At 44.3% G+C, this 57,671-nt stretch carries 51 protein-coding genes (1 of these 51 running past the window's edge); 31 read left to right on the top strand and 20 right to left on the bottom strand.

Annotated elements, in window-relative coordinates; all coding sequences use genetic code 11:
* Positions 1–258 precede the first annotated feature (258 nt).
* Entirely contained in the window at positions 259–1,761 is a 1,503-nt protein-coding gene (gene gppA, locus MHN81_RS12035; protein ID WP_023399076.1) for a guanosine-5'-triphosphate,3'-diphosphate diphosphatase, read from the bottom strand.
* Between the two features lie 30 nt (positions 1,762–1,791).
* Positions 1,792–3,075: an ATP-dependent RNA helicase RhlB gene (gene rhlB / locus MHN81_RS12040; RefSeq protein ID WP_023399075.1), complete on the bottom strand. Its 1,284-nt coding sequence runs from the start codon at positions 3,073–3,075 to the stop codon at positions 1,792–1,794.
* Positions 3,076–3,167: 92 nt separating this feature from the next.
* On the opposite strand from rhlB, the gene trxA reads away from it, so the two are divergent.
* The 3 genes from trxA (at position 3,168) to MHN81_RS12055 (ending at position 6,370) form a co-directional block, all read left to right on the top strand.
* Positions 3,168–3,494 (top strand): thioredoxin TrxA, encoded by a 327-nt coding sequence (trxA, locus tag MHN81_RS12045; protein ID WP_023399074.1) that lies wholly within the window; start codon positions 3,168–3,170, stop codon positions 3,492–3,494.
* Positions 3,495–3,701: 207 nt separating this feature from the next.
* Complete coding sequence (gene rho, locus MHN81_RS12050; RefSeq protein ID WP_023399073.1) at positions 3,702–4,961, top strand: transcription termination factor Rho; 1,260 nt, start codon at positions 3,702–3,704, stop codon at positions 4,959–4,961.
* 131 nt (positions 4,962–5,092) lie between these two features.
* On the top strand, positions 5,093–6,370 hold the full coding sequence (locus MHN81_RS12055) for a methyl-accepting chemotaxis protein (RefSeq protein WP_023399072.1): 1,278 nt from the start codon (positions 5,093–5,095) through the stop codon (positions 6,368–6,370).
* On the opposite strand, the gene MHN81_RS12060 is transcribed toward MHN81_RS12055, so the two are convergent.
* Positions 6,347–9,172, bottom strand: coding sequence for an ATP-binding protein (locus MHN81_RS12060; RefSeq protein WP_239425817.1), 2,826 nt, complete (start codon positions 9,170–9,172; stop codon positions 6,347–6,349). The two genes, MHN81_RS12055 and MHN81_RS12060, sit on opposite strands and share 24 nt — an antisense overlap.
* 92 nt (positions 9,173–9,264) lie before the next feature.
* Between MHN81_RS12060 and MHN81_RS12065 the strand changes: the two genes are divergently transcribed.
* Complete coding sequence (locus tag MHN81_RS12065; RefSeq protein ID WP_023399070.1) at positions 9,265–9,867, top strand: DNA-J related domain-containing protein; 603 nt, start codon at positions 9,265–9,267, stop codon at positions 9,865–9,867.
* 16 nt (positions 9,868–9,883) lie between these two features.
* Here the strand turns inward: MHN81_RS12065 and dbpA are convergent, their stop codons facing one another.
* A complete protein-coding gene (gene dbpA / locus MHN81_RS12070; protein ID WP_023399069.1) occupies positions 9,884–11,266 on the bottom strand; it encodes an ATP-dependent RNA helicase DbpA in 1,383 nt (460 codons plus the stop codon).
* Positions 11,267–11,484: 218 nt separating this feature from the next.
* On the opposite strand from dbpA, the gene MHN81_RS12075 reads away from it, so the two are divergent.
* Complete coding sequence (locus MHN81_RS12075; RefSeq protein ID WP_023399068.1) at positions 11,485–12,894, top strand: M20/M25/M40 family metallo-hydrolase; 1,410 nt, start codon at positions 11,485–11,487, stop codon at positions 12,892–12,894.
* Between the two features lie 85 nt (positions 12,895–12,979).
* A complete protein-coding gene (locus tag MHN81_RS12080; RefSeq protein ID WP_023399067.1) occupies positions 12,980–13,756 on the top strand; it encodes a sel1 repeat family protein in 777 nt (258 codons plus the stop codon).
* Here the strand turns inward: MHN81_RS12080 and MHN81_RS12085 are convergent.
* Entirely contained in the window at positions 13,741–16,356 is a 2,616-nt protein-coding gene (locus MHN81_RS12085; RefSeq protein WP_023399066.1) for an EAL domain-containing protein, read from the bottom strand. The genes MHN81_RS12080 and MHN81_RS12085 overlap by 16 nt on opposite strands.
* Positions 16,357–16,644: 288 nt before the next feature.
* Between MHN81_RS12085 and ubiD the strand changes: the two genes are divergently transcribed.
* From ubiD to MHN81_RS12100, 3 genes are all read left to right on the top strand, one after another.
* A complete protein-coding gene (gene ubiD, locus MHN81_RS12090; protein WP_239425818.1) occupies positions 16,645–18,120 on the top strand; it encodes a 4-hydroxy-3-polyprenylbenzoate decarboxylase in 1,476 nt (491 codons plus the stop codon).
* A gap of 142 nt (positions 18,121–18,262) precedes the next feature.
* Positions 18,263–18,976, top strand: coding sequence for an NAD(P)H-flavin reductase (gene fre / locus MHN81_RS12095; protein WP_023399064.1), 714 nt, complete (start codon positions 18,263–18,265; stop codon positions 18,974–18,976).
* A 131-nt stretch (positions 18,977–19,107) separates the two neighbouring features.
* Positions 19,108–19,518 (top strand): CBS domain-containing protein, encoded by a 411-nt coding sequence (locus tag MHN81_RS12100; RefSeq protein WP_023399063.1) that lies wholly within the window; start codon positions 19,108–19,110, stop codon positions 19,516–19,518.
* Between the two features lie 12 nt (positions 19,519–19,530).
* On the opposite strand, the gene add is transcribed toward MHN81_RS12100, so the two are convergent.
* The 7 genes from add to cyaY form a co-directional block, all read right to left on the bottom strand.
* Positions 19,531–20,526, bottom strand: coding sequence for an adenosine deaminase (add, locus tag MHN81_RS12105; RefSeq protein ID WP_239425819.1), 996 nt, complete (start codon positions 20,524–20,526; stop codon positions 19,531–19,533).
* A 170-nt stretch (positions 20,527–20,696) separates the two neighbouring features.
* Entirely contained in the window at positions 20,697–21,821 is a 1,125-nt protein-coding gene (locus tag MHN81_RS12110; RefSeq protein ID WP_239425820.1) for a heme biosynthesis HemY N-terminal domain-containing protein, read from the bottom strand.
* The gene (locus MHN81_RS28250; RefSeq protein ID WP_239425821.1) at positions 21,818–23,638 is read right to left on the bottom strand and encodes a uroporphyrinogen-III C-methyltransferase; all 1,821 of its coding nucleotides are present in this window, start codon (positions 23,636–23,638) and stop codon (positions 21,818–21,820) included. Before MHN81_RS28250 ends, MHN81_RS12110 begins: the two co-directional genes overlap by 4 nt.
* Position 23,639: 1 nt before the next feature.
* Positions 23,640–24,578, bottom strand: coding sequence for a hydroxymethylbilane synthase (gene hemC, locus MHN81_RS12120; protein WP_023399059.1), 939 nt, complete (start codon positions 24,576–24,578; stop codon positions 23,640–23,642).
* Positions 24,579–24,596: 18 nt separating this feature from the next.
* Positions 24,597–25,427, bottom strand: coding sequence for a DUF2914 domain-containing protein (locus tag MHN81_RS12125; RefSeq protein ID WP_023399058.1), 831 nt, complete (start codon positions 25,425–25,427; stop codon positions 24,597–24,599).
* A 16-nt stretch (positions 25,428–25,443) separates the two neighbouring features.
* On the bottom strand, positions 25,444–26,100 hold the full coding sequence (locus tag MHN81_RS12130) for a dienelactone hydrolase family protein (RefSeq protein WP_231105478.1): 657 nt from the start codon (positions 26,098–26,100) through the stop codon (positions 25,444–25,446).
* Positions 26,097–26,417, bottom strand: a complete 321-nt coding sequence (gene cyaY, locus MHN81_RS12135; protein WP_023399056.1) for an iron donor protein CyaY — start codon at positions 26,415–26,417, stop codon at positions 26,097–26,099. The genes MHN81_RS12130 and cyaY overlap by 4 nt, the downstream gene beginning before the upstream one ends.
* 131 nt (positions 26,418–26,548) lie before the next feature.
* Here cyaY and MHN81_RS12140 point away from each other — a divergent pair, with 131 nt between their 5' ends.
* The 9 genes from MHN81_RS12140 to MHN81_RS12180 all read left to right on the top strand — a co-directional run bounded on the left by MHN81_RS12140 (position 26,549) and on the right by MHN81_RS12180 (position 35,056).
* Positions 26,549–26,728, top strand: a complete 180-nt coding sequence (locus MHN81_RS12140) for a lipoprotein (protein WP_023399055.1) — start codon at positions 26,549–26,551, stop codon at positions 26,726–26,728.
* Positions 26,729–27,985, top strand: coding sequence for a diaminopimelate decarboxylase (gene lysA / locus MHN81_RS12145; RefSeq protein ID WP_023399054.1), 1,257 nt, complete (start codon positions 26,729–26,731; stop codon positions 27,983–27,985).
* 47 nt (positions 27,986–28,032) lie between these two features.
* On the top strand, positions 28,033–28,863 hold the full coding sequence (gene dapF, locus MHN81_RS12150; RefSeq protein ID WP_036975928.1) for a diaminopimelate epimerase: 831 nt from the start codon (positions 28,033–28,035) through the stop codon (positions 28,861–28,863).
* Entirely contained in the window at positions 28,860–29,486 is a 627-nt protein-coding gene (locus MHN81_RS12155) for a DUF484 family protein (RefSeq protein ID WP_023399052.1), read from the top strand. Before dapF ends, MHN81_RS12155 begins: the two co-directional genes overlap by 4 nt.
* Positions 29,483–30,403, top strand: coding sequence for a tyrosine recombinase XerC (locus MHN81_RS12160; RefSeq protein WP_023399051.1), 921 nt, complete (start codon positions 29,483–29,485; stop codon positions 30,401–30,403). Before MHN81_RS12155 ends, MHN81_RS12160 begins: the two co-directional genes overlap by 4 nt.
* A 79-nt stretch (positions 30,404–30,482) precedes the next feature.
* A complete protein-coding gene (locus MHN81_RS12165; RefSeq protein ID WP_036975926.1) occupies positions 30,483–31,184 on the top strand; it encodes an HAD-IA family hydrolase in 702 nt (233 codons plus the stop codon).
* A 147-nt stretch (positions 31,185–31,331) separates the two neighbouring features.
* Positions 31,332–32,855, top strand: coding sequence for a peptide MFS transporter (locus tag MHN81_RS12170; RefSeq protein WP_023399049.1), 1,524 nt, complete (start codon positions 31,332–31,334; stop codon positions 32,853–32,855).
* A gap of 156 nt (positions 32,856–33,011) precedes the next feature.
* Positions 33,012–33,890 (top strand): SDR family oxidoreductase, encoded by an 879-nt coding sequence (locus tag MHN81_RS12175; protein WP_023399048.1) that lies wholly within the window; start codon positions 33,012–33,014, stop codon positions 33,888–33,890.
* A 23-nt stretch (positions 33,891–33,913) separates the two neighbouring features.
* Positions 33,914–35,056: a retropepsin-like aspartic protease gene (locus MHN81_RS12180; RefSeq protein ID WP_023399047.1), complete on the top strand. Its 1,143-nt coding sequence runs from the start codon at positions 33,914–33,916 to the stop codon at positions 35,054–35,056.
* 11 nt (positions 35,057–35,067) lie between these two features.
* Here the strand turns inward: MHN81_RS12180 and MHN81_RS12185 are convergent, their stop codons facing one another.
* Entirely contained in the window at positions 35,068–35,805 is a 738-nt protein-coding gene (locus tag MHN81_RS12185; RefSeq protein WP_239425822.1) for a hypothetical protein, read from the bottom strand.
* Positions 35,806–36,047: 242 nt separating this feature from the next.
* A complete protein-coding gene (locus tag MHN81_RS12190; protein WP_023399045.1) occupies positions 36,048–36,353 on the bottom strand; it encodes a DUF6482 family protein in 306 nt (101 codons plus the stop codon).
* A 119-nt stretch (positions 36,354–36,472) separates the two neighbouring features.
* Between MHN81_RS12190 and MHN81_RS12195 the strand changes: the two genes are divergently transcribed.
* Positions 36,473–37,183: a pseudouridine synthase gene (locus MHN81_RS12195; RefSeq protein WP_023399044.1), complete on the top strand. Its 711-nt coding sequence runs from the start codon at positions 36,473–36,475 to the stop codon at positions 37,181–37,183.
* Positions 37,184–37,194: 11 nt separating this feature from the next.
* Here MHN81_RS12195 and MHN81_RS12200 read toward each other — a convergent pair whose 3' ends face one another.
* Entirely contained in the window at positions 37,195–37,578 is a 384-nt protein-coding gene (locus MHN81_RS12200; RefSeq protein ID WP_023399043.1) for an MAPEG family protein, read from the bottom strand.
* A gap of 304 nt (positions 37,579–37,882) precedes the next feature.
* On the opposite strand from MHN81_RS12200, the gene MHN81_RS12205 reads away from it, so the two are divergent.
* On the top strand, positions 37,883–38,770 hold the full coding sequence (locus MHN81_RS12205) for a DMT family transporter (protein ID WP_023399042.1): 888 nt from the start codon (positions 37,883–37,885) through the stop codon (positions 38,768–38,770).
* Positions 38,771–38,882: 112 nt separating this feature from the next.
* The gene (locus MHN81_RS12210) at positions 38,883–39,956 is read left to right on the top strand and encodes a GGDEF domain-containing protein (protein WP_063383371.1); all 1,074 of its coding nucleotides are present in this window, start codon (positions 38,883–38,885) and stop codon (positions 39,954–39,956) included.
* Between the two features lie 4 nt (positions 39,957–39,960).
* On the opposite strand, the gene MHN81_RS12215 is transcribed toward MHN81_RS12210, so the two are convergent.
* Complete coding sequence (locus tag MHN81_RS12215; protein ID WP_239425823.1) at positions 39,961–42,261, bottom strand: penicillin acylase family protein; 2,301 nt, start codon at positions 42,259–42,261, stop codon at positions 39,961–39,963.
* A gap of 229 nt (positions 42,262–42,490) precedes the next feature.
* Here MHN81_RS12215 and MHN81_RS12220 point away from each other — a divergent pair, with 229 nt between their 5' ends.
* From MHN81_RS12220 to folX, 6 genes are all read left to right on the top strand, one after another.
* Complete coding sequence (locus tag MHN81_RS12220; RefSeq protein ID WP_239425824.1) at positions 42,491–45,820, top strand: ATP-binding protein; 3,330 nt, start codon at positions 42,491–42,493, stop codon at positions 45,818–45,820.
* A gap of 99 nt (positions 45,821–45,919) precedes the next feature.
* Positions 45,920–46,537 carry a YceH family protein gene (locus MHN81_RS12225; RefSeq protein WP_023399037.1) on the top strand — a complete coding sequence of 206 codons (618 nt, stop codon included), beginning with the start codon at positions 45,920–45,922 and terminating at the stop codon, positions 46,535–46,537.
* A gap of 89 nt (positions 46,538–46,626) precedes the next feature.
* Positions 46,627–47,457 carry an ammonia-dependent NAD(+) synthetase gene (gene nadE / locus MHN81_RS12230; RefSeq protein ID WP_239425825.1) on the top strand — a complete coding sequence of 277 codons (831 nt, stop codon included), beginning with the start codon at positions 46,627–46,629 and terminating at the stop codon, positions 47,455–47,457.
* A 245-nt stretch (positions 47,458–47,702) separates the two neighbouring features.
* Positions 47,703–48,410, top strand: coding sequence for a dihydromonapterin reductase (gene folM, locus MHN81_RS12235; protein WP_023399035.1), 708 nt, complete (start codon positions 47,703–47,705; stop codon positions 48,408–48,410).
* Positions 48,411–48,465: 55 nt separating this feature from the next.
* Positions 48,466–49,023 carry a GTP cyclohydrolase I FolE gene (gene folE / locus MHN81_RS12240; protein WP_023399034.1) on the top strand — a complete coding sequence of 186 codons (558 nt, stop codon included), beginning with the start codon at positions 48,466–48,468 and terminating at the stop codon, positions 49,021–49,023.
* Between the two features lie 20 nt (positions 49,024–49,043).
* Positions 49,044–49,418 carry a dihydroneopterin triphosphate 2'-epimerase gene (folX, locus tag MHN81_RS12245; protein WP_036975970.1) on the top strand — a complete coding sequence of 125 codons (375 nt, stop codon included), beginning with the start codon at positions 49,044–49,046 and terminating at the stop codon, positions 49,416–49,418.
* A 41-nt stretch (positions 49,419–49,459) separates the two neighbouring features.
* On the opposite strand, the gene MHN81_RS12250 is transcribed toward folX, so the two are convergent.
* Positions 49,460–49,885: a YqaA family protein gene (locus MHN81_RS12250; protein ID WP_239425826.1), complete on the bottom strand. Its 426-nt coding sequence runs from the start codon at positions 49,883–49,885 to the stop codon at positions 49,460–49,462.
* 101 nt (positions 49,886–49,986) lie between these two features.
* On the opposite strand from MHN81_RS12250, the gene MHN81_RS12255 reads away from it, so the two are divergent.
* Together MHN81_RS12255 and MHN81_RS12260 are read left to right on the top strand one after the other, a co-directional pair.
* A complete protein-coding gene (locus MHN81_RS12255) occupies positions 49,987–50,496 on the top strand; it encodes a TlpA family protein disulfide reductase (protein ID WP_023399031.1) in 510 nt (169 codons plus the stop codon).
* A 26-nt stretch (positions 50,497–50,522) separates the two neighbouring features.
* Positions 50,523–50,954: a DUF2721 domain-containing protein gene (locus MHN81_RS12260; protein WP_036975968.1), complete on the top strand. Its 432-nt coding sequence runs from the start codon at positions 50,523–50,525 to the stop codon at positions 50,952–50,954.
* A gap of 252 nt (positions 50,955–51,206) precedes the next feature.
* On the opposite strand, the gene MHN81_RS12265 is transcribed toward MHN81_RS12260, so the two are convergent.
* Positions 51,207–55,265: a S8 family serine peptidase gene (locus MHN81_RS12265; protein WP_023399029.1), complete on the bottom strand. Its 4,059-nt coding sequence runs from the start codon at positions 55,263–55,265 to the stop codon at positions 51,207–51,209.
* A 362-nt stretch (positions 55,266–55,627) separates the two neighbouring features.
* Between MHN81_RS12265 and MHN81_RS12270 the strand changes: the two genes are divergently transcribed.
* The gene (locus MHN81_RS12270; RefSeq protein WP_023399028.1) at positions 55,628–56,077 is read left to right on the top strand and encodes a cytochrome c; all 450 of its coding nucleotides are present in this window, start codon (positions 55,628–55,630) and stop codon (positions 56,075–56,077) included.
* A 60-nt stretch (positions 56,078–56,137) separates the two neighbouring features.
* On the opposite strand, the gene MHN81_RS12275 is transcribed toward MHN81_RS12270, so the two are convergent.
* Positions 56,138–56,320: a hypothetical protein gene (locus MHN81_RS12275; RefSeq protein ID WP_023399027.1), complete on the bottom strand. Its 183-nt coding sequence runs from the start codon at positions 56,318–56,320 to the stop codon at positions 56,138–56,140.
* 353 nt (positions 56,321–56,673) lie between these two features.
* On the opposite strand from MHN81_RS12275, the gene MHN81_RS12280 reads away from it, so the two are divergent.
* Complete coding sequence (locus MHN81_RS12280) at positions 56,674–57,462, top strand: DUF2884 family protein (RefSeq protein WP_023399026.1); 789 nt, start codon at positions 56,674–56,676, stop codon at positions 57,460–57,462.
* A 35-nt stretch (positions 57,463–57,497) separates the two neighbouring features.
* Here MHN81_RS12280 and MHN81_RS12285 read toward each other — a convergent pair whose 3' ends face one another.
* A protein-coding gene (locus MHN81_RS12285; RefSeq protein WP_231105477.1) for a PLP-dependent aminotransferase family protein crosses the window boundary here: on the bottom strand, positions 57,498–57,671 show its 3' end. 1,212 nt of this gene lie beyond the right edge of the window; the window shows 174 of its 1,386 coding nt (coding positions 1,213–1,386); its start codon lies off the right edge, out of view; it ends in the stop codon at positions 57,498–57,500.

A 57,671-nucleotide genomic window follows, 5' to 3' on the forward strand; every position in this document is an offset into this window, starting at 1 on the left:
CGAAGTGGAGCGCCATATTAACCGCTTCACTTTTAAAGTCAACTAGAAAATTTAATTTTTCTTAATTAAGCTTTCCGTTTAACTTTGACCTTCACTTTGCCTCTTGCTTTTCAGCGTGTTGCCCCGTGTCAGTGGGTGCGCATTATAGGGAGATTTAAGATTGGTGCAAGCGTTTTTTTGATAAAAATACAAAAAAACGCTCAACAGCATAAAACACAACCAAAACCCTTTGTTTTAGTGCATTTTTTAAGCAGAAGCTTATTCACTTTCTACATTTAGAAGCCATCCGCATTTTTCTTGATATCGCGCTTCTTGTTCTAATTCGCTGCACATAAGAGGATGTTCATCTAACCAAGTTTTAGGCATCGTCAGTGTCAGCGTTTCTGGCTCTGACGCCGTCAGGAATAATTCTGGTAAAACATCATCCTGTCGACGCATAGATAAAATTACACCTATGCGCAGCAATCGTATCAAGACTTCAGCTAAATGTTGATTAACACCCAACGTAGAAAACGAGTCGGTATCTATATCAAGACGATGACAGCTCACCAAAGCAGCAATAAGCTGTTTTTGCGCACGCGTATACCCGGGCATCACACTATTATTGAGTATATATGCACTGTGAAGGTGATACTCTTTGAAATCGATCAATAAGCCAATTTCATGCATCACAGATGCTGCTTTAAGCGCATCGCTGCCAAAACGCATATCTACAGACCAGTACCCTTGGAGTTGGTTTAAGAAACCATTGCTAATTTCATAAACTCGCTGTGCTTGTAAGTTATCGACATGATAGCGTGCCATAAAACAATTGAGAGTGCGTTTTCGAATGTCTGCAACACTCAAGTCTTCAATCATACTGTACAACACACCTTCACGCAGTGCACCGCCTGCCAAACCCATATATTCAATTTCTAAAGATTCGAACAAGGCAATCAAAATTGCGAGGCCTGATACAAATACTAAGCGTCTTTCTTCACTCAGCCCGGGAAGGTCGAGCTGTGGAATTGTTTTACATTCGCTTGCAAGCGCCTTGATATCGTATAGTTTGTCCAGTGACAGATATTCATCTAGGCCAAGTGCCGAGAAAATTTCCTGAATAGCCTGCACCGTACCCGAAGCGCCTATCGCAAGCTCCCAACCAACCTGTTGGAATGCGGTGACATGAGGAGCAATTGTATTTTTTGCAGCTGCAATGGCGCTGGCAAAGTTTTCTTCACTTAATTGGTCATCTTTGAAAAACTTTTCTAGGTAAGTAACACATCCCATATTAAGGCTGTGGTAAACCTCCGCATCAAAGCCTCTACCTATGACAACCTCTGTACTTGCGCCACCAATATCCACAACCAGTTGCTTGCCGTGACATGCCGATGTATGTGCCACCCCTTTATAGATAGTACAAGCTTCAAGTTCACCACTAATAATTTCTATTTTATGGTTCAGTATACTTTGTGCTCGCTGTTTAAATTCATCAGCATTCACAGCCAAACGCAATGTCGCTGTTGCAACAATCTTTATATTTTGCGCTGGAATATCCTGTAGTCGCTCAGCAAATAAAGACAGACATTCCCACCCACGCTCCATCGCTTCTTGTGATAAAACATTTTGTTCATTTAGCCCGGCAGCTAGCCTAACTTTGCGTTTCACTCGGCCAATCGTATGGACTCCGCCCGCCATATGCTTTGCAATAAGCATATGAAAACTATTAGAGCCCAAATCAATGACGGCATATACATTATTTAGTGGTGAGTTGTATCCCACGCTTGTAACCTCTACTTACCTTTACTGCTTTTAACTGTGCTTAGGCGATGATTTTTGGTAATTACCTTGACGTCTAGAATTACCACGTTTCCTTTGACCAGCAGGGTAGTTTCTACGATGCTGCTTTACTGGTGCTTTTATATCATCTAGTAGTGCAGACTTATCGTAATGAGAAATTGGAATAGCATGTTCAATATACTCTTCTATCTCATGTAAGTTGTATGCATACTGCTCACACGCAAAACTAATTGCATGTCCAGAAGCACCAGCTCGCCCTGTACGCCCTATGCGGTGTACGTAGTCTTCTCTGTCATCTGGTAAATCAAAGTTAAATACATGACTGACTTCAGGAATGTGCAACCCACGCGCAGCAACATCTGTTGCAACAAGCAAATCTAAATCACCTTTAGTGAACTTAGCTAAGATTGACAATCGCTTCTTTTGATTCACATCGCCTGTTAACAAGCCAACTCGATGCCCATCAGCTTTTAACCACTCGTACACGTTTTCACAACTATGCTTGGTATTAGCAAACACGATTGCTTTATCTGGCCACTCTTCCTCGATTAGCGTTAAAAGTAAAGGCAATTTGTCCTCTTGTGAGGGTTGAAATAATTCTTCTTGAATTTGTTTGCCAGTTTTAACATCAGGTTCTATTTGCACATGTACCGGGTTGTGCATGTGCTCAAATGCCAACTCTTGAACTCGATAAGACAACGTCGCAGAGAAAAGTAGGTTCATGCGATCTTGCGTACCAGGCATGCGATTAAACAAATAACGTATGTCTTTAATAAAACCAAGATCAAACATACGATCTGCTTCATCTAACACAACAACTTCAATGCTATTTAGGTTAAAAGCTCCCTGTTTATAGAAGTCAATGAGCCTTCCCGTCGTGCCAATTAAAATATCGACACCTTTTTCTAGCTGTGCCCGTTGTTTTTCATATTCTTCGCCACCATATACTAGTCCTAGTTTTAAATTACAGTGCGGTGCGATGATTTGAGCATCTTTGTGAATTTGTATTGCAAGCTCTCGTGTCGGAGCCATTATAATGGCGCGCGGCTGTACCGAAGTTTGCTGCTCTGGTTGCGATTGCATTAAACGATGACAAGTCGCGGTCAGGAACGCCAATGTTTTACCCGTTCCTGTTTGCGCTTGACCCGCAATGTCCCTGCCTTCACATACGTAAGGCATACACTTTGCTTGAATTGGCGTACAATATTCGAAGCCATTCGCTGTTAAACCGGCGACCACTTCCGGTGCTAAAGCAAAGTCTGAAAATTTCGTGTTGGTCAAATGTGTCTTAGTCATAGCAATAAAGCATAACGTTTAAACTTGCAATAAGAAACAAGAGTGTTTAAATACGCACTAAATAATTCGCCAAATTTCTATCGGAGAACGTAATGAGCGACAAAATAATTCAATTAACTGACGATAGCTTTGAAGCTGACGTACTAAATGCAACAAGCCCAGTTCTTGTGGACTTTTGGGCAGAGTGGTGTGGTCCATGTAAAATGATCGCGCCAATTCTTGATGAAGTAGCTGATGAGTTCGATGGTAAAGTAAAGATTGCCAAGCTAAACATCGACCAAAACTCTGGCACGCCAGGTAAGTTTGGTATTCGTGGTATTCCAACGCTACTTCTTTTCAAAGATGGCGCGGTTGCTGCGACTAAGGTTGGCGCACTATCTAAAACTCAACTAGTTGAGTTCTTAAACGAAAACGTTTAAAAAGCAATAAAAACCCAAGTACCGCGTATTTGGGTTTTTACTTTTGCTGACTAGCGGCAACTAAAAGATAAATGGATTTATTTTTTGTATAAAGACTGGACGACTCGCTAGCTAGCTGCTAACTTATAGAGCCACTAACCTTTTATCGAATATCAACTCAATCCCTCGTGCGACGAGAAGACAACGTTAATTAAAGAACCCACCAATATGCATTTACGCGAACTTAAAGACAAGTCAATAAATGAGCTTGTAAAACTTGCCGAGTCAATGGGACTCGAAAACGTAGCCCGTCTAAGAAAACAAGATATAATCTTTGCGATTTTGAAAGCGCACGCAAAGAGCGGCGAAAACATCTATGGCGGCGGTGTTTTAGAAATTCTCCAGGACGGTTTTGGCTTTTTACGCTCTTCCGAAGCTTCATACCTAGCGGGGCCGGATGACATCTATGTATCGCCGAGTCAGATCAGACGCTTTAGTTTGCGTACTGGTGATTCAATTAGCGGTCTTATCCGTCCACCTAAAGATGGCGAACGTTACTTTGCATTGTTAAAAGTAAATGAAGTCAACTTTGATAAGCCTGAAAACTCTCGAACTAAGATCCTATTTGAAAACTTAACGCCAATTCACGCGAATGAACGTTTAGTTATGCAACGTGGTAACGGTAGTACTGAAGATATCACAGCTCGAGTTTTAGACCTTGCATCACCAATTGGTAAAGGTCAACGTGCACTAATCGTTGCACCACCAAAGGCTGGTAAAACAATGTTACTACAAAACATTGCGCAGTCTATCTCTTACAACAATCCAGATGCGACATTGATGGTACTACTGATCGACGAACGTCCGGAAGAAGTAACAGAAATGCAGCGCTTAGTACAAGGTGAAGTCGTTGCTTCAACCTTCGATGAGCCGGCGAGCCGTCACGTACAGGTTGCTGAAATGGTGATTGAAAAAGCAAAACGCCTTGTAGAGCATAAAAAAGACGTGGTGATCCTACTTGATTCAATCACTCGTTTGGCACGTGCTTACAACACAGTCATTCCTTCTTCTGGTAAGGTACTGACTGGTGGTGTTGATGCTAACGCACTACATAAGCCAAAGCGTTTCTTTGGTGCAGCGCGTAACGTAGAAGAAGGCGGTAGCTTAACCATTATTGCAACAGCACTTATTGATACTGGTTCTAAGATGGATGAAGTCATCTACGAAGAATTTAAAGGTACTGGTAACATGGAATTGCACTTAAATCGTAAGATTGCTGAAAAGCGCGTATTCCCTGCAATAGACTTCAACCGTTCAGGTACACGTCGTGAAGAACTATTGACTAAACCTGATGAACTACAAAAAATGTGGATCTTACGCAAGATTGTACATGAAATGAGTGAAATAGATGCGATGGAGTTTTTAATCGATAAGCTCTCAATGAGTAAAACAAACGATGAGTTTTTTGACTCCATGAAACGCAAATAAAAAAAACCTGCTTCGGCAGGTTTTTTTTTACCATTCTTCAGCTTGGATTTAGTTCTAAATTAGACTATACCTATTAATCTAATTGGAAAAAGTTTCTAGTTTTTAAACTCATAGAAAGGAGTATCAAGTATATGCGTTTAAACGTCGGTGTCATCAGTACCACGTGCGCCAACATTGTTATCACAGTACTTTGCGCTGTTTATTTTGATTTTACTTTAACAGCTACACTTCTCTTATGTACCTTAATGCTCCTCAGCGCCGTGCTTATTTATTTCACGATTTCAAAGTACATTAATAAGGGGAATTATCTTGATGACCTAATTAATGCGCTGTTGTCAGAAACTCATATTGACTTAACTTATAGATTTGATGATCAAGATAAAAAGCTGCCTCCAGCCTGCCTAGCTCTCAATGCCGGACTCGCAACCATAGAACATTTGATCTGCGAAGTGTATACCTGCTCAGCTAGGTTGGGCCCTATGGCTGATGACCTTAGGGACACTTACGCTTCTATGACTCAAAAAGCGACTATTCAACACGCACATGGTGAAGATTTAGCTGAGTCGATAAATCGTATGCTAGTTGTTTCCAGAGAACTAGATGAGAACCTAGAAAAGATTTACAACTCTGTCGAAAGCGCAACCGAAGCGGTCAAGAAAACGAGAATTGATACCGACAAAAGCCAAGAAAGCTTGCTTAGCCTTGCTAACCATATTCGTCAAACTAGCCAACAAATTGAAGTGTTAAAAACAGACAGCGATTCAATTAGTGCCGTGATCGATGTCATCAACTCAATTGCCGAACAAACCAATTTATTGGCACTAAATGCCGCCATTGAAGCTGCTCGCGCAGGGGAGCAAGGGCGTGGTTTCGCAGTTGTTGCAGATGAAGTGCGAAATTTAGCAGCTCGAACAAGCCAATCTACGCAGGAAGTCCGTACTATGGTGAGCAAAATCCAAGCTGGTACGGATAGCGCGCACTCTTTAATGCTGCTTGCTTTAGAGGAAACGGATAAAACAGTTCAGCTGTCTGAAGCCTCAACCAGAGAAGTGGATCAAATAGAGCATGCTATGTTGGATATTAACGCGATGTCTCACAGCATTCATACTCAGGTATCCCAGCAAAAAGAGGTATCAGATGAGGCTCAATCCAGTATAGAGTCCATGGTTGAACTCAACTCTGATGCTTTATCTAGCTCCAAAATTCAGGCTGTATCGAGCAAAGACTTACTGAACTTATCTTCAAGCATCCACGAAAAGCTCAGCATTTTTAAAACGGAAACGCCTGAACCAGATATAGATCCTCGAGTTGATAAAAGTCGTGCGCATCAGCCAACCGTCAGTGCTGAAAAAACGCAGCCGATGCACATCGAGGAAGATCAGGAATCAAGTGACATCGAATTGTTCTGAATATGATTGCACTTTGAGTTCATCGCACAAAATCAAAAATAAGTCTTGGTATTGTGCGCTGTTTTGCTCTTTTAGTGCTTGCTCGAATTGCTTTGCAATATCTGCGATTGGCGTAAAACCAAATACGGATGCCGCTCCTGCTATTTTATGGCAGTGGTACTGTAAACCGTCGTAGTCACTTTCCTGCCACAAATCTATGAGTTTATAGCGCTCTTGTTCAAGAGTAGAAGCAAAGCTCTGCTTTAGATCAGTCATATCCAAGCTCATGTCTGTATCATTGAACTTTTCAACGTATTCACCCAGCTCAGCATGCAACACCGCAACCAGCTTGTTATGCTCAATCGGTTTGCTTAGGTGACCATCAAAGCCATAATCCAGATAATAACTGATCTCGTGTTCCATTACGTTTGCCGTCAACGCATAGACAGGTCCTTCGAACCCTGCTTGACGCAATAATTTTAACGCCTCTAAGCCGTCCATTTCTGGCATTTGTATATCCATTAGCACCAAATCAGGAAAACTGCTAAGGCACTTTTCAACCGCCTGACGTCCATCAACAGCGGACTCAACCTTAACACCCAGCTGACATAGAATCCGCTCGAACAATGCGCGGTTATCATCGTGGTCTTCAGCCACTAAAACTTCGCCATTAAACATCGCTCCTAGCCCTATTTGTGGTATCCGCTCTGACACCTCATAGCTTGATGCATTCAAACGCGTGCATGGCAACCAAAAAGAAAATTGACTGCCCACATGTAATTCACTGACAACCCGGATTGTTCCCCCCATCATGTTTGCCAGTTGCTGTGACAGGCTTAGCCCCAACCCAGAGCCACCAAAACGTCTTGTAATACTATTGTCGCCCTGCTGAAAGTAGTCGAATATCTTGTCTAGCTGCGATTGAGGCATACCTATGCCCGTATCACTTACCGTAAATAGTAGTCCATTCTCAGAGTATTCCGCTATTAATTCAACATGGCCCTCACGGGTAAACTTAATCGCATTGCTCAATAAATTGATAAGTACTTGTTTGACCCGAACGTAATCTAAGCAAACCAAACATGGGCTATCTAACTGGTGGTCAACGATCAGCTCAAGGGACTTTTCCATGCAGGGGTGATGGAACATATCTGTGACATCAGTGAGCAATGCCTCAACATTAAACTCCGTCATCTCTAGTTCTAATTGCTCAGCTTCTATTTTGCTGAGATCCAATACATCGCTAATCAGCTCCTTTAAATGTTCTCCCTGCCTCACGAGCACTTCCAATGGCTCCCTTAACTCAATGTTTCCCTGATTTTCACGCAACATGTTTTCACTATAGCCAAGAATCGCAGTAAGCGGTGTTCTGATCTCGTGGCTAATATTGGCTAAAAATTGACTTTTTATCTGGTTAGCACTGCGCAGCTGATCTGCTGTTTTTTGCAATTCTGCGGTACGCTGTGCGACTTCATGACGAAGGTCCAGCTTAGCTTTTCGTTCGATACTGCGCCGATACCATGCAACCAAGGCCAAAAATGCAAAGCCAATGACTAAGCAACTCATCCAAATTAGCTGTTGTTGCTGTTGCCGTTTCAGCACTTGTAGTTGTTGATCCTGTTTCAATTGAGCCAGCTCTCGACTCAGTTCACTTTCTTCAAATTGAGTTTGATACTTTTCAGCTTCTTCTATTAAGGTTTGATTTAACAGCTCAGCACGTCCTTTGTTATATTCTGCCAATATGGAAAGTGCCTGTGCAGTTTCCCCCTGAGCAGATTTGGCCAACGCAAGTAACGACATCGCTTTGTACTCACGCAAAGTTGCACCTAACTTTTTACTTATTTCCATACTGCGCTGAGAAGACTCCATTGCAGACAAGGCGCGACCATTAATTAAATCGAGTTGTGCCCGCACGTGCAACGCTTCCGACATATTAGATAAATTTCCCGATTTTTCTGCGTAGTAAACCGCAAAATTTACCTCTGCTTCCGCTCGCTCCACCTCTTCGAGAGCAACACTGACTTTTGCTAAGTTTGTATATTCGTATGACAAGTGTTTAATATCATTTGCAGCCTCATAGTAATCAACGGCTTGTTGCAATAGCACACGCGCCTCTTCATAGCGCCCAGTTTGAGTATATACCACCCCCAAGTTTGCTTGAGAGAGCGCTAGACCATAACTGTCTGAAAGTTCGTTAAAAAGTCTGATTGCTTTTGCAAGTAACTCCTCCGCTTTTTCATAGCGCAGTAAGCGAATATACACACCGGCGATATTCAGGATAATATCTGCTTCATCCTGTTTATTGCCGTGTGTTTGATAAAGAGAATACGCCTGTGTAAAAGACGACAATGCATTGACTAAGTCATGCATTTTCAAATACGACAAGCCTAAATTATTTTGAATATGCGCAATCTCTATTGCTGGCATGTGTGATTGTGCGAGGATCAGTGCTCTGGCATACTCTTTCTGTGACGCCGCAAATCCACCAGAGTGATACCAGCCAATTCCTTGCATTTTAATCGCTTGAAACAGCAATTCCGGAGACTGCTCCACGTTAACCGCAAGCTCTAGCTCTTTGAAATAGCCAATACCATCATTCAAATGCCCAGCTTCAAAGGCGAGTTTCCCCATTTGTTTTAACAAAGACGCCCGTTGCTCTGACGCCAGTTGAGGGTGACTTAAAAGTTGTTCCGCTGCCATTTTTTGCTCTTGCCAGCGCCCTAACTGAGCAATATTTTCCATTTGCTGCTCCAGTGACCGTATATCACTTAAAGGCTGTGATGCAGTTGCCTGGACACCTAAGCTCAGTATCACTATCAACATGCAACATGTCTTTATTAATGCCATCCGTGTTAACCCTAATTTGCAATAGCGTAATATTTCATCAACAATATCTTAGGCAATGAAGATACACTATGTTTACAGAACGAACAATGACCAACCCATTACTTGATGCTATTTTTGAAATTATCACTACTGGCGAGCATTTAAAGATCCATGAGCTAGCAGCTCAGCTAAAAGCTAAGAAAGCGCTTCCTATATTAGACCCTGACCCTCACAAAGAGTTGTTTAAGAAAAACTTTTTAATCATGAATGCGCTCTATCAGCTACAAGATGAATTACACACCTGCGGTTATACTTTGCATGTCTCAAACCTAGATATTCATATACAACCCACACAGCCAATTGACCTCATACCAGATATTCAACCAGCAGCGACGAGGGATCCACTTAAAGCGTATTATTTAGATTGGAACAATTATGAAACAACTAAAGAAGAGGTTGAATCTTTATTGAGTGACTTCTGGCAAAAGTACCTACACACACCTGCACGTTTGACTGATAAGGACAGAGCCAACTTACAAATTAAGTGGCAACTTCCCACTCAGTACACTGCCGCCCAGTTGCAAAGGCGCTGGCGGCAATTAGCCATTGCCAATCATCCAGACAAGGGCGGTTGTACCGCGGTTTTCCAACAACTAAAACAAGAGTATGAGCAGCTTAAAGGCACACTTTAAGCTGCTCATATTAACGTTAAACTAAGCGCTTCGCTTTAACGCGTTTGCCTTTTATTTTATCCGCTTGCAATTTGCGAATTGCTGGCTTCACGGCATCGCGGTAAATCGCTACATATGCTTGATTGTCTTGTACCGAAATATTACCTATATGTGCTGAGCCAATACCATTCTCTCCGGTCAAGCAACCGACAATATCGCCCGCTCTGATCTTTTGCTTTTTGCCCACATCGAGTATCACAGTTACCATGTTTGGCTTGTATACTGGCTTGTCTAACAAGCTCAATGGAGGCGTTGGCGACGGATTAAATTCTCGCTCATACAATTCACTTAGCTGGGTAACTTTAAACTTTTCGTTTTCTCCATACAGTGAGCAAGCAAAACCTTTCTTGCCACCGCGACCAGTACGTCCTACTCGATGCACATGGGTTTGTGGGTCGAGGGCCATATGATAATTCACAACCATATCAATATCTTCGATATCCAACCCTCTTGCAGCCACATCTGTTGCAACCAATACAGAGGCACTTTTATTGGCAAACCGCAAGAGCATTCTTTGGCGCTCTATCTGAGCGAGATCACCATGCAATACAACCACTTGCAGACCCGTTTGCTGTAATTCAGTGTATAGCTTTTTGGTTTCTACTTTGGTATTACAAAATACAATGCAACTTTCTGGTTTATGCTGTAGGAGTAACAACTTCAAAGTGTTAAAGCGCAACTTATTGTTCTTTAAAGCGAAAAACTGCTGCTTAATTTGTTTGTTAAGTGTTTCAGTTTCACCTTTAACCAGAGTTGGTGATTGCATAAAACGACCAGAAAGCTGTTCAATGTCTTTTGGATAAGTTGCACTGAACATCATAGTCTGGCGTGTTGGTGGCACATACACAGCAATGTTTTCAATGGCATCAATAAAGCCCATTTCAAGCATTTGATCTGCTTCATCTAAAATGAAATGACTGACTTGGGTGAGGTCTAACGTGCCTTTAAAAAGGTGCTCTTCAATCCGTCCTGGTGTACCTACAATAATATGCGCACCGTGCTCTAGAGAACTAATTTGCGGCCCAATCGGCTCGCCGCCACAAATTGTCAGTACTTTCACATTCGCCAGTGACTTAGCTAGTTTACGTACTTCTTCCGCTACTTGCGAAGCCAGCTCTCTGGTAGGCGCAAGGATCAAACCTTGTGTTTGCTGTACGCCCGGCTTGAGCTGTTGCAACATTGCCAAGCTAAATGCCAATGTCTTACCAGATCCCGTTTTTGCTTGCGCAACAACATCTTTACCCTCTAAAAGCTCTGGCAAAGCTTGCGCTTGAATTGGCGTCATTTTATTAAAGCCCGCTTTGGATAGTGCCTCCATAAGCTCTGAGCGCAAAGAAAGGTGAGAAAATAGCGAATTCACATGAATGTCCTGACAAATCAAATTGCAGTAATTTTAACAAACATCTGCTACCTAGGTATACAACCATATACTTTCAGCATTTTAGCCATTGTGGCAGGTAGTCAGGGCATAAATACAACTTATCTACAGCTAGTGTCCATGCAATTCATCTTATTAACGTTTTAATCAAAAAGTTTCGATGTCAAAATGAAGCTTATTTTATCTATCAAGGATTAATCATGAAACATGCATTTCGTACGCTGATAAAATCCAGCTTACTTCCGCTTGTGACACTGTGTGTGAGCCAACTTGCTCAAGCACAAGAATTTACAAAAGCAGAGCTAGAGATGGTTGAAAAAGTGCGTGAACACGCCCACAACAGTAATCTTAGCTGGCAATTAGTGGAATCACTTACCACTGAAGTCGGCCCACGTCTTCCGGGCACTGAAAATGACAAAATGGCTGTTGCATGGGCCAAACAAAAGTTTCAACAACTTGGCTTTGACAAAGTGTGGTTGGAACCTTCCAAATTCCCAGAGTGGCGCCGTTATCATGAGTCAGGCTTTATCTTGACCCCAAGTAAACAGCCCCTTCATCTCACAGCTTTGGGTAACAGCATCAGTACACCTAAAAAAGGCCTGACAGGTGAAGTGGTATTATTTGAGACGTTTGACGAGCTCAAGGCTGCGCCTGCGGGTAGCCTGGAAGGGAAAGTTGCCTTTATAAACTATCGAATGAATCGCGATATTGATGGCAATGGATATGGCCCAGCCGTGAAAGCGCGTAACAAAGGTGCTGTTGAAGCAGCTAAAAAAGGCGCTATTGCATATATGATGCGCTCTGTCAGTACCAGTCATCACCGCTTTGCCCACACAGGTGGTAGCCACTACACCAAAGGCATCACGAAAATTCCAGCGACCGCGGTTGCCAATCCAGATGCCGACCAGCTGGCACGTCTGGTAGCCTTGGGTAAGCCTGTGCAAGTTGAGCTAAATATTCAGACTGAAGATTTGGGCGAAGGCACAAGTTATAACGTCATCGGTGAGATCACCGGTACTAAATACCCTGAGCAATATGTATTGCTTGGTAGTCACCTAGATTCGTGGGATTTAGGAACTGGCGCACTCGATGATGGAGCTGGCGTTGCACTGACTATGGCGGCAGCAAAACACATTGCCGATCATACTCAACCCGAGCGCAGCATCCGCGTCGTCCTATTTGCCGCAGAAGAATTGGGCCTATGGGGAGCAAAAGCCTACTTCAAACATTATGAAAAACGTCTCGATAATATTGTTGCCGCTGCAGAATCTGATTTTGGTGCAGATGTCGTATACGCGTTTGAATCAAATGTAAATGCCGCATCGTTACCCGTGGTGAGAGCTATTGCTGAGCAATTAAAACCGCTAGGCGTTAAATACATTCGCAAAAATGAAGCACGTGGCGGGCCTGATCTGATCCCGTTAAAACAAACTACTTCGGCACCGATTTTCGACTTACATCAGGTGGGAACAGATTATTTTGACTACCACCACACTGCTGACGACACGTTGGACAAAGTCGATCCAGAAAAACTCAAACAAAACACTGCTGCATACGCAGTATTTGCTTTGATGGCTGCCAACGCTGAAACCAAGATGGCAGGTAAGTAACCTAGCTTTATGCCAAGACAAAGGCATGATATCTTTGTCTTGGCACGTTACATAATGATAATTCAAATCAACCACGGAGCTGGCGATGATTAAACACGCAATCTTTCGATCTCACGACATCATCTCTGAATTACTAAGTCGCTACAAAGCTATTGTTATCGCATTTATTATCATTGCTTTTTGTGCCCACTGGATTGCTAAACACCAGCGCACACAGCAGCTACAGTACACCTGGTTAGAGGCACCAAAAGTGGATGATGTAATTATGGTCGATATAGGTAAAATGCAGACTGATCGTGTCTATCAGGCACAGTACCGCATTGCCCAAGTCATCGCAGTCAATGACAATCAACTTACACTCAAACAAGGTCGCTACACTTACGCCAGAAAACGAGATGCAAGACGTGCCATTCAACTCGATAACTTAATGGTGGATGATTACTTCCAAGCGCAGCCTTGGCATATCCCAAGATCACAAGTCATGCCCTATTATCAAAGCGGTGCCATTTACGCCGCGTATCGCCCCAATGATATCTATGTGCTGGGTGGCATTGTTAAGCAGCGTGCCTTGCCTCACTTTCCAAAACACCAACGTGCAGCTTTATCCGCAGAAAATAGTCAAGGGATAGGCTTGTACCAGCGCGGTGAGCTAGTCGCTGCCAGAGAGGCCTTTGAACTTGCAGCAAAGAACAAAGATCAATGGGGTATGTATAATTTAGCAACCATGCTCATAGCAGCAGAGGGCGGCGAGCAAAATTTGCAGCGAGGATTTGAGCTACTCAAATCAGCCAGTGCACAAGGTAACGTAAAAGCCAAAGAAGCACTTAAGTCCTTATGCACACTGCATCAAATTTGTGAATGATCTGTTCGCGTTTGATATTTTAATAAAAAAGCTTCAAATTCGGCGGCACTGCTCGGCTTAGAGTGCAGGTAACCTTGGGTATAGTCACAACCTAGCTGCTGCAATAAGGCGAGCTGAGCAGGTGTTTCAACACCTTCCGCTATCACGATGAGATTTAACTTACTTGCCATTGAAATGATCGCACTTATGAGGGTTTTATCTTCTTCATCATCAGGTAAATCTTTGATAAAAGCGCGATCTATTTTGAGTTTAGACAATGGAAAACGCTTCAAATATCCCAGTGATGAATAACCAGTGCCAAAATCATCGATCGCCAGCCCCACGCCCATCACACGTAATTGCTCCAACTGACGCTCTATATCATCAGAATTATCAGCCAGTACCGTTTCTGTGATTTCGAGGGTCAAACACTCCGCAGGCAAGCTAGTGTCTCTCAATACTTTCTCTACCAATGCCACCACATTTTGGCGCTTAAACTGCGTGCTCGACACATTGACCGATACAAAAAATGGCTGCTGAGTCTTATTGAGCCAAGCTCGCGCCTGTGCACAGGCTTGATATAATACCCACTCTCCCATTGCCATGATCAATCCTAACTCTTCGCTAATGGGAATAAAGTCGACTGGCGAAACCTCTCCTAACGTATCATTATGCCAGCGCAGCAGCGCTTCACAGCCCAACCGATTGTCTCCAACAATGGGCTGATATACAACTCGCAGTTCTTGATTAGCAAGCGCTCTGTGCAACGCTCCTTCTAGTTGGCTACGCGCTTTGGCATGCTCATGCATGGCCGTGGTGAAAAACTGAAAACAATTGCGGCCATTTTCTTTTGCTTTATACATCGCGCTATCCGCATTGCGTAACAACACTTTGCGGTCTTCCCCGTCATCGGGATAAAAGGTGATCCCCATACTTCCGGACACATAGGCTTCATGGCCTTCAAGATGAAATGGCGCGCTCAGTGCTTTGAGCACCTTTTCCGCGACTTTCTCCATATCACTGATCAGCTCCATGTCAGGCAATAACAATGCAAATTCATCTCCACCTAATCGCGCAACAGTATCTGAATTTCGGGTACACTCGCGGATACGGTTTGCAGCTTCAATTAACAATAAATCGCCAATATGGTGCCCTAAGGTATCATTCACCGCTTTAAATCTGTCTAGATCAATAAAACATACTGCCACTCGAGTTTGTTTACGCTGCGCCTGGCCTAAGGCAATGTCGAATTTTGCGTGGTAATGATGACGATTAGCCAGACCTGTTAAGTTATCAAAATTCGCCTGTTGCCACATCAGTTGTTCATTGCGTTTGCGTGACGTAATATCATTAAAAAGCGCGACATACATATCTATATCGCCGTGCTGATTAAATACCGCAGAGACCTGTAACCAACTGGGATATACCTCGCCGTTTTTACGTTTGTTCCAAATCTCTCCTTCCCAGTGTCCCCGCGAACTCAGCGCATCATACAGTTGCGTAAAATAAGCGGTATCGTGACGCCCTGAGTTAAAAATAGCGGGCGTTTTTCCCATCACTTCTGGACCGGTAAAACCCGTTATATCGGTGAATGCCCGATTGACCATTTGAATACAGTTGTCTTTGTCAGAAACCAGAACCCCTTCACTGGTTGTTGAAAATACCGTACTGGCAAGTCTTTGTTCTTTTTCATCCGCTAGGCGCTGGGTGATGTTTTGCAACAAATAAATATGACCATATAGACCTCCATCGTGATCCATTACGTCGGTTTTACTGATCTCAACATCTAAAGTGCCAAAGTTGGTGGTGATTTGGCACTCTTTTGGCTCAAATTGAATTTGCTCCAAGCAAATGCACTTTGATAGTACTTCCACAATCGCCTTACCATCGAGCTCCCCCATATCTTGATAGGCAGCTCGATTGGCCGACAGCACTTTATCATTCACGTCGGTAAATATGAGATAATCACCAATGGCATCAAATATCGCATTCAGTCTCGCACGATGGAATTCAGAGCGTTTTTTCGTCTTGCGCAGCCGTAAAAACCCCCAACCCAATAATAAGGTTGTTCCGACAAATATCCCCATCACGCTACTGAGTAAAAAGACTTGTACTGTGCTCGCGTGTTTTATTTCTTGTGTTTGCTGAGCAACTTGTTGCTCCAAGTTGCTCTGATAGTGCCAAAGTGCTTGCTCAAGTTTACGCCGCTCGCTCACATCTTGGATGACAGAAAAAAGCAGTGCACTACCGTCTTCATCCATAAAAGGAGATGAATAAACAGACACGGTGCGATTTTCACCTGACGCTAAACGATGCTGAAAAATAAAGTAGTTACGCCCTTCATTAAGTGCTGAGAGACGTTCTTTTTCCACTTGCTGTGGAGAAAATTGATTAATCTCTTGAATATGTAAGGCTTCGAGCTGCGCTTTGTTATAGCCGTAAAAATCCGCCGCAGCTTGATTGGCACGGACGATTTTGCCACTACCGGGCTCGATCAATAACATCACGGCACTATGGTTATCAAACACCTCGCTCGGGAGTGTTTGTGATAAGACTTTAGGCGCATGCAGCCCAATACAAGCGAAGAGCAGTCGCTGTGCTATTTTTGTTATTTTCCTCAAGCCGCCTCCACCCAATACCCGTCGACTCTCACAGAATATAGCCTATACACTAGGGCATTGAAACTAAAGAGTGAGTATCATGAAGAAAAATATGATCAGTGTTAAACCAATTACTTATTAATACTTAATCGGATGAAGTGACCCAATTACCACAACAAACGTATGCTATCCGTTACAAATAAATTCACCTCGTGTGACATCAATGGACTATTTGAGTATGTGCTGGTTCGAGGGGAATTGATATACTCAACCATACCGAGAAGCGTACTCACTGCGTAACAGGCAAAAATGAAATATAAAGACTTAAGAGAGTTTATCGAGTTGCTGGAAAAGCAAGGTGAACTCGTGCGTGTCAGCCAACCAATTTCTACTAAATTAGAAATGACAGAGATCGCCGATCGCACACTACGTGCTGGCGGCCCCGCTATTCTGTTTGAAAACCCTGAAGGGTTCGATATTCCCGTACTCGCAAATCTGTTTGGCACGCCCAAACGTGTTGCCATGGGCATGGGCCAAACCGATGTCAGTGAATTGCGTGAAGTAGGCAAGTTGCTGGCGTTTTTAAAAGAGCCTGAGCCACCAAAAGGTATCAAAGAAGCAATTGGCCAGATACCTGTTTTCAAGCAGGTACTTAATATGCCTGCCAAAGAGGTTAAAAAGGCCCCTTGTCAGCAAGTTGTGCTCACAGGTGACCAAGTAGACCTTACCAAGCTACCAATACAGCACTGCTGGCCAGGTGACGCTGCACCACTCATTACTTGGGGGTTAACAGTCACTAAAGGCCCGCATAAGAAGCGCCAGAATTTAGGTATTTATCGCCAACAATTGTTAGGCAAAAATAAAATCATCATGCGCTGGTTATCACACCGCGGTGGTGCGCTTGATTTTCAAGAGTGGTGTAAAGAGCACCCAGGTAAACCTTATCCAGTGTCGGTCGCATTGGGCGCCGATCCTGCGACCATATTAGGTGCGGTCACACCTGTACCTGATACACTTAGCGAATATGCTTTCGCGGGTTTATTGCGCGGTAGCAAGACAGAAGTCGTCAAATCCATTTCCAATGACCTGCAGGTCCCAGCCAGTGCTGAAATTGTCCTTGAAGGTTATATCGAGCAAGGTGAAATGGCACCTGAAGGGCCATATGGCGATCATACTGGTTACTATAATGAAGTCGACGACTTCCCAGTTATGACGGTGACCCATATAACTCATCGCGAAAACCCTATTTATCACAGCACGTACACGGGTCGTCCACCCGATGAGCCTGCCATTTTGGGTGTGGCGCTGAACGAAGTCTTTGTGCCAATTTTACAAAAGCAATTCCCTGAAATTGTCGACTTTTACTTACCACCCGAAGGCTGCTCATATCGTATGGCAGTCGTGACGATGAAAAAACAATACCCAGGCCATGCCAAGCGCGTGATGATGGGTGTCTGGTCTTTCTTACGCCAATTCATGTACACAAAATTTGTCATAGTGTGCGATGACGATGTCAATGCGCGCGACTGGAATGATGTCATTTGGGCCATTACCACACGTATGGATCCCGCCAGAGACACCACCATGATAGAGAGCACGCCAATCGATTATTTGGACTTCGCCTCGCCCGTTTCAGGCTTAGGTTCTAAAATGGGTATGGATGCAACCAACAAATGGCCAGGCGAGACAGACCGAGAATGGGGTGTGCCAATTGTGATGGACGACGAGGTTAAACGTAAGGTCGATGACATATGGGATAGTCTTGGGATCATGGACAAGACGTGATCTCGGCAATCAATGCGTACTATCTGACTGTGATTGTTTACAAATTAGGTAAACAATCACCAAAGGCGATATATCAAAATCGCGATTAAATATGTTACAGTGCGCATACTTTCGCCAAAGTGCTTATTAATTAAGGTTCGAAATGCAAACACTAAAAGCGCGTGTAGAGGCTATTTCCCCTCTCACTGAATTTGTTCATAAAGTGCTGTTAAAGCCACAACATGATGCAGAATTTTCTGCAGGTCACTATTTACAACTCGTGCTTGGCGAGAAAGACAAGCGTGCCTTCTCAATTGCCAGCAGCCCATCTAGAAAGCAAGAGCTTGAGCTGCACATTGGCGCTTCTGGCGCAGATTCTTATGCGATGCAAGCACTCGATCACCTAAGAGAAGCACATAGTAACGATGCCGATGTTGATTTAGAAGTTGGCTTAGGTGTGTCACAGGTTCGCCCAGAGCAGTCAAGACCTTTAGTATTACTTGCTGGCGGTACTGGCTTTTCTTACGTTAAATCTATGGCTGACTACCTTGCAGAAATCAACTATGACCAACCAGTACTATTTTACTGGGGTGTAAAAGAAGAAGCTGCATTATATGCAAAAGCAGAAATGGAAGCTTGGGCTAACGGAAAAACAAACTTCCAGTTCATCCCTGTGGTAGAGAATGCGTCTGACGATTGGACAGGTCATACAGGTTATGTACACCAAGCAGTGATGAAAGACATCGTATCACTAGAACCATATAGTGTTTATATGGCTGGTCGATTCGACATGATCGGTATTGTCCGCGATGACTTTATCAATCATGGCGCACAGCGCGACTTTATGTTTGCGGATGCCTTCGCATTTATCAAGTAATGCATTTTAATGCGCGGTTATCCAGCCGCGCATACTCATTGAAAAAACCAATCAAAGCGATATAAATAATCAATTTTAAAAATGATTAAGGGTTGTCCATACTAGTTCTATCACTTAACAGGAGAACTACCATGGCAAATCAATTTATCGCAGACATCATGTCGACCCAGTTTCCCAAGATCACACCTGATACTGAAATTACCGAGGCTATTGAGCAATTGCAAACCTTTGGTCTGTTTGGCGCACCCGTTCAAGATTTTCAAGGTAAATTGGTTGGCTTCATTTCAGAACAACAGCTTCTCGCACCTCTGCTACAAAGCAGTTATTTTTGCGACGGTGCAAACCAAGTTGCTCAACTGATGAGTACAGAAACGTTATCCGTTAAAAAAGAAATGACAGTAGTCGATTTAGCAGCGCAAATGCAGCAAAACAAACCCAAAATTTACCCAGTTGTTGAGGAAGGAAAAGTCATTGCCATTGTCACCCGCAGTCAGGTTATCAATGTACTTAAAGAAAACTACTTAAGCTGCTCAACGCATTGAGCAGCCAATAGGTTAAGCGTATTTTTGCAATAGCGCCTGTTTGTCAGCATCACTTAAAAAGGCAATCTCGACCGCATTTTTCTGCGCTTGGACGATATCATCTGTGCTCAGCCCTGCCAGTGGCGCGGCTTTTTCAAACTCGTTGTCTAGCTCAACACCTTGCACAGCAGGGTCGTCGGTATTAATGGTCGCCAAAATACCATGATCTAAAAACTGCTTTAGTGGATGGGTCTCAATGCTAGCTACTGTGCTTGTCTGCAAATTACTGGTTAAACAAGATTCAATACCAATTTGATTGTCGCGCAAGTAATCCATCAGTTTTGGATCTTCGATGGCTTTCACACCATGGCCGATTCGAGTTGCACCTAATTCTTGGATGGCCTGCCAGATACTGCTTGCCCCCTCGGCTTCTCCGGCATGAATGGTTGCACCTAGGTACGCATCGTGCACCTGTTTAAAGTGCTCAATAAACAACTCACCAGGGAAACCAAGTTCATCACCAGCTAAGTCAATGGCAACTAAATCATTTTTAAAGGCTAACAAGGCGTCTAATTCATACTGGCATTTTTCAACACCAAACGTGCGAGACATGATACCAATTAAATTGACTTTGATATCACGCCCGTTACTTGCCGACTTAATGCCATCAACAACCGCTTCTACCACACCCTGCGGATGTAAGTTATGGGTTTTTGCCATGTAGTAAGGGCTGAAACGCAATTCAGTGTAATCCATATTTTGTGCAATTGCGTCTTCGACATTCTCAACTGCAATACGACGACAAGCATCATAGTCACCCAGCACCTTGACGCCCCAATCCAATTTAGCCAGAAAAGCCATCAGGTTAGGCGCATTGTCGAGCACTTGCACATGCGGCCTCAAGCCTTCAACATCGTGTGCAGGGAGCGCCATGTTAAACTTTTGACCAAGGTCTAAAATTGTTTCAGCACGCACATTACCATCTAAGTGGCGGTGTAAATCAAGTAAAGGTAGTTTGGTATTGATCATAAGACACTCGGTTTGCAGATAAAATTTTTCAGATCATACGCATCTTAAGTTTAGATACAAGGACAATTATCCGCAAAAACAAACTAACCAGACCTCTGACAAATAAATCACTCCGGCGTAATTAGGCTGCGTTTTGAGCACAAAAAAGCCAGCGGTGTCGCTGGCTTTTTCTAGTTTTGCTGATCACTCAGTAATAAATAGGCTTTTTCATACTGCCCGGTTTTTGCGAAAGCCAGCTCTGCTTGGTGCAGCCACATGGCCTGCCAAGGTGTCGTTGAAAGCGTATCAAAAATTTGTGCCGCCAACCCATGGTCCCCTTCGCCATTGGCCAGACAGGCCAAACAAAATAACAGCTCTGTTTGCTCCGGTTGCTTTTTAAGTTTACTTTGAACCAATTTTCGCAGTTCAACGTCTGCACCACCTAGATACTGTAATATCTTGGCCAGTTCATCCAGCTGATCCTTTTTGAGCAGCTTAATTAACTCTTTTCGCACTGGCGCCAATTGACCTGTACGCACACAGACCGCAGTAAACGCATTGTGACTAAGCAGCTTTAGTGCCCGAGGTAGCTCACTTTGCAGTGATTGAATGTCTTTATCTGTGTGTTGAGTAATGGCGTCAAAATAGCCGTTAAAAAAGCTGTCCCACTGTTGCTCATTCCAATGCAGCTGTTTATGGCGCTGTACTATCGTCGATAGCAATGTATCCCAATCTTTGGCCTGTAATAACGCACTGACATAAGCATGTAGCTCTGTTGGGGAAGCTTTTTTCATTTGTGCTTGCGGTGTCAAACTTTCCAGCGCTTGCTCTTGTTGCTCTGCTGCAAGCCAAAGTTGGCTAACCTTACTTTGAGCCGGTTCGCTCAGTTGCTGCAAATACTCCCTCGCCACAACTTTTTGACCCGCATGCAGTGCCGCTTTTGCTTGAATAGCACATTGTTGATCACGCCACTTTTCTGGAAACTCTGCTTTTTGCAAAGCGTAACTCAAACTCTCATCTTGGCCATTTATCAATGCCCAAATACTCTGCTCAAATGCCGCTTCCTGACGTGCTGCACGCTTGTTTGCACGGTGCTTAGAAAGCCCACCAAAGACACGCCAAATGGCTTTGCTGCTTTTAAACGCCATGATCAAAATAGCAAGAGATACTAACACTATAAAGATCAACGAAACTAAGGTACTTTCCACGGTATAAACTCCCGCAGATACCAATACATAGCCTTTTTCATCAATCAGTAAATGCGCACCAGCCATCACCATGAAAAACAAAGCAATCACCAATAACCATCGGATCATTGTAACCACTCCTTCAACGCTTGAGGAGTGGTGATCTGTGGTACTTTTGTGACCGAGTGCTCTGTGCCCTGCAATACCTGCAACCGTTCAAGCACCATGGCGCTCCTCGCATCGCCACTTCTATAGTAACGCGCCAACGTATTTTTAGCGCCAGTCAAAGCCTGATCGAAAATGCTAGCTTGTTGATCCAAAAAGGCAGTTTGTGCTTGTTGTAAATAGCTTCTTAATTGCGCGCGGATCAATTGCTGCTCTTGTGCATCCAATAGCGGGTCGATCACTGGCTTATCATGCTGGCGAATTGTCAAAAAATCAGCCCTAATTTTATTCCAGCTGCGCATAATATTTGATTGCCAATCGCTGATGTCTTTGCTCAGTTGCGCATCCTCTGAAGCGTGTGATTTTGGCTTATCAATGGTCTTCAAAGGCAATTTATCTACCTGTGAAATCAGTCCAGCTAACTCCATATATATGGCTTCAGTACTGGGTTTTGGCAATGCCCGTAACATCGCGATATCTTGATTGATGGCCAACTTCAGAGCATCCGTCGCCACTTCTTCAGAAATGGCATTCTCCAGGCGCTCAAGAACAATTACAGCGCCCAAGTAGTCTCGCTCACTAGCCACTTTAAATTCGGCGTAACGCGCCAATGCACGCAATTCTGAGCTGACAGCACCACCTACTTGTTGGCGGGCTTGAGACAGCGTTTGCTGCAAACTTTGCTCGACTTTTTGTTGCTGCTTATTTAACTGCGCGGCCATTACTTGCTGCTGTGTTTGCCACTGCGCTTGTATGTCACTTAGCGCTTTTTGGGTCGCAGTGAGCTGCGACGCCAATTGAGCATTTTGTGCAGCCAACTGCGTCAATTGTGCATCTTGTTTAATCGCTTTCTGCTGGTTATAAACATATACGCCACCTGCGCTTGCCACTCCTGTCAAGGCGACCAGCAAGGCAAGCACAGCTGTTTTGCTCAACTTCGCTGTATTCTTAGTTGATTTTTTTTCCATCTGTTGCGGCTCATTAGATGGTATTGAAGCCGACGACTCTTGTTTTTCCGTCATTGCGCTGCCCTGTTGGGAAATTAAACCGCAAATCGTCTGTGCTAAGGCCCCATTACTGGCCCCTGCACTCACCACGATCTGCGTATCGGTTATTTTATACTGTATTTTTAGATGTTGCGCTGTCCGTTCACTGACTACTACAAACATGCGCGCTTGCAACCAGTTCTGATGCGCTGCTTGTCGGCTATTGAATATTGCATCGACGGCAGCGTTGCTCGTCACCACTATACCGTCAATTTTCGATGCCTGCCAGTGGTCTAACCAGCTTTCGGAAGTGCTGTGCTCAGCAACACGTTCATAAACATTACAGGTACTTAGAAGTGCACCTCGCGCTTTGAGTGTTTTAGCAATATGCGTTCGACCACCTCGCCCTTTCACTATGACGATGCGCTGCGCCTCAACATCTTGTAACTCAGCCAGCGCCACCACTCCCTCTGAGTCTTGGCGCGTTGGCGCAATTGCACTGCGCGATAAACACAGCTTGATGGCTTCAGCAGTTTGCTCACCCACAGCAATAAGCTGACAGGTCGTTGCTAAAGAAAAACCATCAGCTTGTAATTGCTGTGCAAAATTCTGCACCGCATCTTGTGAAATAAAGATAATGATGTCGGCATCACAGGCGTCGAGTAACTGCTGTGGTGTTGCTTGGACTGAATTGAGTGTCAGCACTGGCGTGCACAGTGCTGAAATGTTTGATTTTGCCAACTCAGTGGCAAGTGCTTCCCCTTTTCCCTGCGGCCGAGTTATGGCAAATTTCACCTTAAGCGTCTCTGTAAACTTCCGCTAATATACTGTCAGCACCTTGGCTTAACAACGACTCCGCCAGCTGAGTACCCAGCGCTTGTGCGTCTGCAATATCACCGGTCAATTCTGCGCGCAAAATTTTACTACCATCAACCGCTCCGACAAGTCCACGTAAATATAGCTGCTCGCCCTGCAGCTCGGCGTAAGCACCAATTGGCACCTGACACCCGCCTTCTAAACGGCGATTCATGGCTCTTTCAGCTAACACGCGCGCGCGCGTCGGCGCATGCTCAAGCGGTGCCAACAGAGCCTGTACTCGCTCATCATCACTGCGACATTCGATCCCTACAGCACCTTGCCCATTGGCTGGTAAAGAATCTTCAACAGCTACAAAACAGGCTATACGCTCAGCCATTTCTAATCGAATAAGCCCTGCTGCAGCGAGGATGATAGCGTCAAACTCGCCTGCATCCAATTTCGCCAACCGTGTATTAACATTGCCACGTAAATCTTTGATCACCAGATCTGGGCGGGCTTCGCGAATTTGGCACTGGCGACGCAGGCTAGAAGTGCCGACAACGGCTCCTGCAGGCAGCTCATTGATGTGCTTATATTGGTTTGAAACAAAAGCATCACGCGGGTCTTCTCGCTCACAAATAGTGTGCAGCTCTAACCCGGCAGGGAAATCTACGGGCACATCTTTCATCGAGTGCACTGCAATATCTGCCCGCCCTTCGAGCATCGCTTGTTCAAGTTCTTTGACAAATAACCCTTTGCCGCCAATTTTCGCCAAAGGGGTATCAAGGATCTTGTCGCCTTTGGTGGACATTGGTACCAATTCAACTGTTAAGTCTGGGTGAAAGTGCTCTAGCTGCGCCTTTACAAACTCTGCTTGCCAAAGTGCCAAAGCACTTTTACGTGTTGCAATGCGTACGCTATTTTTTGTTTCTGTCATGTCTTGCCTTGTCGACCCCTAGGGAGCCTTTGCTAAAATTCGAAATGATTTTTGTGCCAACAATTGACCACTCTCGGTGATCACTTCAACACGCCACTCTCCAGTTTGGCTCGGCATGATATTTTTGCTCGAGTAAGTACGGTATCTCGGTGTGCTGACTGGCAGAGAAATATCCGCCATCAGTTGGTCTTGATGAAACCATAAATGTTGCACTACCTGGCCTTGCAGACCTTTGATCTCGGTAAAGAAAAATAGCTTTTCTTGAAATTTATTAGGTTCAACAAGATGCTTGAGCACATTGATAGGCTCACGGTTTTCGATACCCGACGTCAGCACCGCGCGGCTTATGTGGCTGGTATCAACTTTGGCATTTAGCGCGATACTTGCCACATGAGCATCTGCTGCAAATTGTGTTTGTGAATTAGACGCTTTTGGCTCAACGATAGGTTCAGGTTTGCTCGGCTCAGGCTCGCTTGCCTGAGGCTCATCAGCAACTGGCTCAATGGTATCTACTTCAGGTTCGGGCGTATCTGTGTCTGCCACCAAAGAGGTTGGTATGACCAAGCTCTCTGTTTGCTCATTTTCCGTCGTATCAGCAGCTGTCAATATCGGCTGCTCGGCCTCATTGACTGATGCAACCACGTTCGATGCTAGTAGCAACTCAGCTTCTGTTTCATCAGCATATACGGATGTGAACACTCCATATGATAACGCAGTCACACCAAAACCCGCGACGCACAATGCCGTAAAGATACGCCGCCAATGATATTGATAACCCACGGTTTCAACTCGCCGAGGTTGTGACGTGGCATCTGTCATTTTGGTTTTGATCACTATACGTTGAGTCATATGTATGTCCTATTCACTATGACAAGCGTGAAATCAACCACGCTCGGATCGCTTTAAGTTCTTCAATGCACACTTGGTGCTCCATCGGGTAATCTTGCCAACTGACATCATACCCCTGCTCTACAAGCGCATTGTACGCTGTTTTTCCCGCTTGCATCGGCACCACAGGATCATGACTTCCGTGGGCCATAAATACGTTGAGTGCTGGCTGGATGGCTTCTGAGCCGAGCTTTTGTGGCGCACACATATACGTTGACAATGCCATCACACCTGCCAGTGTATCAGATAGGCGTGGCGCCAAATGTAAACTGATCACGCCCCCTTGCGAAAAACCAGCAAGAATGATTTTGTCTGCTGGTATTCCAGCTGCGATTTCTTGCTCAATTAATTGGGCGACAGCCGCTGCAGACTCACGAACACCAGCTTCATCTGCGCGGTTTTCAAGTTCCATACTTTTAATGTCATACCAAGCACGCATTTCCATGCCACCGTTGATCGTAACAGGTTGGACGGGAGCATGAGGAAAGACGAATCTAATACCCAAAGATTCTGGTAAATCTAACTCCGGTGCGATTGGCAAAAAGCCATTACCCGAGTCTCCTAACCCATGAAGCCAGATCACAGTCGCCTTGTGCTGCCCTTTTGCTGCATATTCTACAAATTCTAACATCAGTCGTGTTGCCACTCTATTTTTTGACCCGCTTGACGAGTAGCTGCATCAGCCATAAATTGCCAAAACTCAGCGCCCGAACGGTTATCTATCCATTTATCATCACGTAATTCAAAGTGATGGCCGTTAAATTTGGTTGCTACCCATACTTGATGCAATGGCGCTTGTTTGTTAATGATTATCTTAGATTGATCTGCAAAGATGATCTCTAAAATACCGGAAGCTGATTCATAATCTAAATCGGCATCGCAATCATCGATCTGTTCTTCGATAGTTAACATTAACGCTTCGGCTAATTGATGATACTCGTGATCTGTCATGACTAACTCCTTAAATACGGCTAAGCGAAGCCTTCTTTCCCAAAACAGGGAATAAATTTCAACCGCAAAAGCTGCTTTTTTCGCGAATTCTGTTACTCTGCGATTATAAAGGCACTGACATCATTAATCTAATGAAAGCGACATACACTCAATTTAGCTTACTTGCCCTAGCATTGACTAGCACCCTAACGTTAACAGCTTGCGGGCAGCGTGGTCCACTGTATTTGCCTGAAGACGCAGATAAGAACCGCACTTCAACAACACAGAAAAAAGCACCAGACAGCAAAAAAACTGACGAAAAGGATAATTAAATGGACTTTTTCCAGTACAAAGACAATCAATTGTTTGCCGAACAAGTCGCTGTTAAAGATATTGCAGCGCAATACGGAACACCTTGTTATGTCTACTCACGCAAAACCCTAGAACGCCATTATCGTGCGTTTACAGATGCCGCAGCCAAACACAAACATTTGGTGTGCTACGCAGTCAAAGCCAATAGCAATATCGCGGTTCTCAATGTGCTGGCCAAGATGGGCGCAGGGTTTGATATTGTGTCAAAAGGTGAATTAGCGCGCGTATTAAAAGCCGGTGGAGATCCGAAAAAAGTGGTCTTCTCTGGTGTCGCAAAAACCCGAGATGAAATCACTTACGCACTTGAACAAAACATCAAGTGTTTCAATGTCGAATCTAAAGCCGAGCTAGAACGGATTTCAGAAATTGCTGCAAACATGCAAGTGCAAGCGCCCGTGTCTATTCGTGTAAATCCCGATATTGATGCCAAAACTCACCCTTATATTTCAACTGGGTTAAAAGAAAACAAATTTGGTATAGATATCAAACAAGCGTTCGACGTCTACCAACTTGCCTGTGCTCTTCCTGGCATTCAAGTTGTCGGTGTGGATTTCCACATTGGCTCACAGTTAACTGAAGTTGAACCGTTTTTAGCCGCTTTGGACAAGGTTCTTGCACTCATAGACACCTTAAAATCAGCAGGTATAGAGCTCAAGCATTTGGATATCGGCGGTGGATTAGGTGTACCTTACGATGGTGAAAAACCACCACATCCAAGCGCATATGCTGCGCAGGTCATCGCCCGCCTTGAGTCGTACAGTGACCTCGAGCTAATCTTTGAGCCTGGACGCGCCATTGCTGCCAATGCAGGCTTGTTAGTTACGAAAGTAGAATACTTAAAACCGACCGCAGATAAACACTTTGCTATTGTAGATGCGGGGATGAACGATATGTTACGCCCGTCACTGTATCAAGCTTGGCAGGAAATTATCGCTGTGACTCCAAGAAATGATGGCACGCCGGAACACAACTACGATGTCGTTGGGCCTGTGTGTGAAACTGGAGATTTTATCGGTAAAGATCGCACACTGGCCATTTTACCAGGTGACTTACTTGCTCAACGCAGCGCGGGCGCTTATGGTTTTACCATGAGCTCAAACTATAACTCGCGTCCACGTGTGGCTGAAATCATGGTAGATGGTGATCGCGCGCAAGTGATCAGAGCAAGAGAGACTCTTGAGTCTTTGTGGCAAGGCGAAACATTACTTTCAGAATAATAACAGCGATGATGCATCGCACTCAGCGGCTAGAATAGTAAGGTAATATGTTTGTAAATTTTTCAAAAATGCATGGCCTAGGAAATGACTTTGTCGTGATCGATAACGTCACGCAAAACGTTTTCTTGTCACGTGATCAAATAAAAAAGCTCGCAGATCGACACTTTGGCATTGGATTCGACCAATTGCTCCTTGTTGAACCGCCTTATTCCCCTGATTTAGATTTTCACTATCGTATTTTCAATGCCGATGGCACAGAGGTTGAGCAATGCGGTAACGGCGCTCGCTGCTTTGCCCGCTTTATACGCATGAAAGGGTTAACCAATAAACACAAAGTCAGTGTTTCAACCAAAGGTGGAGACATCACCCTCTACACCGAAAAAGACGGCCAAGTCACGGTTAATATGGGTACACCGCAATTTGTCCCACAAGATATCCCCTTTAAAGCGCAGCAAAGTGAACTAACCTATGTACTCAGAGCACAAGAACACACGATTTTTTGTGGCGTTGTCTCTATGGGTAACCCACACTGTGTAATTGAAGTCGACGATATTGATGCGGCCGACGTGGATACCTTGGGACCCATGATTGAACACCATGAGCGCTTTCCAAAACGCACCAATGTAGGCTTTATGCAGATCATCAACCGGGAGCATATCAAACTTCGTGTCTGGGAGCGCGGCGCTAACGAAACACTGGCATGTGGCAGTGGTGCATGTGGTGCGGTTGTGGTTGGTATAAAACAAGGCAAACTAGCAGATACAGTACGCGTCGATTTGCCAGGAGGGACATTACAAGTGCGCTGGAACGGCGGAAGTAAACCAGTCAAAATGACAGGGCCCGCTGAACATGTATTTGATGGACAGGTAGCAATATGAGCCATAACCAAGATCCTATGTCAGCCCATGATGTCATGGCATTTTTGCAGCAGAACCCCAACTTTTTGTTAGAGCACCCCTATCTGTTGCTCGATATGAATCTGCATGTGCAACACCAAGGCGCGCCCAATCTTGCCTTAATGCAACAGCGCTTGCTGCGCGATGAAAATACCAAGCTCAAAAAGCAAATCGATTCTATGGTCGATTCAGCGCGTGAAAATGAATTGATTTTTAAACTATTCAGTGATTGTCAGCGCGCCCTGTGGTATTGCAATAACTTTCAAGAATTAGCTGATATTTTGGCTGATACTTTGTCGCAATCTCCTAAGATTTCGGTCTGTCAGCTCATCCCTTACGACGTCACACTGGAAGAGCTGGTGACACGGCGATTCAATAAGCTCGCTCGCTACTTAGGGCGATTAGACCTACAAGAGCAGAAACTTTTATTCAGTGGCTTTGCATGCCAGTCTGTGGCGCTTTATTTATTAGGCCCTAGTGACAAACCAACTGCAATTTTGGCTTTTGCCAGTGACTGTGCTGACCACTTTTCACCAGACAATGGAAACTTGTTCGTCAACGAGTTAGTGTCGTCATTGCAAATGAGGCTCAAGGAGCTGGCATGAGCGAGCAATCGCTCAGCGCAACTTGGCAAAAACCCATTGAGGAGTTTATGGCCTACCTGCGCTACGAAAAGCAGTACTCTCCTCATACACTGACACAATACCAAACCCAATTGAGGCTGGCCGCGCAATTTTTTGCGCCACACTGTCAGAGTTGGTTGAGTGTCAGTAGCGACTTGATCCGTCGCTTTTCAATGCATTTACGCACCAAACAATACAATCCACGCAGCATCAATTTAAAGCTGAGCTGTATCCGCAGTTTGTATAAATTTTTAAAAACCAAGCAAGCAGATGGATGTGATTTACGCGATCCAGCCGCAGGTCAGAAAGGGCCAAAGTTTCAAAAGCCCCTGCCTAAAAATCTGGATGTCGACCAGATGATGCAGCTTTTAGATATTGATGACGAAGATGCACTCGCTGTTCGCGATAAAGCCATGATGGAATTAATGTACTCAAGCGGCTTGCGGATCAGCGAATTGGTCAATACCAATATTCACGATATCCGAGAAGGTGAAATTCGCGTATTGGGTAAAGGTAGCAAAGAAAGGGTAGTGCCTGTGGGTAGTAAAGCCCTCGATGCCATTGCTGCTTGGTTACAGGTACGGCCATTATTTGCACTTGATGGTGAGATTGCGATGTTCGTCAGCAAACGTAAGACTCGTATTTCGACTCGCCATGTGCGCGCAAGAATGAAGGAGTGGGGCATAAAGCAAGGGATCAGTGCAAATGTGCATCCCCATAAACTTCGCCACTCGTTTGCCAGCCACCTATTGGAGTCAAGTGGTGATTTACGCGGCATCCAAGAGATGCTCGGTCACAGCAGCCTATCTGCTACCCAAGTATATACGCATGTAGATTTTCAACATCTAGCAAAGGTCTATGACCAATCTCACCCACGTGCTAAGCAAAAGAAACCCTAACCTACCCATACTGCTGACTTCACCACAACAGGACTTTTCGCATACAATGAACTCATTGTTGCCCAAACTGAAGATCACAATGCGATTTAATCGAGCAATTTCTCCCATCAAAGTTTTGAGTTTTGACTTAGACGACACCCTTTATAACAACCACCCCATTATTTTAGGTGCCATTGGCGCTATGCAAACTTATTTACAATCTATCCCGCAATGGGCTGCCAAAGAAGGCGACTATTGGCTGGCGTGTCGACAATACATAGGCAACACACAGCCGCACTTGCAAAGTGATGTCACACAATGGAGAAAGGTTGCACTAGAGCATGGTCTGTCGCAGCTTAACCTAACAAAAGAAGAAATTGAGCGACATACCCAGTTAGCATATCAAGCGTTTGCTGATGCTCGTAGCCAAATTACCGTTGCCAAATCAGTTTTAACCCTATTGGATAAACTTGCCCAACAGTACACCTTGATAGCCATTACTAACGGCAATGTCGAAGTCGATAAGTTCAATTTAGCAGGGGTATTTGAGCGCGTGTATTTAGCAGGGCCAGATGGCCAAGCAAAACCCGCTGAAGATTTATTTACACGCGCATGTCAGGATTTAAATGTGCTGCCGCAGCAAATTTTGCACATAGGCGATAGTTTAGATACCGACGTACAAGGTGCCAACCTCGCAGGGTGCCATAGCATCTGGTTAAACAATCAAGGGATTAAATATAAATATCAAGGTCTTGCAGATATTGAAATCAGTGATATACACCAGCTTAGCGCGCTGTGTTGAATATCTAGATGAGTCGTTTTTTGGGTGCAATCTGCGCCCAATACAAGCGCTGTCAATGCGCAATTAGTCTGCTAAAGTTGCATTCAATGTACAGATAACGTACTAATATTGGCTTTCAAATATAAAAACATAGAATCGGAAGTCATTATGTCATCTCACGAAGCAGCTTCTGCTGAGTCATCAGACAACAAGTTAGACACGGGCTTTTTTGGTCATCCTCAAGGCCTATCGACCCTCTTTTTTACCGAAATGTGGGAGCGTATGAGCTACTACGGCATGCGCGCATTGCTGGTATTATTTATGACGGCCAGCCTCCAACAAGAGGGTTTAGCCTTTACTGTGGCAACGGCAACAGCCATTTATGGCTTGTACACCGGTGCGGTTTATTTCCTTGGTTTGCCAGGTGGTTGGATAGCTGACCGATTACTTGGTGGACAACGCACCGTTTGGTATGGCGGCATCATAATCATGTTAGGCCATATTGTGCTTGCGATCCCCGCCCAAAGTACTTTTTTTATCGGTTTAATTTTAGTCGCAATAGGCACAGGCCTACTCAAGCCCAACATCAGTGCGATGGTTGGTCAACTGTACAGTAGTGAAGATGTGCGTCGCGACAGTGGCTATGCCATTTACTATATGGGGATCAACATTGGTTCGGTGATCGGCTACATGGTATGCGGCTATTTTATGGAAAATGTTGGTTGGCACTGGGCATTTGGTGCGGCCGCTGTAGGTATGGCCATCGGCCTAGTGCAATACCGTTTTACATTGGGAAATATCGAAGGTGTTGGAGACAAGCCCAGTAACCCATTGACACCAGCAGGCAGCAAAAAAGCTTGGTTTGCTATTGGTGCAATACTCGCCGCGACAGGTGCGATTGTCGGATTAACTTACGCAGGCAGCATAGTAATCAACCCTGTGGTGTTAGCTCAATATGTTGCTGTAGCGTTTACGGTAATTTTTCTCGGTTACTATGCCTATATCTATTTTGCTGGCAACTTAAATGCAGATGAAAAGAAAAAACTATGGGCGCTGTTTTTAGTCTGTGTCGCCTCAGCTTGTTTTTGGTCTGGTTTTGAACAAGCAGGCTCGTCGCTAAACTTATTCGCACAGGACTACACTGACCGTGTCATTGCGGGTTTCACCGTACCAACAGCTTGGTTCCAATCATCTAATTCATTTTTCATTATTATTTTATCCCCTTTCTTTGCAGCCCTTTGGATAAACTTGGCTAAACGCATGATCACACCATCGTACAGCTTAAAATGTGCTATTGGTCTGGTGATTATGGCAAGTGGCTTTATTGTCATGTTCTTTGCCTCACAATATGCTGCACAAGGCTTAAAGGTAGCGCCCATGTGGTTGATCACTACGTACTTTTTGCACACCGTTGGTGAGTTATGTCTTAGCCCGGTCGCACTCAGTGCCGTCAGCAAACTGTCACCTAAACGTTTTGCCGGTCAAATGATGGGGATATTTGTACTTACTTATTCTATCGGTAATATTATTTCAGGCCTACTTGCAGGCAATTTCGATCCTGAGCAAGTCGATCAAATTCCAAATCTATATTTGCAGATCAGCTTATTTGGTATCGGCGTGGGTATTCTTATCCTGTTATTTAGCTTCAGAGCCAAAATATGGGAAGGGCAAACCCAGCAGCAACCTGCATAACCGATTAAGAGAGGTGCAGCCCAGACGCGTGTTGCATCTCAGCTCTGCTCGCTGCGCATCTCTGATGACGCAGCTATGTTATTTCTCCATATTTCCCTTTTTTTACACCAAGTTCTAAGGTTAAGATAAATAGGTGTTTTAGGAGATCAATCAACCATGAAAAAAATCGTCGTTACAGGTGCCACCGGGTTACTCGGACGTGCATTGGTGAAGGTATTATCACAGTCAAATACTGTCATTGGTACCGGGTTTCGCAGAGCCGCACCGCCAATTGAGCAACTTGATTTGCACGACCAAACAGCCATTACTGCCTTTTTAGATACACACCAACCTGAAGTTTTGGTACACGCAGCAGCTGAACGCAAACCTGACATATGTGAAAATGACCACCAAGCAACTATAGCTTTAAATGTGCAGGCGGCAGAGTTTTTAGCGAACCAATGCAAAAAAAGGCACATTCAATTTGTGTTGATCAGCACAGATTACGTTTTTGACGGTCAAGCAGCCCCATACACCGAAAACGACACGACTTCGCCAGTTAATTTTTACGGCCAAAGTAAAGCGCAAGCAGAGCTTGCTGTATTAGCTGTTTGTCCTGAGCATACAGTCGTGAGAGTCCCCGTACTCTATGGTGACGTTGAATATTTGGCTGAATCCGCTGTAACAATCATCGCTGAACAAGTCATAAAAGACTGTAACAGTGCACATGATGATTGGGCAATACGCTACCCAACACATGTTGAAGATATCGCACTTACGCTCAACGATTTATTGGCACAACCTCGCGATAAACAATGTGGTACTTTCCATATCTCAAACAACCAGCTGATGACCAAATACGCCATGGCAGTAGAGATTGCCAAGGTATTAGCGCTTGACACACAAGGCTTAGTCGCACTACCTGAGCCATCGCAAACTGCGACAAGGCCTTACAACTGTGCATTGCAAGACACTAGGTTGCACACAATGGGCATCAAACATCATCGCGATTTTGCCACGGCAATAGCCAAAGTGCTGAATCAGCACGGCCATTAAAGCAACATCAGGGGCGTTCAATTATGCGATATTTTATTCGATTTTTACTTGTCTGCTCCCTGTCTCTCAATGTCTACCTAGAGTGGCAACGACCACACTCATTGCTAAAAAGCATGCTCTTCCCCGCTGAACCGCAACAACCCGGTGTCAGTATAGACTCAATGCCCGCTGCGCCGCACACAAACGTCCAACTTGTCAAAACACACACCCCTTTAGAGCTGGCAGATCAAGCCTTTGAAGCGGGCGATTTACTCACCGCTGCGCGCCTTTGGCACGATAGTACCAACCCTACTCAGCAGCTAAACACAGTACATGCATGGCTAAAGAAGCTGCGTAGGGACTTGAAGCTCAAAAGTGAACAGCAACTTGCCAGTATCTTATTGTTTGTACAACGTATTCTAGCAGTTACCCCCAAAGACTTTGCAGCGCTTAAATTGGAAGCGGATGTTTATCTTGCGCAAGGAGAGCAAAATGAAGCGATTTATCGCTATATCAAACTGCTGCACCTCTACCCTGAATATCAACATTTGCAGGATATCGTTACAGCCTTGATAACTCAGCGTTTAAACCATCTTAAAGAACACAGCGATTGGCATGAAATAATCGCACAAGGGCAAATTTGGCTCAGTGAGCAGCCTAATAACCTCCCTATCATTGCCGCCATTATCGAGGCGCACTTAGCACTGAATAACCCATTAGAGGCAGAATTATTGCTCACACAGCTAAGTGCTCAACAGCAACGCCATAAGGCGATCGCACCACTCAAAGATGCCCTTGAAAACGTCACACAACAGGTAGAGCGAATTCCCTTGGAGCGCCGTGGTGAACACTATGTTTTAAAAGCGCAAATAGCAGGGCAAGAAATCTCTTTAATGATTGATACCGGGGCAAGTATTACGGCACTGACAGCCGCCCAGTTCGAACTGCTCGCATATGACGTAAACTATTTAAATTCTCGCCGAGTGAGCACGGCTAACGGCATTACCGAAGTTCCCTTTTATATGAGCACTGGAATACAAATTGGCAGCAAACAAAAAACCCCTTTTGAATTTGGGGTAATGGAGCAGTCCCATTACGGACCAGGGTTGCTTGGCATGAATTTTTTGCGTCATTTCGAATTTGAAATAGATCAGCAGCAAGCCGAGCTGATTTTAAAACCGAGGTAGTCCACAAAGAGCTATGACGCGCTAGACGCTGACAGCCTTTTATTCATGAATGTCAGCTCAAGAGGCGCAACTAAACAGTCTATGGATGCCGCTTTGTCAACATCCACTCCATTGCTAGACACATAAACGATATCAAAACACTCTGACATGCGCTCTATAAATGCTTCAACTTGCTTAACACACTGCGGTATTGGCGATAATTCAATTGTTACCACACTGAGCATGCTTTCCAACGTTATGATATCGTCAACTAAATGATATTCGTCGCAGGACATACTAATATTCAACATAGTGGCGTTGTCATCTATCGTGCCATAGACAGCAATTAAGGTTTCTAAGCTGATATCCACTTCGTTAGTTTGTGTGCTAACACGACGGCGTAACAGCCGATTACTACTGGTGTAAAATGTATAAAGTAAGATTTGGTTAAGTAATGAGTTTGCGTGACGCTTGCTCTGTTTGAGCTTGCCTGACAGCGCACTGCGCAATGACTTAACACCACTGCCAAATGCCTCACTGATCACTGACGATAAACAAAGCTTATGGTCGACACCAATGATCTGGCATTCAGGATTGAGTGCCTGAAATGCTTTATCAAAGCGCCAATTGTCATTAGCACCTAGCGATAGCAATGTCTTTGTTCTCGAAATCGCACGAGCAGGGACCTGATGACCACGTTCATGCGGTCCACCTACTCGTACGAGATCACCACATTGACTCAATTGTCTCTGTAATTTATTGATCTCCACAACCAGTAACACCAATTTAACCCAAGTTACATTAAGTGTAACTCCAATATATATGATTGTTTTAATAAAGTGTGAATTTTTTTAAGAAAAGTAATTTTTTACACAATTAATTCTCATGTAAGCCTTATAAAAGCCTTGTATTACTTACAGTTTAACCACTATGGCTCAATTTGAAGAATTGACAATAACCGTACAATAGAGACATCAAGCTCATAAAAATCAAACACAATGTCAACATTTAGCTAGTATAACTTGTTGTCCCCAAAGGGAACTTCAAGTAGGTTACTGCTTTGGCGTACTGGCTGCCCTATCATTTCGTCATAGGCGCTTTGATGACGTAACATCATTTTTTGATATGGCAGATGTTGGACGAGCTTTTGCAGTGCCAGTGGGTTATGCGCTTTCACCCCTTTGCCTTGTGCATCGACAACGATATATTCCGAATCGCCCAAGCACACGCTAAGTTGGTAAAGTGCTTGATCGAGTGAATTAACAATAAACTTATCGATAATTGGTTTGTCTGCCAGTGCCGCCAGAGTGATTTTCATAACATACCTCCAAATACGTGTTATACGCTTTATATTCAATTGAAGTTTATGGCGGATACATACTGATTGAGATTTGATATAGTTTGCCTTTCTTTAATCCTGATTACGGCTCCTCATAAATGTCTGAAAACTCCGTTATTGCACCTATGCGCCTAGCCAAGTACCTCAGCCATTGCGGAGTTTGTTCAAGACGACAAGCATCCAGATTAATTGAATTAGGCCAAGTACAAGTAAATGGCCGAGCGGCAAACCACATTGATCATGTCACAGAACAAGATGATATCTGGGTCACTGGGCAAAAAGTCGCGGGCCTGGCCCCCAAGTTACTATATCTTTATCACAAACCAGTTGGCATCGATTGTAAGTTGAGTGAGCAAGACCCAAGTAGCCTGTTTCATCACCTGCCAAAGGGCTCACGTGTTTACCCAATCGGCAGGCTAGACAAAGATAGCCGAGGCCTATTATTGCTCACCAATGACGGCGAGTTATGTCACGCGCTGATCCACCCAGATAAACATCAGGAAAAAGAATACATTGTCAAAGTTGATAAACCCATTGATGCAACCTTTTGTGAAACACTGTCAAACGGAGTCCCGGTCGACGGGCAAACTACCCTGCCATGCACAGTGGTTCAAATCGATGAAAAAACATTTAAGATTGTGCTAAAACAGGGTCTCAACCGCCAAATAAGGAAAATGGCAAAACACTGTGGCCGGCAAGTGGTAGACTTGTACCGTGTGCGTATTGCCAATCTCATCCTCGATCCAAAGACGGTACCAGAAGGACAATATTGTCAGATAGATATCGCGAAATTGGTATTGTCCGTATAGCGCTCATCGGATTACAGACTCATCGCAATCATACCTATGGGACAGGCAATGCCCACCAGCCAGCTCAATGAGCGCAACTTATCTAAATCACACCAATAAAATACACAATACAAGCACCTTGCCACAATATGAGTGACTGCCAGGCCTTGAATTAATGTGCCAGTCGTCCCAGTTGCGAGCACGATCGCAATCGCAAGACCAAATACAATAAGAGATTCAAAACAGTTGTAGTGCGCAGCAACAGCGCGGGCGCCAAGACCAGACAATTGGCTTTGTTGTGTTCTTGGCTGTTTATTGTCGTAGCCCCCCTCTTTACTTGCGGCAATGATAATGGGGACTTTTGCTAAATAGGGTAGTAGCACACCGATCAGTGCACACACAATAATGACACTCATAAACACTCCTTGATAATCACTTGGCCACTATTTAAGCGCAATTTATCAAGAAATGAAATCATTCCAACCAACAGAGAGTATTAGGAGAGCTGCAAAAAGAAATAAAGCCACCCAATCACATCTCAGTGGCTTTATGAGTAACATCGACGTCAGTATATGCATACAGGTTGCAAAGCGCACTGCGACAGATTGTCGCAGTGCTGTCTAGTCACAATTCGAAATAGCCAACATCACAAAAATTCATTATGAAACAAGACATAACAGTTGTATTTTAACAACGCAGTTTTAAACAAAGGAGCAGATCATGGGGTGGTTTTTATTTACTTGTCTCGCCGCATTTAGCCAAGCTTGGCGTAATGCGCTACAAAGTCACCTCAGCAAACATGCCAGCGTCAACGCCGTGACTCTGGCTAGATTTATTTTTGCCACACCCTTGGCTGGACTGTATTTATATTTACTTTACTACTTTAACCCGGCGCCAACGCCACAGTTCTCAAATACCTTATTAATCTACATCTTAGGTGCCAGCATCATGCAGATCATCGCGACGGCACTCATGGTGGTACTATTTAAACAAAAGAACTTTGCAACAGGTGCGGGCTTAGCAAAAAGTGAAGCCTTAGTGGCAGCGATACTCGGCATGCTATTTTTTGGCTCTGCTTTGACGTTTGTAGGCTGGATTGGCGTGCTAATCGGTGGAATTGCAGTGCTGCTACTGAGTGGATTTAGCTTTAAACAACTCAATTTTAAAACCGCAGCAATTGGTATTTTATGCGGCACCTGCTTTGCGTTGACGTCGCTGTGGGTGCGAGAAGCCGCACTGACCTTGGCTTTACCTTTTCCACACAGTGCTGGCTGGGTTTTACTCTCAGTGCTCAGTTGTCAAACACTGTTATTAAGCGGATATAGCTGGCTTACAGAACCTCAGATTTGGAAAACACTCAGAGCGCACCTCCCGTTGGTATTATTGATCAGCACCACCAGCTGTATTGGCTCTATCGGCTGGTTCAGTGCCATGAGTTTACAGCACGTCGCCTATGTTAAAACCTTAGGTCAAATCGAAGTGTTTTTTACTTTGTTAATCGCAACTTATTGGCTCAAATCACCGCCTAAAAAGCGTGATACGCTGGGACTCAGTTTAATTGCACTCGCAGCTGTTTTAGTAATGGCAGATGATATTATTGCACTGTGATACCATCAATTGCGCTGCATATTGCTCACCGCATCACTTATTCACCAGCAAGTTTTCAGCTTGTAATACTTCTCCTATACTGTAGTAACGGTGAAACACAAATGGAGTTGGGGTGGCAACACGTCAACATTACTTTAGTCAGCCAGATACTGTCGAACTGGTAAAAAACCGCTTGTTCAAACAGCTGGCTTATTACTGTTTGGCGCTTCATAGTCTGTTGCTGGTTTTTTTTTGGTACTGTGATATTTGGATATTAACCGCAGTTAATGTGGGCAGTGTGATTGCGTGGGCTGTAGGGATCAAGCTCTTGTACATGCACCAAACTCCCCTAGCCCTGCGACTGTTTTGCATCGAAGTCACTGTGCACTCCGTTTTCGTGTGCGCCACACTGGGCATGGATTATGGGTTTCAATATTATCTTTGGACCATTGCCAGCCTGATCTTGCTTGATTACCAACTCAAATTAAAATTTGCGTCAGCATTGGCTCTGCTATTAATAATTACGTTTGCCATGCTCTTTGAACTGTTCAACAAAGTACAAAACACCTTCTTATTCAGTGAGTTTGCACCTTATATTCACTTTATCAATGTGCTTATTTGTGCACTTCCCAGTATTTATACCATTGGCCACATTAGAGAGGTTTCGTTTTCAAACCGCTATCAACTTGCTCAGATGGCCGCCATCGACCCGCTGACTAATCTGTTTAACCGCCGCTACGCAAAAGAACTGATCAACAATGCGCAAGAGAACAGTATTGAAACATCACAGCAATTATCCGTCATCATGGCCGATATTGATCATTTTAAAACCATCAATGATAAATATGGTCATGAAATAGGCGATGAGGTTCTTATTGAAGTTGCATCAAAAATACAGCAACACACATTACACTCAGACATTGCGGTGCGGTGGGGGGGAGAAGAGTTTTTACTGGTGTTCGTCAACTGTGATTTAGCCACAACGCAAGCGCGTATCGAAAGCTTGCGTCGTGACATTGCAACCCACTCATTTAATGATCAACGTCTGCCAGTCACCATGAGCTTTGGCGTTGCTCAGTGGCACCCCGCTTTGCCGTTTCGAGTTGCTGTAAAGCTCGCTGATGATGCTTTATATATGAGTAAGGCTCGAGGGCGAAACCGCACCACCAGCGCCCATTCAGATGCGGTCCAGCACTCCCTACAATAACTTTTTACTGAGCCGAAAACTCAATAGTGTGCTGTATGCTTCCAGGTAACAAAGGTGTCAATTGACCTTCAGCATAAGCGCTAAAGCCTTTGCGATAATACGGTGACAGCGGATGACCACTTTGCCCCCCAGCGACCGTCATCACTGCATTTTCCAAATGTCCCGGCTGAGCGATAAAGCGCTGAGATGCACCAAAACTTTTTCCTTGAACTGCCGGCATATAGCTATCGCCAAACCCGGGGACAGCGGGCATATCTAAAAAGCGGCTTAAAAATGGCATTTGCTGACTAAATGGGTGCTGTACGGTCAAAGTATTCACCTCGCCCCATGTCCAATTAGCCATACCGGCGCCAAATTTTGTTTGCAACCTAGCATGAGTACGTAAATATGCCGCCTCTAACAAGTGCTGCCAATCTTGATGTCCCGCCAACCAAGTTTTGGGCTGAGTTTGGATCAATTGCCACAAAGCTGGCTCAAAGTAACGCGCTAAATGTGCCAGTGTTTCATCTTGACCTTGCAGATACTGTTCAACGGGGCTAAAAACAATATCAATCACACTCTTTCTAAAAAACTTCACTAGCGTATAACCAACTGAATCCGTGCACGCGCAAGCTTGCCAATTAGCCAAATAGGCAAGTGCCTGTTTGTAATTTTGCTCTTTGCCTGATGCACTTGTGAGTGTATCAACCAGCAAGTCATGCCATGGCATTAAAAAGCGCGCTTCATTATCTAGTTGTAGTGTATTGAAGTCTGTTTCGGAAAATCGTTCAGCCGCTAATAATCGGTCGCGAATTTGGACTGCACGCGCACCCAGCGCGTAACCTCCATCGCCAAAGCGACGATGATCTATGGCCGACATCACTCGTGAATTGGCTGTCCACAGCTTGCCATTGTCAGGGTTGATCACGTGTGGACGAACCGCCTCATTCGCTTTCCAAAGCAATGACTCTGCACGCACGGACGAAACTGCCAAATCACTTGGAAAGACCCTAGATGGCAAAGCGCCTATCGGCTGCCAAGCCGCATTACCCTGTTTATCAACTACCATGAGGTTTTGGACTGGGATCCCGACATCACTTGCTACTTTGAGTGCTTGTTCTACTGATACCACTTGCTCCAACTGTAATAAGTTCAGGTTTACGGCGTAAGGTTGATGCGCAACCCATTGCAGCGCGTAGCGTTTACCATTGAACTGCTTAACTGGCCCAAATTGACTCATAGAGAGAGCGTAAGTCCGCACCTCACCGTTTGGCAGTTTGATCTCTTCAAGTACCGTTTGCTCCTCATCTTGCTCCGATAGCACAATCCAATCTGCTGTATCCAAATACCCATTGGTAAAACCCCATGCAATATGTTCATTGCTACCAACCACAATGGCAGGCACACCTGGTAAACTGACACCCGTAACCGTCACAGGCTGAGCTGAATCAGTGTGGTAGTTTATTTGAGCACGATACCAAATGGACGGCACATTGAGGCCAAGATGCATATCGTCTGATACCATCGCAGCCCCTGTTTCTGTCAAGCTCCCAGTCACAGCCCAATTATTGCTGCCATAGAGAGGGGTTTCTTCAATTTTTGTCACATTTCTCGCAACCTCAACTGGCTGTGTCAATGCAGGGATCGGCACTGTCGCTGTGGACAATTGGCTGTCATCAAGTGCCGCTTGGAATTTACTTGGCTGAAGGATAAAGTCGACCATAGGTTGGCCAAACTGCTCAGCAATATGGATCAGTGTTTTATCTCTTCTGAACGTAGCTGTCTGCAAGTCCAGATACATACTGAAAATAACTAACAAGGAATCCGCAGGACGCCAATCTTGGGCTTGAGCGCCAAGCAATAAATATTCGAAGTTTGACATGCCCGATTGCAATCGACCATCATTGACGCCTTGAGCGTATACATGCAATAAGGTTTGCTCTGCAGCGCTCAAGGTTGCAAAAATCTCTTCACTGCGTTTTCTGAACTGATGAAACCGAAGGGATTTATCAAGTGAGACAGCCCCTTCACCAAAAAGCTCACTCAATTCACCAGCGGCATTTCGGCGCAGCAAGTCCATCTGGAAGAAACGATCCTGGCCATGCGCATAACCCATCGTATATGCAGCATCTTGACGATTTTGTGCATGTATCACCGCCTGCCCTAAAGCATCCCGGCTCAGCTTACTGTTTGCTTGTAAATTGCTGCTTTGAGTGTGGCCATCCAAAGCAGGTAAACTCAGTGAGAGTACCCCATATATTGCTGCCGTAAGCGTCAATATGCCTATAACCAAGACCGAAGCACCTACCCTAAACCATTTCAACATATACTTTCCTTTCTACAAATAAGCGGGTGATACGCACCGTTGCAACCTACCCTATTCGCCAACACAGTTATAGCAATTCATTTCACCACGTTCAAAGACACTTTTGATGCTTTAAATTTACGACGCTTTTTTTGCAATTTATTTAAGCTTGGTTTAAACAAGGTTTGATTTGGCGACTTTTAGGCAAGACAACTATAGTTAAATAATTCATGGAACCGACAGAAAAAACATGCAAACTGAGAATGTTGTGCCGCCAAGGAAAGCAATATTATCCAAACTTGGAGTGTTAATGCTGCTGACGGTGATCATCGCCACAGGTTGGTATGTTGATCGTGTTAACCATAAGCACCTCATAGAAGTACAAAAAAACCGCACTTATGAACAAGTCAATGTCTACCGCACCCGTATAGAGGGGCAGCTTGCAGCTAATATTCAATTAGTGCGAGGGCTTGCTATTGCACTTGCCAATGAAGATCAGCTCAGCCAACAAAAATTTGCAAATATAGCGTCCCCTTTATTTGAGTCGGATGACATACTGCGCAATTTAGGCGCTGCGCCGGATATGATCCTACAGTTTGTCTACCCTCTGGAGGGCAATGAAAAAGCGCTCGGGTTAAACTACCGCACCCACCCCACCCAACGAGTTGAAGCGCTAAAGGCTCAGGAAACCAGAGAAATCGTATTAGCAGGTCCCCTCCAGCTCGTCCAAGGCGGAGAAGCATTAATAGCACGGGTGCCCGTTTTTAAATCCGAGGATCAGTTTTGGGGGCTACTCTCAGTGGTCATTGATATGCAAAAGTTGTATCAAAGTGCCCGACTAAACGAACTGGAAGACAACTACCAAATAGCCATTCGCGGGCAACACGCGCGTGGAGAGCAGGGAGCCTATTTTTATGGCTCAAGTGATATTCAACATCTCAATCCTTTATCCTTTGAGATAAATGTGCCTTCGGGCTCTTGGCTGCTCTACGCTGCGCCTAGATTTGGTTGGTCAGGTGAGGACTCTGCACTGTGGCCGTTTAGGCTGGCACTACTCACTATCGTGATAATATTTGTTGTCGCTTTTATCTTTTTTACGCGCTTGCTAAAACAGCTTGAAGATCAAGCCAACTCCTTAACCAGTATGGGGTCTTTAGCTGAAGTAGGAGCGTGGTCAGTTGAATTGAGCAACCATCACATCAACTGGTCCACTGTGACCAAGCAAATTTTTAATGTACCAACACATTACCACCCCTCGTGGATGGGCAGTACAGAGTTTTTTAAGGAGGGTGCACAGCGCAAGAAATTTCAAGATGCCATGAGCACAGCGATAAAAAGGGGTCAGGGTTTCCAAGGTGAATTTTTAGTAGTCCCTAAAGATAAACCTCCTTGCTGGGTACTTATCAAAGCACAAACTAAAACGTCGGGCCGCAAAACGCTCGAAGTATATGGTTCAATTCAAAATATTCATCAGCGTAAAACCATGGAAGTTGAGCATGAAAAAGTCGCCAAAAACAACGAGCTTTTAGCCCAACTTAGCACCCATGAAGTGATACTCAACAACCATTTAGACAGAGCGCAAGAACTGTGTATCGACACAACCTGCCAAGGTGTCAACGCATCCCGAGCAAGTATCTGGCTATTTAGTGAGGAGCAAACTCATCTCTACCCGGTGTGTTTTAGTAATACGAAAAAAGACAGCTTACAGCACTACCCACCATGGCGAAAAACCTCTCAGGCGGCACTGTTTAGTGCTCTGGCCGATAAAAATATTATCGAAGCCTGGGCGGCAAAAAGCCACCCCGTAACCCGAGTGATCAATGAGCAATACCTCTCACCATTTGAAATAGATGCAATTGTGTTTGTGCCGATATTTTTTAAAGACACGCTATATGGCACTTTAACTGCGGAATTTAATACTGCACACCCACAATGGACCCAAAGTGACAAACGCTTTTTAAAAGCCATCGCCGCCATGCTGGCAAGCCTCTTTAGTAGCCAACAACAACAAAAAGCACAGCACAAAGCCATCATGGAAAAAGAGCTGGCGGAACAATCGGCCAAAGTCAAAGCATCCTTTTTAGCCAGCATGAGCCATGAAATTCGTACCCCAATGAACGGTATACTCGGTATGCTCAATATCTTGAGCGGTTCAACCTTAAATGACGGGCAAAGACGCCATTTATCCTTGGCCCAGAGCTCCGCGGAATCTTTGCTGACGATCATCAACGACATTCTCGATTTTTCAAAAATCGAAGCCGGAAAAATGTCAATTGATACAGTGCAATGTGACTTAATTCAGATTATCAGTGACTGCTTTTCAGCCTTTGCCCCTAAAGCCATCGAGCAGCATACCGAGCTGTTTCTCGACAGCCGTAATATGCAATATCAATTTGCTAAAACTGATCCACACAGGTTGAAGCAAGTACTGAACAACTTGATCAGTAATGCCATCAAATTCACTGAAAATGGTAAGATCACCCTAACTTGTTATACAGAACAAAGTAACCAAAACACGCGATTATGGTGCAGTATTGAAGACACAGGCATTGGTATCAGCAAAGCGCAACTAGACAAAATCTTTGACTCATTTACACAGGCAGATCCCTCAACCACTCGCAAATTTGGCGGCACAGGGCTAGGTCTAACCATCGCCAAACAGCTGTGCGAACTCCTTGGCGGGGCACTGCATGCCTATAGTAAACTCAGTATTGGCAGCACCTTTACTTTTTATATTGAACTGCAAGATGCGCAGCCCATAAAAGCGCTAGATAGCACCAGTGACTACCTACTTATAATAGATCAGCACGCTCAAACTGAACTGAGTGCACGGCATATGCTCAATGCATGGCGAGTTCCCACAGAGCATTTTTTAACCATTCCAGATGCGCTGGAATTTTGTGAATCACAGTGTAACTCTCACCCCGCGCTTATCGTCACTGCCACGGTATTAAGTCACAGTACAGAACTGGTTTCACAGGCCTTGTTTACGTTTATAAAAAAACATCAACTTAACTACGCTATTTTATGCCACACGCCTGAAGAATTAGCAGCACTGCCGCATGCCCACGACTGTAATACCATACTTGCTCCACTTACACCCGCCAATGCGCTGACACTGGTGCAAAAAAAGCATACTGCCAAATCAGAGAACCAGGGGGTGCAGCTCAATTGCTCTGTTTTATTGGTCGAAGATAACAAAATCAACCAAACTGTGGCACTTAGCTTACTGGCAAAAATAGGCATTGAAGCACAGTGCGCAACCAATGGTCGCCTTGCAATTGAGCACTTACAAAGCCTAGAGCAACCTTATGACGTGATCTTGATGGACTGCCAAATGCCAGAAATGGACGGCTACACAGCCACTCAAGAAATACGTCATGGAAAATGCGGCAAGCAGCACCAAGACACGATAATTATCGCGCTCACGGCAAATGCCATGGAAGGTGATGAAGAAAAATGCCTAGCAGCGGGTATGGACGCTTACCTAAGCAAGCCAATCAATTTTGATTTGTTGACAAAATCACTACAAGAATGGACTGGCTCAACTAGGAAAATATCTTTAAATAGCATAGAGTAAAGCAAATTGCTGACACCCATATTCCGATTTGGCTCCTTGTCACAAAGCCAACAAGCGGTTTGCAAATTTCATTTACGATACTACTTGAAAAGGGAAACTATGAAGCTCACTATGATCGAACAACGCTTGATTGGTTGTTTGCTAGAAAAAGAAACCACCACACCAGATCAATATCCACTGTCTGTAAATGCACTGACCAATGCCTGCAACCAAAAGTCAAATAGAGAGCCCGTACTAGCGCTCACAGAAGCTGAGGTTTTAGATGGCCTGTCACAACTAAAGTCTCAGCGTTTAGTTATGTGTGATGAAGCTTTGTCAGGTCGTGTTTCTAAATACACTCACCGCTTTTGTAATACCGAGTTTAGTAGCCTGCAATTAAATGAGCAGCAGCGAGCGATTGTGTGCTTGTTACTTTTACGCGGTCCACAAACACCTGGTGAATTACGCACTCGCAGTGGCCGTCTTGCCGAATTTGCCAATGTAGCCGAAGTCGAAGAGGCGCTTAATCAATTACAACAGCAAGAACTAGTGGTAAAACAAGAAAGAGAGCCTGGTAAGCGAGAAAGTCGCTATCAGCACCTATTTGGCGATGTACCAGCTCCAGCAGACACTCCCATTGCATCCATTGATGAACCAAGCGAGCTCAATTCGCTGTTAGAAGAAATCAATCAATTAAAAGCTGAGTTAAAAGCAATCAAACAGCATTTGGGGCTTTAAGTTGTCTGAGGCAAAAAACATCGTTGCCCCAAGACTTACGGATCTATTACACTGTTTGTGAAGATTATTAAGAGGCCTGAGGATATTCAATGCGCGAAGCTATAATTGCCGAAATGAAAGTTAAACCTTCTATTAATGTAACCGAAGAGATCACTCGTCGAGTGCAGTTTATCAAACAGCGTTTGCTTTCCGCACACTGCACCAGCCTTGTCCTTGGGATCAGCGGTGGAGTAGATTCTTCCACCTGCGGCCGTCTTTGCCAGCTAGCAGTAGATGAATTGAACCAAGAACAACAAGATAAATCTTATCAATTTATCGCTATGCGTCTTCCCTATGGTGTGCAGGCAGATGAAGACGAGGCACAAATGGCGATGGATTTCATCAAGCCAAGTAAACGCCTTACCGTCAATATTAAACCTGCCGCCGATGCGATGCATGAGCAGGCTATTCAAGCCATGAATGAAGCAAATTTGACACTCCCAACACAAACTCAAATTGATTTTGTCAAAGGTAATGTAAAAGCTAGGCAGCGCATGGTTGCTCAGTATGAAATTGCAGGGCTTAGCGCAGGTTTAGTTGTTGGTACGGACCATAGCGCAGAAAACATCACCGGATTTTACACCAAGTTCGGCGATGGCGCCTGTGATCTGGCTCCATTATTTGGCCTGTCTAAACGTCAAGTGCGCTCACTGGCTGCACATTTAGGCGCACCCGCACAGCTTGTTGAAAAAGTGCCAACGGCTGATCTTGAATGCGATCGCCCCGGCTTGGCCGACGAAGCTGCGCTGGGCTTAAGTTACGAGAATATTGATGACTTTTTAGAGGGCAAACCAGTTTCACTCGAAGTAGAAGAAAAACTGATTGCGATTTATCAGCGCACCCAGCACAAGCGACAGCCTATTCCCACAGTTTATGACTAAACCCTAGCCGATTAAATCCGATGGGTGCGCTTAGCACCCTATTCTATTTTTAGACAAGCCACCACGGCTTAACAAAATAGTTACATATTTGTGTACAGCCAACAAAAACTCATGCTAAGTTAGTGATCATAAAGGTAACTTATCTCGTATTATCTATTATGTGTATCAGCTGGTGACTCTTGATTCACTTCAATCTCAAACTTGAATTTGAATGTACCACAAGATACTAATTTTAAAGGAAACCAATGGACGCCCCTATTTTAATCACAGGTGGAGCACAGCGTATTGGGCTCGCACTTGCTCGGCACTTCATCGCAGCTAATGTACCGCTCATTGTCACCTATCGAACCCGTCACGACTCGGTTGACGAGCTAGCCGAACAAGGTGTGAAGTGTATACAAGTTGACTTTAATGAACCAAACGCCATCGATACACTTGTTCGCCAAGTCAGTGATTATACGCCAGCGCTGCGTGCCATAGTGCACAATGCATCGAGTTGGGATTGTGAAAAACTCAATCCAAATCACGATGCCCTGTTTGATAATATGATGCGCATACACGCTAAAGTACCCTACTTGCTCAATATGGCGCTGGCCCCGCTACTACAAGCATCACAAGATGTTAGCGACATAATTCATATTACGGATTATGTCGCTGAGAAAGGCAGTCCCAAACACATTGCATACGCTGCCAGCAAAGCCGCATTGGACAATTTAAGTCGCTCTTTTGCAGCTAAATATGCACCTGATATTAAAGTCAATTCAGTGTCGCCATCACTCATTATTTTTAATGAGCAGGACGATGAAGCTTATAAAGCCAAAACCCTCAAAAAGTCACTTATGGGCATAGAACCGGGTTGCAAAGAAGTCATTGCAAGTATTGAGCTCTTGCTCAACAGCAACTATATAACAGGTAGAACACTCGCCGTTGATGGTGGCAGGCATTTAAAGTAAGTTTGGGTTTGATGCATTGATTTAAACCCAAGCACAATTTTTGTGAGTTATTATTATGCATGAAGAATTAAAAAACAGTTACACAGAGATCATTAACGCCGTTGGTGAGGACGCAGACAGAGAAGGGTTATTAGACACACCTAAGCGTGCGGCCAAAGCGATGGAGTACTTAACTCAAGGATATCGACAAACTTTAGATGAGATAACCAATAATGCGGTGTTTTCATCCGATGCTGACGATATGGTATTGATCCAAGATATCGAATTGTACTCAATGTGTGAACATCATCTGCTCCCTTTTGTCGGCCGTTGCCACATTGCTTACATTCCCAATGGCAAAGTGTTAGGCTTATCTAAATTTGCTCGAATTGTCGACATGTATGCACGCCGCTTTCAAATTCAGGAACAGTTGACTCATCAAATTGCCAAAGCTGTTGAAGAAGTGACTGGTGCACGAGGTGTTGGTGTGATTGTCGAAGCAAAACACATGTGCATGATGATGCGTGGCGTAGAAAAGCAAAACTCGAAAATGCGCACCTCAGTCATGTTAGGTAACTTCAGAGAGGATGCAAAAACTCGCAATGAGTTTTTACAACTCGTCAAACACGACTAAATTGCAAGGACATGCCAATGATGCATAATGCGATTATCAATATAACTAACCTGAGATTACGAACCTTCATCGGGTTCAATGACGAAGAGCGCGAAAAAAAACAAGACGTAGTTATCAATATCGAGATCCACTACCCCGCTGACACTGAATGTGTTCAGCTAGACGAAGTTGATCATGCGCTTAATTATAAAACCATTACCAAATCGGTGATCAAGCTGGTTGAGACTGGACACTTTTTGCTGCTAGAAAAATTAGTGGCAGATATATTATCGGAGTGTCACCAGCACCCGGATGTTTCTTTTGCCCGTGTGCGAGTTGATAAACCCCATGCGCTACGCTTTGCAGATTCTGTTTCTTTAACACTTGAGTGGCGCAAGGCGCAAAACATAGATTAAAAACCCATATGCTCCAGATGACTGGAGCATTGCCAACAAGCTCAAAACAACCCCATAGCCAACGCTATCACCAAAGCATAGCGAAGCCCTTTTCCAATACTCACCAACAATAAGAATGCACTAAATCTAATTTTAAATACCCCAGCTATCAGCGTCAGTGGATCACCGACAACTGGCAACCACGCAAACAAGAGGCTAAATGTGCCATAGCGTTGAAAATGCGCTTGTGCCCTCGCCATGCTGCTCTGCGATACGGGAAACCAGCGGCGATGGCTAAGCCGCTCAACTTGTGTGCCAAGGTAATAATTCACACAACTTCCGAGCACGTTACCTATGGTTGCGCTGCACCACAGCAAAAATACATGACCTGATTGCTTAACAACCATACCTGTAAGCAGTAACTCCGACGCCGCAGGTAACAGCGTCGCTGCAATAAATGCGCTGAAAAAAAGACTCAGATAAACCATAGTAAAAAGATAAAATGTGTTGGAAATACAGCAATCACAAAGCTTGCTATGTGATTAAAAATACGCGTAAATAGGACCAGCCTACCATAAGGAAATCAACAATGATAAAAAGTCAGCTCACAATCAGTTTTCTCACCGCCGCATGTTTAGCAATAAGCGCCTGTGGCACCACTGAATCGACTACACCCAACGCGGACTATGAAACCTATATTAGTCAAGGCGACATATTTAAACATCTGACATTTAAAGACATCAATGGTCAACCAGTCGATTTGGCCAATACACAGGGCAAAAAGCTAGTCATCTTTTTCGCTACTTGGTGTTCAGACTCACAACGTATGTTTAACGAACTCAACGCTTCTCCTTTAGTCACCGATCGCAACCTCACCATTGTCGCAATTGGCCGAGAAGAGACCTCAGAGTCACTTGCACAATTCGCTGCTGACTATAATGTCTCTTTTCCCCTCATCACAGATGAACAGCGCACTGTGTACAGCCAATATGCCAATAAAGGGGTACCTCGACTGATCCTACTTGATGAAAACAACCGCGTCGTTAACACTTTAATTGGTGAAACAGAAAATATTATTGAGCAGGTAAAGTGGAACTAAATTCAGACGTTGTCAGTATCTTAACCATGGCCAAAGTGATCCAAACCGCTGTGGCCCCAGTTTTTCTATTAACAGGGATCGCCGCATTTTTGGGTGTTTTATCTAATCGATTAGCGCGTATTACAGACCGAGCACGTTTACTTGATAGAAAGCTCAATGCCAATCAAGATGACACCCTACATTTTACGCTCACCCAAGAAATGCGCGCTTTGCTAAAGCGCTCTCGCTGCATTCACATCGCTTTTAGCATGAGCGTTCTTAGCGCACTCATGGTGTGTGCAGTGGTCGTGCTACTGTTTATTTCCCACCTCTATACGTGGTCACTTGGGATCACAGTTTCAAGCTGTTTCATTGCTGCCATGCTGCTTTTAATTGGGGCTTTTATAGCGTTACTCGCTGAGGTCATGTTGGCAACACGTAGTATGCGACGCGGTATGATTTTTAAAGATATTGGATAAGCGCTCAATTAAGCCCTACCCATATTTGCTGGCGGGTTTATATACTTGTATAAGCTCCTCCCACGCTAAACGAACTCATTTATAACCCCCTTTATTATACTGAAGGTGTTGCTGGCCCTCCATTCCATCTACCTTGGGGGAACTGCCCATGAGTTTCTAATCCCAACGTTAATCGGACATAAAAAAACACCGGCTCAAAGCCGGTGTTTATTATGTTTGATTAATTATCAGGCTCAGCTGATATCAATCATATTACTTTTGCTTACGGCGACGTAGTGCAGCAAATGGTGCAGCTAGTAGTGTCAACCAAGCTAGTGAACCTGAATCGTCATCGTCGTCACCGTTGTCTTCTTTCACGTCAATCAAGCGAACTTCAACACGAACGTCGTCAGAGTATTTACCTGCCGCATCTTTCGCTGTTACGTCGAAGCTGAACTGACGGTCGAATTCGAAGTCTAGGTTACCAGCAACAATCAGCTGACCCTGCTCGTTAATCGTAATTAACGTAGTACCCGCTACCATGAACTCAACAACATCGTTGTCGAAATCAGAGAACGTTAGCTGACCAATTACAGTACCAACTGGGCTGTTTTCTTCGATGTTGAAGCTCTGACCTTCTTCGATCATTGGCTTACCTTCGTATTCGTCTTCTTCAACATTGAATACGACAGTTACCGCTTCAGACTCAAGACCGTCTGCATCAACAGCTGTTACAGTTACTTCGAAAGACTCACCTTGGTCAAAGTCAATTTCGCCAGTAACAGTGATGTTACCTTCAGCGTCAATTGCAATTGCATCAGAACCTTCAACTTTGAATGAAGAAACATTGTCATCTTGGTCCATGAACTCAAGCATGCCAACTTCAGTACCTAGGTCTGCGTTTTCTTGAACGTCAAACTCTTGGCCTTCAGCAACATATGGTGCTTTCTCTGAATCTTCGTCAACTGCGTTTAACACGTCAACAATGATATTTGTAGGCTCTGACTTGAAGCCTTTTTCATCGTGAGCAACAACAGTTAGTTCAACTGACATTACGCCTGCATCGTAATCTAGAGGCTCACCATCAGCAACAACAACTGAACCGTCTTTGTGTACTGTGATACCTGAATGTGAGCGAGCAACAAGCTCGAATTCAGAGATCTTAGCAGCACCGTCTTGTTCAACTACTTCTAGTTGACCAATTACGTGGCCTACCTCTGCATCTTCAGATACTTCTAAGTCTGCATCAGCAATCATAGGAGCCACTACCGCTGGTAACATATCAGCTGTGATATTCGCTAAGATTTGGTCGTCTGACGCTAGTGTGAATGGCTTGTAGCTATCAACAAACGCAGATGCGCCCGGAGCTAGAGATTCAACAGCGTTACCATCTGCATCAACTAGAGAAGCTGGCGCAGTTTCGAATGTAGTGTGACCTGTTAAAGAGTCTGTTACTTCGAAGATACCTGACTGGTAGTTACCGATACCCGCTTGCGCTTCGATCATGATCTTGTCGCCAAGGTTAGACGTATCTAAACCAATTAGGCTAGAACAACCAGAGAAGGTAATTGTGTTAGTACCACCTTCGTGGAACATTGCTGACAAGAATCTCCACTGATCTTCACCATCGATAATTGGACCACTCAATGTACGAGCACGACCGATAACGGCTGCACTACGACCTACATCGTTGTAGTTCTGTAAGAAGAAGTCAGGCACACCATCGTAGTTTACATCTAGTGTCATACGGTAACCCGCTTGACGGTGCATTGTTAGCTCATCACGTAGTGCCATTGACGCTGTGAAGATTGCACCTGAGTCACATGACTCGCTGCCGTATACGTTGAATGACGTGCTTAGGATATTGAACTGCTTGTCTTCTGCAGATGCTTCTTCACCTACAGCAACCAACTGATCTGTTACAACGTTAAAGGTTGTGAAGCCGTTGTTTGTTACTTGAACGCGCTTATCGCCTTCTTCAAGAACAGATACTTCAACACCTTCATTTGCACGTGGTAGTACATGGTAAACCATGTGGATGTCATGATCGCCGTCTAGCGCTTGGTCATCAAAAATTAGTGCACCGTCTAGCTCAGAAAGAGTCAACGCAGCCGCACGTGCAGTTAGGTCATTTGCACCTTGTGGGTTAGGTAGGCTCCATGCAGGTAGTTTGCTTGGGTCAATTGTTAACTCAACTTGGAAAGAAGCAGTTTCACCAGCAGCAACTGTAATTGACGCAGGGAACTTCCAGCTTGTTGCGCCTAGATCTGTATCACTTGTGTAGCGATCTTCAGTGCGTAGGTTATATGTTTTCTCTTCTGTGTGGAAGTTCTTAACATATACAGTCTTAGTATACGTCGTTGTTTCTTCTAAGACGTCAAAACCGAATGAAAGTGCAGCTTGAATTGTGTCGTAGTCATCATGGTGTACCCATGCAACTGTTTGTGAATCAACCGCTTTCTTAACATCAACAAGACCGGCACCGATTAAACTGATTGGCGCTAGCTCTGTCTCTGCATTTAGTGATTTTGGCTCCATGAATACATTTAGGTTTGCAGTATTCATTAGTACCGCTTTCACTTGTGCAGCACTTAGTTCTGGACGCGCTTCACGTACTAGTGCAACAGCACCTGCAGTGATTGGACCTGAGAAAGAAGTACCAGTTGCACCAGCTAACTGGTCAAGTGTACCTGTCGCAGCAACCTGGATGTTAACACCTGGTGCTGTGATTTCTGGCTTAAGTAGGCCATCCATTGAAGGACCACGAGAAGAGAAGTCAGCAACACTGTCAATTGCAACGTGTGATTCAATACCAAAGTTAAACGTTGGCTGATTACCAGCAGCCAATACTGCTTTAATTGCAGTACCTGTATCTAGTGAAACAGAAATAGTCGGTACAGTTACAGCGTCGCTTGAACCACCAAGACCTGGCGCACCGCCTTCAACATTGTTAGCAATGATAACGTATTTTGCACCTTTAGCTTGCGCATTTAGTGCTTTGTCAACGAATGCACACGCACCACGGTCAATTAGTACCGCTTTGCCAGTGAAGTCCATGCCTTCAAATGGATTTAACACTTCACCTTCGTTATCTGGATCAGGGATGTTACAACCATTTTGATTTGCTTCAGGGTAAACAAGTTCTGTATCTGCGTTTGTGAATGAGAACGGGTCTTGTGGACCAAAGCTCGCAGTACCAACATCAATACGGTCGCCATTTAAAGTACCAACTGCGAATAGATCAGGTAGTACTGGGTGACCCATTGCACCTACAGATAGCGCGTTAGGTGTTGTGCTTGGACCGCCGATACGGAATGGGTGGTTACCATCGTTACCCGCTGAGATAACAACGTTCGTACCCATTTTAACTGCTTGGTGGATTAGGAATTGCGTACCGTCTTCACGATCAGTAGAACCGAACTCACCACCTAGTGACATATTGATTACATCAACGCGGTCGCTGATATCACCGTCACCATTTGGATCCATTGCTGCTTCTAGTGCGCCTAGCTGAGCTGCAAATGGACAACCGCCACCACACACTGAGTAAACGTAAAGTTCAACATCTGGAGCAATACCCGTTACAGAGTGTGATACAGATGTACCATGAGATGTTGGTGCGTCATCTTCAGTTGGGTTTGCAGGATCGTTTTCAATCGGGTCCGCATCGTTACGCATAAAGTCGTAACCGCCAACAACTTGACCTTGTGGCCATGTTACCGCTGCTGGATCTGCCTGTGCTGCGTCATATGCTTCTTGTGTACCAGCGCCGCCAAATACTTTGTGCGTGTAGTCAATACCTGTATCTAGTACAGCAACTTTTTGGCCAGTACCAGTGAAACCTGCAGTATTAATAGGTGCAGCTTGGATGTAATTGTTTGCATCAGCAACATGTAGCTCATAGTCATATAAAGGTAAGATGCGCGCTACATTGTTATTCTTTTTGATCTTTTCTAGTGCTTCATCAGACGCTTCAACAATCAGAGTTGATGCTAATAGTTTAGTAGAACCAACAACTTTGATATCTGCATTTAGGCTTGCTAAATCACGCTTAACTGTTGTTTGTAACGTCTCTACAGATGCAACCGTTTGACGTGCATCACTTACTGAGTAATTACCACGCTCCATTAGGTTTGCAGCAGTTTCTTGTTTTAAAACTACTAAGAAAGCCTCAGCTCTATTTTCTTGCTTTGCAGATAGCTCTACTTTTGCTACTTCTGTGTTAAGTGAACGAGTGTTGGTCTCTAATGTCGCAGCACTTACTGATGCTGCTGAAAGAGCACCTGAGACAGCCATAGCTACCGCTGTCGCTTTAAATGAATACTTGGCCATAGTTTCCCCTAGGACTTGTTGTTTAATTTGGTGTTTATTTATATTTAGAGAGTAGAATCATTCATCAATATAATGTGACTACATGGTTAATTGCAATAATGGAAATACAATTAAGTTACATTTTTTGAACTTTAATTTTATTCAACAACGTAAACCTTTGTTTTAATAAGAAAAAACACAATGTGAAGAAAAGTAAACAGATATAAATTAAATTTACTGTAAATGAGCTGCCTATTTGGACCCATAAAGTAAACAGTTTGTTTTCACTTTAAGACGCTTGCGCTACCGTTGACCTCAGAATCTTGCCAAATCCTATTGAAACCCTTAAAAAGGGATAGAATTATTTATTTAAGGGGCAACTTATGAAAAAGTTATTGACACTAGTAACCTTGCTGGCGGGTTTCAGTATGCAAAGTCAAGCCAGCACACTGTTCAAAGAAAAAGAGGATGCCATTGAGTACCGCAAAGCAGCGTTTCAATTAATTCGCTATCAGATTGGTGATATGGGCGACATGCTTAAAGGTAAAGTGCCGTTTGATGCAGAACGTTTCAAACAACGTGCCCACAATGCAGCCCAACTTTCTAATATGCCATGGGAAGCATTTATCACGGGTACTGATAAAGGCGACACCAGCGCTTTACCAGAAATATGGAGCGACAGAGCAACATTCGATAAAAAAGCTGCGGACTTCGCCAAGTATGCGCAAGCGCTCGCTACAGCCTCAGAATCTGGAGACAAAAAGGTGATTGCCAAAGCATTTGGCAAGTGGGCGCAGGGCTGTAAAGATTGTCACAAATCATTTAAAGATTAATCGCCAAAATACAGCACATTTAAAGAGAGCATGACCGTCGCTCTCTTTCATGCTGTGAGACTACTCATCAAAAAAGTCAAATTCATCATCTCCTAAATGTCGTCGCAATCGCTTTTGCTCTAAGTACTCGTCTAGTTTTTTTCTGACTTTTTGCCGCTGCTTATTAACATCTTTTTCATTCAGTGTGCCAAACTCTTCTTGATATTCGTCATCCAATGGATCATAGGAATATGTTTTACCCATGATAAGCTCCTATTTAACCTTTAGAGATCAACTTTCAATACACGGATATAGCTGTTTACTGCTGTATGCATAAGTGGGGTGGGCGATAAAGACCTCCCCACACACATTACGACTTATAAAGTATTTAGCTCGAAATAAGCCGCTTGGACAGTGAATGATTTTTATCGTGACGATTAACAAAACAAATCAAACCAAATTATGAGTAAAATGGCCAAATTATAGTTGAAAGGTTATTTTTATCCTGACCTCCTATCTCGATAAAAACCGTATGCAATTGAAAAATATGGACTTTAAAAATTGGCATCATACTTGGAATACACAAAGTGTCATCAACAAAAAATAAGAGCCAAGCCATGAAAACCACTTTAATTACACTTGCAATTTTATCGTCTTCCTCTGTCTATGCGCATAGCGATCACAACTTTTCCATCTCCAGTGATAACTGCCAGTTAGAGTTCAAAAATGATGTCAGAATCACACCTGAAGAGATCTCAATAACACAAGCTAATAACCAAAATATGATGATCGCAGCAGATGGTACCTTGTCTGTTAATGGGCAAATAATCACAGTGACACCGCAGCAACGCCAAGCTCTCTCTTTTTATGCAGAAACATTGCGGGCTGAATTACCAAAAGTCGCCGAAGTCGCGACACAAGCGGTCGATCTGGCAGAAGTTGCTCTAAATGAAGTTGCCACAACATTCAATTTAAACAGCTTTGATGACCTATCAGAGATCCTCGATGAACTAAATGTGGAAGTACAAAATACCTTTTACCAAGAGGGTACTTTTGTCATGGGTGAGCAAACCATGGCTGAATTTGGCGAGCATTTCGAGCAGCAATTTGAATCCCGTGTTGAAAGCGCAGTGAAAAGTGCCATGTTTGAGTCAATTGGCACACTGCTCATTTCACTGGGTTCAGAAATGAAAAACGCGGATGGTGACATCAATGCCTTTGAGCAACGTATGGAACAATTAGGTAGTAATTTTGAACGTCGGATCAATGCGCAAGCAGAACAACTTGAAGCAAGTGCAGACTCACTATGTGATCAGTTTGCACAGATAGCCCAGCAAGAGGCCCATCTAGCACAATCAATGCCGACGCTGTCTGGGTATGCTTTGATGCACACTACATCCCACTAAGTAAGAAAACATTCCAACCAATGAGTGGACGCTGTTTAAGGTCCCCTCTTCTTGTCACTCAGTACTTGTACCAGCTCTCCCAATCGCTTTAAACTCGCTTCATGTTTGTCCTGCCATGGCAGTCCATAACTCAGTCGTATACAATTTTGAAACCGCTCCGACGCACTAAACAGCTGTCCGGGCGTCAAACTGATCCCCTGAGCCATTGC

Origin of the sequence: Pseudoalteromonas sp. Of7M-16, from assembly GCF_022347805.1 — a bacterium.
GTDB lineage: Bacteria > Pseudomonadota > Gammaproteobacteria > Enterobacterales > Alteromonadaceae > Pseudoalteromonas > Pseudoalteromonas luteoviolacea_F.

Coding starts and splice junctions, on each gene's coding strand:
- MHN81_RS12250 (WP_239425826.1), bottom strand. CDS start 49,885: ATGGTTTATCTGAGTCTTTTTTTCAGCGCATTTATTGCAGCGACGCTG.
- MHN81_RS12275 (WP_023399027.1), bottom strand. CDS start 56,320: ATGGGTAAAACATATTCCTATGATCCATTGGATGACGAATATCAAGAA.
- MHN81_RS12260 (WP_036975968.1), top strand. CDS start 50,523: ATGGCCAAAGTGATCCAAACCGCTGTGGCCCCAGTTTTTCTATTAACA.
- cyaY (WP_023399056.1), bottom strand. CDS start 26,417: ATGACAGATCACGAGTATCATCAATTAGCCGAAGCGTTAATGTTAACT.
- MHN81_RS12205 (WP_023399042.1), top strand. CDS start 37,883: ATGGGGTGGTTTTTATTTACTTGTCTCGCCGCATTTAGCCAAGCTTGG.
- add (WP_239425819.1), bottom strand. CDS start 20,526: ATGATCAATACCAAACTACCTTTACTTGATTTACACCGCCACTTAGAT.
- MHN81_RS12220 (WP_239425824.1), top strand. CDS start 42,491: ATGCAAACTGAGAATGTTGTGCCGCCAAGGAAAGCAATATTATCCAAA.
- lysA (WP_023399054.1), top strand. CDS start 26,729: ATGGACTTTTTCCAGTACAAAGACAATCAATTGTTTGCCGAACAAGTC.
- MHN81_RS12160 (WP_023399051.1), top strand. CDS start 29,483: ATGAGCGAGCAATCGCTCAGCGCAACTTGGCAAAAACCCATTGAGGAG.
- MHN81_RS12155 (WP_023399052.1), top strand. CDS start 28,860: ATGAGCCATAACCAAGATCCTATGTCAGCCCATGATGTCATGGCATTT.
- MHN81_RS12200 (WP_023399043.1), bottom strand. CDS start 37,578: ATGAGTGTCATTATTGTGTGTGCACTGATCGGTGTGCTACTACCCTAT.
- MHN81_RS12255 (WP_023399031.1), top strand. CDS start 49,987: ATGATAAAAAGTCAGCTCACAATCAGTTTTCTCACCGCCGCATGTTTA.
- MHN81_RS12080 (WP_023399067.1), top strand. CDS start 12,980: ATGATTAAACACGCAATCTTTCGATCTCACGACATCATCTCTGAATTA.
- folM (WP_023399035.1), top strand. CDS start 47,703: ATGGACGCCCCTATTTTAATCACAGGTGGAGCACAGCGTATTGGGCTC.
- MHN81_RS12225 (WP_023399037.1), top strand. CDS start 45,920: ATGAAGCTCACTATGATCGAACAACGCTTGATTGGTTGTTTGCTAGAA.
- MHN81_RS12270 (WP_023399028.1), top strand. CDS start 55,628: ATGAAAAAGTTATTGACACTAGTAACCTTGCTGGCGGGTTTCAGTATG.
- MHN81_RS12060 (WP_239425817.1), bottom strand. CDS start 9,172: ATGTTGATAGTGATACTGAGCTTAGGTGTCCAGGCAACTGCATCACAG.
- rhlB (WP_023399075.1), bottom strand. CDS start 3,075: ATGACTAAGACACATTTGACCAACACGAAATTTTCAGACTTTGCTTTA.
- MHN81_RS12170 (WP_023399049.1), top strand. CDS start 31,332: ATGTCATCTCACGAAGCAGCTTCTGCTGAGTCATCAGACAACAAGTTA.
- rho (WP_023399073.1), top strand. CDS start 3,702: ATGCATTTACGCGAACTTAAAGACAAGTCAATAAATGAGCTTGTAAAA.
- MHN81_RS12140 (WP_023399055.1), top strand. CDS start 26,549: ATGAAAGCGACATACACTCAATTTAGCTTACTTGCCCTAGCATTGACT.
- trxA (WP_023399074.1), top strand. CDS start 3,168: ATGAGCGACAAAATAATTCAATTAACTGACGATAGCTTTGAAGCTGAC.
- MHN81_RS12265 (WP_023399029.1), bottom strand. CDS start 55,265: ATGGCCAAGTATTCATTTAAAGCGACAGCGGTAGCTATGGCTGTCTCA.
- MHN81_RS12195 (WP_023399044.1), top strand. CDS start 36,473: ATGTCTGAAAACTCCGTTATTGCACCTATGCGCCTAGCCAAGTACCTC.
- MHN81_RS12065 (WP_023399070.1), top strand. CDS start 9,265: ATGTTTACAGAACGAACAATGACCAACCCATTACTTGATGCTATTTTT.
- nadE (WP_239425825.1), top strand. CDS start 46,627: ATGCGCGAAGCTATAATTGCCGAAATGAAAGTTAAACCTTCTATTAAT.
- fre (WP_023399064.1), top strand. CDS start 18,263: ATGCAAACACTAAAAGCGCGTGTAGAGGCTATTTCCCCTCTCACTGAA.
- MHN81_RS12190 (WP_023399045.1), bottom strand. CDS start 36,353: ATGAAAATCACTCTGGCGGCACTGGCAGACAAACCAATTATCGATAAG.
- MHN81_RS12055 (WP_023399072.1), top strand. CDS start 5,093: ATGCGTTTAAACGTCGGTGTCATCAGTACCACGTGCGCCAACATTGTT.
- dapF (WP_036975928.1), top strand. CDS start 28,033: ATGTTTGTAAATTTTTCAAAAATGCATGGCCTAGGAAATGACTTTGTC.
- MHN81_RS12175 (WP_023399048.1), top strand. CDS start 33,012: ATGAAAAAAATCGTCGTTACAGGTGCCACCGGGTTACTCGGACGTGCA.
- MHN81_RS12180 (WP_023399047.1), top strand. CDS start 33,914: ATGCGATATTTTATTCGATTTTTACTTGTCTGCTCCCTGTCTCTCAAT.
- folE (WP_023399034.1), top strand. CDS start 48,466: ATGCATGAAGAATTAAAAAACAGTTACACAGAGATCATTAACGCCGTT.
- hemC (WP_023399059.1), bottom strand. CDS start 24,578: ATGACAGAAACAAAAAATAGCGTACGCATTGCAACACGTAAAAGTGCT.
- MHN81_RS12165 (WP_036975926.1), top strand. CDS start 30,483: ATGCGATTTAATCGAGCAATTTCTCCCATCAAAGTTTTGAGTTTTGAC.
- MHN81_RS12215 (WP_239425823.1), bottom strand. CDS start 42,261: ATGTTGAAATGGTTTAGGGTAGGTGCTTCGGTCTTGGTTATAGGCATA.
- MHN81_RS12100 (WP_023399063.1), top strand. CDS start 19,108: ATGGCAAATCAATTTATCGCAGACATCATGTCGACCCAGTTTCCCAAG.
- MHN81_RS12125 (WP_023399058.1), bottom strand. CDS start 25,427: ATGACTCAACGTATAGTGATCAAAACCAAAATGACAGATGCCACGTCA.
- MHN81_RS12075 (WP_023399068.1), top strand. CDS start 11,485: ATGAAACATGCATTTCGTACGCTGATAAAATCCAGCTTACTTCCGCTT.
- MHN81_RS12280 (WP_023399026.1), top strand. CDS start 56,674: ATGAAAACCACTTTAATTACACTTGCAATTTTATCGTCTTCCTCTGTC.
- folX (WP_036975970.1), top strand. CDS start 49,044: ATGCATAATGCGATTATCAATATAACTAACCTGAGATTACGAACCTTC.
- ubiD (WP_239425818.1), top strand. CDS start 16,645: ATGAAATATAAAGACTTAAGAGAGTTTATCGAGTTGCTGGAAAAGCAA.
- MHN81_RS12110 (WP_239425820.1), bottom strand. CDS start 21,821: ATGATCCGATGGTTATTGGTGATTGCTTTGTTTTTCATGGTGATGGCT.